At 42.0% G+C, this 54244-nt stretch carries 69 protein-coding genes and 2 riboswitches (1 of these 71 cut by a window edge); of the genes, 24 read left to right on the top strand and 45 right to left on the bottom strand.

Going from position 1 to position 54244, the window contains the following annotated elements:
• A protein-coding gene (locus tag OKX00_RS06475; RefSeq protein WP_265409847.1) for a polysaccharide deacetylase family protein crosses the window boundary here: on the bottom strand, positions 1-616 show its 5' portion. The gene continues 470 nt to the left of window position 1, outside the view; the window shows 616 of its 1086 coding nt (coding positions 1-616); its start codon is at positions 614-616; its stop codon lies off the left edge, out of view.
• Between the two features lie 133 nt (positions 617-749).
• Entirely contained in the window at positions 750-1019 is a 270-nt protein-coding gene (locus tag OKX00_RS06470) for a hypothetical protein (RefSeq protein ID WP_053357370.1), read from the bottom strand.
• A gap of 139 nt (positions 1020-1158) precedes the next feature.
• Between OKX00_RS06470 and OKX00_RS23310 the strand changes: the two genes are divergently transcribed.
• Together OKX00_RS23310 and OKX00_RS06465 are read left to right on the top strand one after the other, a co-directional pair.
• Positions 1159-1386, top strand: a complete 228-nt coding sequence (locus OKX00_RS23310; protein WP_416054307.1) for a CotD family spore coat protein — start codon at positions 1159-1161, stop codon at positions 1384-1386.
• 241 nt (positions 1387-1627) lie between these two features.
• Positions 1628-2473 carry a YitT family protein gene (locus OKX00_RS06465; RefSeq protein WP_053357369.1) on the top strand — a complete coding sequence of 282 codons (846 nt, stop codon included), beginning with the start codon at positions 1628-1630 and terminating at the stop codon, positions 2471-2473.
• Between the two features lie 70 nt (positions 2474-2543).
• Here OKX00_RS06465 and OKX00_RS06460 read toward each other — a convergent pair whose 3' ends face one another.
• The 6 genes from OKX00_RS06460 to OKX00_RS06435 all read right to left on the bottom strand — a co-directional run bounded on the left by OKX00_RS06460 (position 2544) and on the right by OKX00_RS06435 (position 7770).
• Complete coding sequence (locus tag OKX00_RS06460; protein WP_265409846.1) at positions 2544-3407, bottom strand: Cof-type HAD-IIB family hydrolase; 864 nt, start codon at positions 3405-3407, stop codon at positions 2544-2546.
• A gap of 12 nt (positions 3408-3419) precedes the next feature.
• A complete protein-coding gene (locus OKX00_RS06455) occupies positions 3420-4175 on the bottom strand; it encodes a DeoR/GlpR family DNA-binding transcription regulator (protein WP_265409845.1) in 756 nt (251 codons plus the stop codon).
• A gap of 204 nt (positions 4176-4379) precedes the next feature.
• Complete coding sequence (locus tag OKX00_RS06450) at positions 4380-4925, bottom strand: flavodoxin family protein (RefSeq protein ID WP_053357366.1); 546 nt, start codon at positions 4923-4925, stop codon at positions 4380-4382.
• 81 nt (positions 4926-5006) lie between these two features.
• Entirely contained in the window at positions 5007-5306 is a 300-nt protein-coding gene (locus OKX00_RS06445) for a hypothetical protein (protein WP_053357365.1), read from the bottom strand.
• 135 nt (positions 5307-5441) lie between these two features.
• Entirely contained in the window at positions 5442-5858 is a 417-nt protein-coding gene (locus OKX00_RS06440; protein ID WP_265409844.1) for a MerR family transcriptional regulator, read from the bottom strand.
• 250 nt (positions 5859-6108) lie between these two features.
• Complete coding sequence (locus OKX00_RS06435) at positions 6109-7770, bottom strand: serine hydrolase domain-containing protein (RefSeq protein ID WP_265409843.1); 1662 nt, start codon at positions 7768-7770, stop codon at positions 6109-6111.
• 312 nt (positions 7771-8082) lie between these two features.
• Here OKX00_RS06435 and OKX00_RS06430 point away from each other — a divergent pair, with 312 nt between their 5' ends.
• Positions 8083-8505 (top strand): hypothetical protein, encoded by a 423-nt coding sequence (locus OKX00_RS06430; RefSeq protein ID WP_062233320.1) that lies wholly within the window; start codon positions 8083-8085, stop codon positions 8503-8505.
• Between the two features lie 13 nt (positions 8506-8518).
• Positions 8519-10339, top strand: coding sequence for an anti-sigma-I factor RsgI family protein (locus OKX00_RS06425; RefSeq protein WP_265409842.1), 1821 nt, complete (start codon positions 8519-8521; stop codon positions 10337-10339).
• 39 nt (positions 10340-10378) lie between these two features.
• On the opposite strand, the gene OKX00_RS06420 is transcribed toward OKX00_RS06425, so the two are convergent.
• Both OKX00_RS06420 and OKX00_RS06415 read right to left on the bottom strand, forming a co-directional pair.
• Positions 10379-11467, bottom strand: a complete 1089-nt coding sequence (locus OKX00_RS06420) for a CotH kinase family protein (protein ID WP_265409841.1) — start codon at positions 11465-11467, stop codon at positions 10379-10381.
• A 147-nt stretch (positions 11468-11614) separates the two neighbouring features.
• Positions 11615-11941, bottom strand: coding sequence for a hypothetical protein (locus OKX00_RS06415; RefSeq protein ID WP_265409840.1), 327 nt, complete (start codon positions 11939-11941; stop codon positions 11615-11617).
• Between the two features lie 290 nt (positions 11942-12231).
• Here OKX00_RS06415 and OKX00_RS06410 point away from each other — a divergent pair, with 290 nt between their 5' ends.
• Together OKX00_RS06410 and OKX00_RS06405 are read left to right on the top strand one after the other, a co-directional pair.
• Positions 12232-13029: a hypothetical protein gene (locus tag OKX00_RS06410; protein ID WP_265409839.1), complete on the top strand. Its 798-nt coding sequence runs from the start codon at positions 12232-12234 to the stop codon at positions 13027-13029.
• A 150-nt stretch (positions 13030-13179) separates the two neighbouring features.
• A complete protein-coding gene (locus OKX00_RS06405; RefSeq protein WP_265409838.1) occupies positions 13180-13959 on the top strand; it encodes a potassium channel family protein in 780 nt (259 codons plus the stop codon).
• Positions 13960-13978: 19 nt separating this feature from the next.
• Here OKX00_RS06405 and OKX00_RS06400 read toward each other — a convergent pair whose 3' ends face one another.
• From OKX00_RS06400 to OKX00_RS06390, 3 genes are all read right to left on the bottom strand, one after another.
• A complete protein-coding gene (locus tag OKX00_RS06400) occupies positions 13979-14386 on the bottom strand; it encodes a YugN-like family protein (RefSeq protein ID WP_265409837.1) in 408 nt (135 codons plus the stop codon).
• Positions 14387-14478: 92 nt separating this feature from the next.
• A complete protein-coding gene (locus OKX00_RS06395; RefSeq protein ID WP_265409836.1) occupies positions 14479-15828 on the bottom strand; it encodes a glucose-6-phosphate isomerase in 1350 nt (449 codons plus the stop codon).
• 154 nt (positions 15829-15982) lie between these two features.
• Positions 15983-17146 carry an iron-containing alcohol dehydrogenase gene (locus OKX00_RS06390; RefSeq protein WP_053357355.1) on the bottom strand — a complete coding sequence of 388 codons (1164 nt, stop codon included), beginning with the start codon at positions 17144-17146 and terminating at the stop codon, positions 15983-15985.
• Positions 17147-17389: 243 nt separating this feature from the next.
• Here OKX00_RS06390 and OKX00_RS06385 point away from each other — a divergent pair, with 243 nt between their 5' ends.
• The gene (locus OKX00_RS06385) at positions 17390-17626 is read left to right on the top strand and encodes a DUF378 domain-containing protein (RefSeq protein ID WP_062233296.1); all 237 of its coding nucleotides are present in this window, start codon (positions 17390-17392) and stop codon (positions 17624-17626) included.
• A gap of 51 nt (positions 17627-17677) precedes the next feature.
• Here OKX00_RS06385 and yugI read toward each other — a convergent pair whose 3' ends face one another.
• The 3 genes from yugI to OKX00_RS06370 form a co-directional block, all read right to left on the bottom strand.
• Positions 17678-18076, bottom strand: a complete 399-nt coding sequence (yugI, locus tag OKX00_RS06380; protein ID WP_053357353.1) for a S1 domain-containing post-transcriptional regulator GSP13 — start codon at positions 18074-18076, stop codon at positions 17678-17680.
• 183 nt (positions 18077-18259) lie between these two features.
• Positions 18260-19642: a class II fumarate hydratase gene (locus tag OKX00_RS06375; protein ID WP_265409835.1), complete on the bottom strand. Its 1383-nt coding sequence runs from the start codon at positions 19640-19642 to the stop codon at positions 18260-18262.
• 671 nt (positions 19643-20313) lie between these two features.
• On the bottom strand, positions 20314-20484 hold the full coding sequence (locus tag OKX00_RS06370; protein WP_265409834.1) for a sporulation protein YjcZ: 171 nt from the start codon (positions 20482-20484) through the stop codon (positions 20314-20316).
• Positions 20485-20658: 174 nt separating this feature from the next.
• Between OKX00_RS06370 and OKX00_RS06365 the strand changes: the two genes are divergently transcribed.
• On the top strand, positions 20659-21531 hold the full coding sequence (locus tag OKX00_RS06365) for an alpha/beta fold hydrolase (RefSeq protein ID WP_265409833.1): 873 nt from the start codon (positions 20659-20661) through the stop codon (positions 21529-21531).
• Positions 21532-21543: 12 nt separating this feature from the next.
• On the opposite strand, the gene OKX00_RS06360 is transcribed toward OKX00_RS06365, so the two are convergent.
• The 4 genes from OKX00_RS06360 to kynU form a co-directional block, all read right to left on the bottom strand.
• Positions 21544-22683 (bottom strand): conserved virulence factor C family protein, encoded by a 1140-nt coding sequence (locus OKX00_RS06360; RefSeq protein ID WP_265409832.1) that lies wholly within the window; start codon positions 22681-22683, stop codon positions 21544-21546.
• A 12-nt stretch (positions 22684-22695) separates the two neighbouring features.
• A complete protein-coding gene (locus OKX00_RS06355; protein ID WP_265409831.1) occupies positions 22696-22983 on the bottom strand; it encodes a hypothetical protein in 288 nt (95 codons plus the stop codon).
• A 306-nt stretch (positions 22984-23289) separates the two neighbouring features.
• On the bottom strand, positions 23290-23916 hold the full coding sequence (gene kynB, locus OKX00_RS06350; protein WP_265409830.1) for an arylformamidase: 627 nt from the start codon (positions 23914-23916) through the stop codon (positions 23290-23292).
• Positions 23916-25181, bottom strand: a complete 1266-nt coding sequence (gene kynU, locus OKX00_RS06345) for a kynureninase (RefSeq protein ID WP_265409829.1) — start codon at positions 25179-25181, stop codon at positions 23916-23918. Before kynU ends, kynB begins: the two co-directional genes overlap by 1 nt.
• Positions 25182-25396: 215 nt before the next feature.
• Positions 25397-25481: riboswitch (cyclic di-GMP riboswitch) on the top strand.
• A gap of 26 nt (positions 25482-25507) precedes the next feature.
• Here kynU and OKX00_RS06340 point away from each other — a divergent pair.
• Together OKX00_RS06340 and OKX00_RS06335 are read left to right on the top strand one after the other, a co-directional pair.
• Positions 25508-25663, top strand: a complete 156-nt coding sequence (locus OKX00_RS06340; RefSeq protein WP_256227522.1) for an anti-repressor SinI family protein — start codon at positions 25508-25510, stop codon at positions 25661-25663.
• Positions 25664-25744: 81 nt separating this feature from the next.
• Positions 25745-26074, top strand: a complete 330-nt coding sequence (locus OKX00_RS06335; RefSeq protein ID WP_265409828.1) for a helix-turn-helix domain-containing protein — start codon at positions 25745-25747, stop codon at positions 26072-26074.
• A 266-nt stretch (positions 26075-26340) separates the two neighbouring features.
• Here OKX00_RS06335 and OKX00_RS06330 read toward each other — a convergent pair whose 3' ends face one another.
• The 6 genes from OKX00_RS06330 to OKX00_RS06305 all read right to left on the bottom strand — a co-directional run bounded on the left by OKX00_RS06330 (position 26341) and on the right by OKX00_RS06305 (position 30297).
• Positions 26341-26673 (bottom strand): helix-turn-helix domain-containing protein, encoded by a 333-nt coding sequence (locus OKX00_RS06330; RefSeq protein WP_265409827.1) that lies wholly within the window; start codon positions 26671-26673, stop codon positions 26341-26343.
• Between the two features lie 2 nt (positions 26674-26675).
• A complete protein-coding gene (locus OKX00_RS06325) occupies positions 26676-27317 on the bottom strand; it encodes a class D sortase (protein WP_265409826.1) in 642 nt (213 codons plus the stop codon).
• 3 nt (positions 27318-27320) lie between these two features.
• Positions 27321-27986 carry an LPXTG cell wall anchor domain-containing protein gene (locus OKX00_RS06320; RefSeq protein ID WP_265409825.1) on the bottom strand — a complete coding sequence of 222 codons (666 nt, stop codon included), beginning with the start codon at positions 27984-27986 and terminating at the stop codon, positions 27321-27323.
• 81 nt (positions 27987-28067) lie between these two features.
• Positions 28068-28811 (bottom strand): TasA family protein, encoded by a 744-nt coding sequence (locus OKX00_RS06315; RefSeq protein ID WP_265409824.1) that lies wholly within the window; start codon positions 28809-28811, stop codon positions 28068-28070.
• 77 nt (positions 28812-28888) lie between these two features.
• Complete coding sequence (gene sipW, locus OKX00_RS06310) at positions 28889-29452, bottom strand: signal peptidase I SipW (protein WP_265409823.1); 564 nt, start codon at positions 29450-29452, stop codon at positions 28889-28891.
• A complete protein-coding gene (locus OKX00_RS06305) occupies positions 29449-30297 on the bottom strand; it encodes a hypothetical protein (RefSeq protein ID WP_265409822.1) in 849 nt (282 codons plus the stop codon). The genes sipW and OKX00_RS06305 overlap by 4 nt, the downstream gene beginning before the upstream one ends.
• A 288-nt stretch (positions 30298-30585) precedes the next feature.
• Between OKX00_RS06305 and OKX00_RS06300 the strand changes: the two genes are divergently transcribed.
• Complete coding sequence (locus OKX00_RS06300) at positions 30586-31701, top strand: CapA family protein (protein WP_265409821.1); 1116 nt, start codon at positions 30586-30588, stop codon at positions 31699-31701.
• 126 nt (positions 31702-31827) lie between these two features.
• Here OKX00_RS06300 and OKX00_RS06295 read toward each other — a convergent pair whose 3' ends face one another.
• Positions 31828-31980 carry a hypothetical protein gene (locus OKX00_RS06295; RefSeq protein WP_156316334.1) on the bottom strand — a complete coding sequence of 51 codons (153 nt, stop codon included), beginning with the start codon at positions 31978-31980 and terminating at the stop codon, positions 31828-31830.
• Between the two features lie 90 nt (positions 31981-32070).
• Positions 32071-32220 carry a hypothetical protein gene (locus OKX00_RS06290; protein ID WP_156316333.1) on the bottom strand — a complete coding sequence of 50 codons (150 nt, stop codon included), beginning with the start codon at positions 32218-32220 and terminating at the stop codon, positions 32071-32073.
• A 374-nt stretch (positions 32221-32594) separates the two neighbouring features.
• Between OKX00_RS06290 and OKX00_RS06285 the strand changes: the two genes are divergently transcribed.
• Complete coding sequence (locus OKX00_RS06285) at positions 32595-33938, top strand: serine hydrolase domain-containing protein (RefSeq protein WP_265409820.1); 1344 nt, start codon at positions 32595-32597, stop codon at positions 33936-33938.
• A 19-nt stretch (positions 33939-33957) separates the two neighbouring features.
• Here the strand turns inward: OKX00_RS06285 and OKX00_RS06280 are convergent, their stop codons facing one another.
• Together OKX00_RS06280 and OKX00_RS06275 are read right to left on the bottom strand one after the other, a co-directional pair.
• Positions 33958-34131 (bottom strand): aspartyl-phosphate phosphatase Spo0E family protein, encoded by a 174-nt coding sequence (locus OKX00_RS06280; RefSeq protein ID WP_082316160.1) that lies wholly within the window; start codon positions 34129-34131, stop codon positions 33958-33960.
• 140 nt (positions 34132-34271) lie between these two features.
• Complete coding sequence (locus OKX00_RS06275) at positions 34272-34868, bottom strand: sulfite oxidase-like oxidoreductase (protein WP_265409819.1); 597 nt, start codon at positions 34866-34868, stop codon at positions 34272-34274.
• A gap of 114 nt (positions 34869-34982) precedes the next feature.
• Here OKX00_RS06275 and OKX00_RS06270 point away from each other — a divergent pair, with 114 nt between their 5' ends.
• The 4 genes from OKX00_RS06270 to OKX00_RS06250 all read left to right on the top strand — a co-directional run bounded on the left by OKX00_RS06270 (position 34983) and on the right by OKX00_RS06250 (position 37401).
• Positions 34983-35576 (top strand): biotin transporter BioY, encoded by a 594-nt coding sequence (locus OKX00_RS06270; RefSeq protein WP_091003392.1) that lies wholly within the window; start codon positions 34983-34985, stop codon positions 35574-35576.
• A gap of 166 nt (positions 35577-35742) precedes the next feature.
• A complete protein-coding gene (locus tag OKX00_RS23215) occupies positions 35743-36387 on the top strand; it encodes a TetR/AcrR family transcriptional regulator (protein WP_322114352.1) in 645 nt (214 codons plus the stop codon).
• Positions 36377-37048: an MBL fold metallo-hydrolase gene (locus OKX00_RS06255; protein ID WP_265409818.1), complete on the top strand. Its 672-nt coding sequence runs from the start codon at positions 36377-36379 to the stop codon at positions 37046-37048. The genes OKX00_RS23215 and OKX00_RS06255 overlap by 11 nt, the downstream gene beginning before the upstream one ends.
• A 17-nt stretch (positions 37049-37065) precedes the next feature.
• Positions 37066-37401: a YrdB family protein gene (locus OKX00_RS06250; protein ID WP_265409817.1), complete on the top strand. Its 336-nt coding sequence runs from the start codon at positions 37066-37068 to the stop codon at positions 37399-37401.
• Between the two features lie 330 nt (positions 37402-37731).
• On the opposite strand, the gene OKX00_RS06245 is transcribed toward OKX00_RS06250, so the two are convergent.
• The 3 genes from OKX00_RS06245 to OKX00_RS06235 all read right to left on the bottom strand — a co-directional run bounded on the left by OKX00_RS06245 (position 37732) and on the right by OKX00_RS06235 (position 40730).
• Positions 37732-38670 (bottom strand): cation diffusion facilitator family transporter, encoded by a 939-nt coding sequence (locus OKX00_RS06245; RefSeq protein WP_062233237.1) that lies wholly within the window; start codon positions 38668-38670, stop codon positions 37732-37734.
• 149 nt (positions 38671-38819) lie between these two features.
• Complete coding sequence (locus tag OKX00_RS06240; protein WP_265409816.1) at positions 38820-40307, bottom strand: leucyl aminopeptidase; 1488 nt, start codon at positions 40305-40307, stop codon at positions 38820-38822.
• Positions 40308-40343: 36 nt separating this feature from the next.
• The gene (locus OKX00_RS06235; RefSeq protein ID WP_265409815.1) at positions 40344-40730 is read right to left on the bottom strand and encodes a DUF309 domain-containing protein; all 387 of its coding nucleotides are present in this window, start codon (positions 40728-40730) and stop codon (positions 40344-40346) included.
• A 175-nt stretch (positions 40731-40905) separates the two neighbouring features.
• Between OKX00_RS06235 and OKX00_RS06230 the strand changes: the two genes are divergently transcribed.
• Together OKX00_RS06230 and OKX00_RS06225 are read left to right on the top strand one after the other, a co-directional pair.
• On the top strand, positions 40906-41388 hold the full coding sequence (locus OKX00_RS06230) for a divergent PAP2 family protein (protein WP_265409814.1): 483 nt from the start codon (positions 40906-40908) through the stop codon (positions 41386-41388).
• 13 nt (positions 41389-41401) lie between these two features.
• Positions 41402-42190: a cobalamin-binding protein gene (locus tag OKX00_RS06225; RefSeq protein WP_265409813.1), complete on the top strand. Its 789-nt coding sequence runs from the start codon at positions 41402-41404 to the stop codon at positions 42188-42190.
• 47 nt (positions 42191-42237) lie between these two features.
• On the opposite strand, the gene OKX00_RS06220 is transcribed toward OKX00_RS06225, so the two are convergent.
• The 5 genes from OKX00_RS06220 to OKX00_RS06200 form a co-directional block, all read right to left on the bottom strand.
• Positions 42238-42936, bottom strand: a complete 699-nt coding sequence (locus OKX00_RS06220; protein ID WP_416054305.1) for a 3D domain-containing protein — start codon at positions 42934-42936, stop codon at positions 42238-42240.
• A gap of 118 nt (positions 42937-43054) precedes the next feature.
• A complete protein-coding gene (locus tag OKX00_RS06215; RefSeq protein ID WP_053357324.1) occupies positions 43055-43372 on the bottom strand; it encodes a YuiB family protein in 318 nt (105 codons plus the stop codon).
• Between the two features lie 102 nt (positions 43373-43474).
• Positions 43475-43606 (bottom strand): YuiA family protein, encoded by a 132-nt coding sequence (locus OKX00_RS06210; protein WP_175501778.1) that lies wholly within the window; start codon positions 43604-43606, stop codon positions 43475-43477.
• Between the two features lie 142 nt (positions 43607-43748).
• Positions 43749-44222, bottom strand: coding sequence for an NUDIX domain-containing protein (locus tag OKX00_RS06205; RefSeq protein ID WP_053358493.1), 474 nt, complete (start codon positions 44220-44222; stop codon positions 43749-43751).
• 164 nt (positions 44223-44386) lie between these two features.
• On the bottom strand, positions 44387-45589 hold the full coding sequence (locus tag OKX00_RS06200; RefSeq protein WP_053357323.1) for an NAD(P)/FAD-dependent oxidoreductase: 1203 nt from the start codon (positions 45587-45589) through the stop codon (positions 44387-44389).
• A 349-nt stretch (positions 45590-45938) separates the two neighbouring features.
• Here OKX00_RS06200 and OKX00_RS06195 point away from each other — a divergent pair, with 349 nt between their 5' ends.
• The 3 genes from OKX00_RS06195 to OKX00_RS06185 all read left to right on the top strand — a co-directional run bounded on the left by OKX00_RS06195 (position 45939) and on the right by OKX00_RS06185 (position 47397).
• Positions 45939-46919, top strand: a complete 981-nt coding sequence (locus OKX00_RS06195; protein WP_053357322.1) for an NAD(P)/FAD-dependent oxidoreductase — start codon at positions 45939-45941, stop codon at positions 46917-46919.
• A gap of 15 nt (positions 46920-46934) precedes the next feature.
• Positions 46935-47105: a hypothetical protein gene (locus OKX00_RS06190; RefSeq protein WP_156316332.1), complete on the top strand. Its 171-nt coding sequence runs from the start codon at positions 46935-46937 to the stop codon at positions 47103-47105.
• Positions 47106-47235: 130 nt separating this feature from the next.
• Complete coding sequence (locus OKX00_RS06185) at positions 47236-47397, top strand: hypothetical protein (RefSeq protein ID WP_156316331.1); 162 nt, start codon at positions 47236-47238, stop codon at positions 47395-47397.
• On the opposite strand, the gene OKX00_RS06180 is transcribed toward OKX00_RS06185, so the two are convergent.
• From OKX00_RS06180 to OKX00_RS06165, 4 genes are all read right to left on the bottom strand, one after another.
• A complete protein-coding gene (locus OKX00_RS06180; protein ID WP_062233224.1) occupies positions 47394-47660 on the bottom strand; it encodes a hypothetical protein in 267 nt (88 codons plus the stop codon). The genes OKX00_RS06185 and OKX00_RS06180 overlap by 4 nt on opposite strands.
• Entirely contained in the window at positions 47661-47810 is a 150-nt protein-coding gene (locus OKX00_RS06175) for a hypothetical protein (protein WP_265409812.1), read from the bottom strand.
• 265 nt (positions 47811-48075) lie between these two features.
• A complete protein-coding gene (locus OKX00_RS06170; RefSeq protein WP_265409811.1) occupies positions 48076-48432 on the bottom strand; it encodes a HesB/IscA family protein in 357 nt (118 codons plus the stop codon).
• An 83-nt stretch (positions 48433-48515) separates the two neighbouring features.
• Positions 48516-48698 (bottom strand): aspartyl-phosphate phosphatase Spo0E family protein, encoded by a 183-nt coding sequence (locus OKX00_RS06165; RefSeq protein ID WP_265410481.1) that lies wholly within the window; start codon positions 48696-48698, stop codon positions 48516-48518.
• A 353-nt stretch (positions 48699-49051) separates the two neighbouring features.
• Here OKX00_RS06165 and mqnE point away from each other — a divergent pair, with 353 nt between their 5' ends.
• Positions 49052-50146, top strand: a complete 1095-nt coding sequence (gene mqnE, locus OKX00_RS06160) for an aminofutalosine synthase MqnE (RefSeq protein WP_053357317.1) — start codon at positions 49052-49054, stop codon at positions 50144-50146.
• A gap of 109 nt (positions 50147-50255) precedes the next feature.
• Here the strand turns inward: mqnE and OKX00_RS06155 are convergent, their stop codons facing one another.
• Entirely contained in the window at positions 50256-50486 is a 231-nt protein-coding gene (locus OKX00_RS06155; protein WP_053357316.1) for a hypothetical protein, read from the bottom strand.
• Between the two features lie 518 nt (positions 50487-51004).
• Positions 51005-51279: riboswitch (FMN riboswitch) on the top strand.
• Between the two features lie 217 nt (positions 51280-51496).
• Between OKX00_RS06155 and OKX00_RS06150 the strand changes: the two genes are divergently transcribed.
• Positions 51497-52072 (top strand): ECF transporter S component, encoded by a 576-nt coding sequence (locus OKX00_RS06150; RefSeq protein WP_053357315.1) that lies wholly within the window; start codon positions 51497-51499, stop codon positions 52070-52072.
• Positions 52073-52273: 201 nt separating this feature from the next.
• Here OKX00_RS06150 and OKX00_RS06145 read toward each other — a convergent pair whose 3' ends face one another.
• Positions 52274-52510, bottom strand: a complete 237-nt coding sequence (locus OKX00_RS06145) for a YuzB family protein (protein ID WP_053357314.1) — start codon at positions 52508-52510, stop codon at positions 52274-52276.
• A 232-nt stretch (positions 52511-52742) separates the two neighbouring features.
• Between OKX00_RS06145 and OKX00_RS06140 the strand changes: the two genes are divergently transcribed.
• Entirely contained in the window at positions 52743-53807 is a 1065-nt protein-coding gene (locus OKX00_RS06140) for an NAD(P)/FAD-dependent oxidoreductase (RefSeq protein WP_053357313.1), read from the top strand.
• Positions 53808-53901: 94 nt separating this feature from the next.
• On the opposite strand, the gene OKX00_RS06135 is transcribed toward OKX00_RS06140, so the two are convergent.
• The gene (locus OKX00_RS06135; RefSeq protein WP_062233208.1) at positions 53902-54228 is read right to left on the bottom strand and encodes a YuzD family protein; all 327 of its coding nucleotides are present in this window, start codon (positions 54226-54228) and stop codon (positions 53902-53904) included.
• Positions 54229-54244 lie beyond the last annotated feature (16 nt).

Raw genomic sequence — 54244 nt, 5'->3', positions numbered from 1 at the left:
CTTCCGGAAATCTTAAAATATTTGGTTCCAGCATAAAGAACGTTGCTTTGGCATTATAGCTGCTGAGCACGTCCATGAAGCCTCCGGATACATTGGATGGACCATCATCAAACGTTAAATAGACCGTTTTCGGCTCGGCGGCACCTTCTTTTTGTGGTGGTATAGATTTATGTATAGCAGGGTGCGAAATAGCTTTGGTTGGTTTTTTGTTCTCATTCCTATCTGATATTTGAACAGATTTGACTGCTGGTTGATGTTTTGCTGCAATCTTGTTTTTTACTTTTGGTGATTGTTCTGAAGCGGATGGCTGGGAAGGTGGCTGCCTGGTTGTTTTCTTTTCCACCTCTGCAATCGAACTGGATGTTTTCACTTTTTTCAGGCGCCTATTCTCACTTGCCGATTTTTGTTGTGATGTATGGGAGGCCGAAGTTTTTGGAGAATAGGATTTCTTCTGAGTTTCTTCTTTATGATACTGCCCATCCACGGATGTTGCCTTAATTTTATTGACATGCCATGTTCCAAAAATCACAAACAAAGTAAATAATGACAAAACTAATACAACCGCAGCTTCTCTATTGCCGGCCCCTTTTCTTACTTTCCCTAAAGATCCTCTCACCGCTCCATCACCTTATCTTTACATAACTTTTATACTCTCTCAGTATAAAGGTTTTTTTTGTAAGAAAAGGTAAAAAAATAGAAAAATTTATGAAAAAAGTAAGAACTTCCTCGATGAATGACAGATCATGCGTCTAGTCCTTTTTCACTTGGTCTGCCTGCGGTTCATCAATGGGAAGAAAAGACAAAACTTCTTTTACGATAGCATTGATCTTGCCATCTATAAAAGATGAACCATACTTCTTTTTCGCCTTCTCGATCTCCTCTTGCACTCCCTTTTCAAAATTGATCAAAGGGATATCTTCTTCCGCTTCATTATAGAGATCAATCATGGCTTCAAGCCCTTCCTGCATGCTGTCGATGGCATCGCTGTAGAGTTTTCTGCTTTTTTTATTAAGCTTCATATTATCACCTGTTCTCATTATTTCCTTTTTTTTATGCCTAAATCATTTTTTATAGTCATCTACCCTGTCCGTTTCCGGCAAAATTTCATAAATTGAAAAGTGAAGTAATGGTTAATCTCAAACAAAGGAGAGATCGTTAATGTATTACGGTTATGGCTGTCATCGTCCGCATGTCGTTGTTCACCCTACACAGTGCTGTGTTCAGCAGCATTATCACACTGAAGAGGTTATTCACGTCCATCCTGTTCAGATTCAGCATGTGAATCACATGCTGTACCAGCATGTCCATGAGTATCCTGTCTCTGAATATCTAACCTGCCAAGAGCATCACCAAAACATTTCATGCGGCGCACCTCCTTGCTGCTGATCACATTTAAGGCCTGTGTAACCAAAGGTTAATGGTATACAGGCTTTTTTACATAAAACATAAACAAAGACGAACAAATGTTGAAACTCCTTTAAAGCCGTGGTATATTGATCTCTTGTATAAGCAGGGCTTGCAGCCCTACAGGCCTGCAAGCCCTGCTAAAATGGACGCAAAAATAAAACCAGCCCTTGTGGTTGGTTTATTTGAATGAATTTTTATTGTCAATGAAAGGGGGATTAAAATGAAAAGCTATTTGAAAGAGTTGATCCTGATTATTATTGGCTCATTCTTTTTCGCGCTTGGTGTAAACTGTTTCGCTATCCCAAATGAACTGGGAGAAGGGGGAGTTACCGGTATTTCTATGATCTTGTATTATCTCTTCTCCTGGTCGCCAAGCTATACGAACTTTATTATGAACGGCATTCTTTTGATTATAGGGTACAAGCTCCTTAACAAAAGAGTGACATTGTACACAATTTTCTGCATTGTTTTTACCTCGGTTTTCCTTCATATGACAGAAGGATTAGGAACACCTGTTAAGGATACAATTCTTGGTACCGTGTTTGCCGGTATTTTCATCGGAATTGGTTTAGGACTTGTTCTTCGTTCTGGCGGAACGACTGGAGGATCGACCATTTTGGCGAGAATGGCAAATCAGTATTTGGGCTGGAGCATCAGTGGGGCCATGCTGGGATTTGACCTGTTGGTCGTGCTCAGTTCCTATTTTGTTATCGGAGCTCAAAACACCATGTACACCGTTATTTCTATCTATATCTCTACAAAAGTCCTCGATTACATAATTGAAGGCTTTGATACCCGAAAAGCTGTCACGATTATCTCTCAGCATGCCGAGGAGATCTCCAAAAAGGTAAACGACGACATGGACAGAGGTGTAACGGTGTTTTCCGCCCATGGCAGCTATACGAAGGAATCGAAAGAAATTTTATATGTAGTCATTAATAAACAGGAATTATTTGAACTGAAAAAAATCGTACATCGCATAGACGAAAAAGCATTTGTGGTCATCCATGATGTTCGGGATGTTTTCGGGGAAGGATTCACATTCCCTAAGACAGAGGTCTCCTGACTCAAGTCTGCATGCAAAAAAAGGTCTGCCGTTACGCCCAAGTGGTTACGCCGGCAGGCCTTTTTTGTATTTATACTGCTTGTTTAAGAATAAATTCCCTGATGGCATGAGCTACACCATGCTCATCGTTTTCCAATGTAGTAAAATGGCAGATTTCTTTAATTTCAGGCAGCGCGTTGCCCATTGCAATACTCGTGCCCGCAAACTTCATCATCGGCCAGTCATTCATATTGTCCCCAATGGCCACAGTATCTTGATAAGGTATTCTAAGATGATCAGCCATCCCTTTTAATCCATTTCCCTTGTTGGCATTTTCATGATTGATCTCAAGGTTATGGTCCGCTGAACTCGTAATGGAAAGCCCTTCAAATGCTGAAGCTGATTCACGGATTTCCTCAAGCTTTTCTAAAGAATAAGAAAACGGAAGAATTTTATTGATCACCAGATCTTCTGTCCATATGGATCGGAAGGAAGAAATCGAAATTTGCCCAAATTGTTTCAGATATCCTTGAGCGGCTTTCCACAATTCTTCTGAGTTTATCTCTGGGTTTGCTGACTTTACGATATCAATTTCAACCTGGATTCCATTTTCGCCAAAATCAGGCGTATAGATGCCCTTATTCGTATGAAGATGGTAAAAGACGTTCATGTCCTCCAGTTGGGTAAGGATGTGGTAAGCATGTTCTTTCTGCAGAGGATGGCATTGTACAATTTTCCCTTCATCATACAGTACAGCTCCGTTCGCCCCGATCACAGGACATTGGATCCCGGCATTCTCGAGCAGATTCAGTACATCTTCCACCGCACGTCCCGTACAGATCGCTACTGTATTCCCCTGAGCTTGAGCCTCTTTTATAGCCATAGCATTTTCTTTGCTGATCGTCCCCTGTTTCATCAATAGTGTTCCATCCAAATCAATTGCGATTAATTTCATGTCTTCCTCCTCTTACAGAATGATCGTTTCTACCTCATACTGCTCTAATATTGTGGTTAAACGTGAATCCATTTCTTGATCTGTAACTAAAATGTCAATGTCCTCCAACCCGCATACCTTCTGAAAGTAACTGCGATTAAATTTCGTAGAATCAGCCAGTACGATGACTTGATCAGAACGCTTGATCATTTCCTTCAATAAAAAGCCTTCTTCCTCAAAAGGTATGGTCAGCCCGTTAGATGAGATTCCGCAGGCTCCAAGAAAGAGCTTGTTGACTCTGAAGTCCGACAGATGCTGGATCGTTCTTGCTCCATAAATCGACCGGTGTTCATTGTTCAGCAATCCTCCAAGCAGATGGATCGATACCTTTTCTTTACGTGACAGGATTCCAGCAATGTCGATAGAGTTGGTTACGACAACATTCCGCTCTGTTTTCAGGTTCTCAGCCAAAAACTGTACAGTTGTAGATACATCCAGAAGCAGATGATCTCCATCCTGAATCAATCCAGCTGCAAAGCTGCCAATTCGCTTTTTTGCATCAAAATCCTTTTTCAGGCGCTGGTCATAGTTAAACACTTCATGATAAAAGGTCGGAAATTTAGCACCGCCCCTCGTTCGGACGATCTTACCTTCCTCTTCAAGCTTCACCAAGTCTCTTCTGGCTGTATCACGGGATACGTTATTCATTTTGCAGATGGTTTCCACATCTACCCGGTCATGCTGCTTTATATAGTTAACAATTGCTTCCATCCGTTCATCCTGATACATGCCTTTTTCACCCCTCGCTAAGTAATTATAAGTAAACTTAAGTATTTCCGCAACGTTATATGCAGAATTTCATAAAAAAATAAGCAAAAGCGGGCAAAAAACCTTACTTTGCTTAGTTGGGGAAAAAGACTTGAGGGTCTCTTTTAAGCATCAGTATGCGAGGCCCATTATGAAAAAAACCAACAATATGCCTTAACAAAGCCTTTATTTAAGAGAAGAAAACGTTTCATTCCAACGCTTGGCTTCTGCAATTGCTTGTTCATCTTTTAAAATGTCATGGGGTGCGTTGGCTGTTCCGATAATATATTCCTGAAAAGACATTCCCATAAAATCAAAAATATGCTGAAATTGCTGGATCAGCGGCAATGCCTTAATCTTTGGCTGATCGCCGCCACACGTAACCACATAGGCTTTCTTTTGGCTCATTTTCCTTTTAAATTCAAAACGGCTGTCCCGAAGGCTCTGTGACCAGCGATCTACAAAGTTTTTCATAAGTCCTGACATGCCATACCAATATACCGGGGTGGCAAAGATCAGAATATCATGCTCAAGCACCATATCGATCACCCGGTCATAGTCATCTGCAACCGGCTGAAAACCGCCATCCGCGTGCCTCAAATCATCAATAGGCGTAATCTGCTTTTCTTTTAAAATGATCGGTGTGTATTCTATACCTTCCAGCGCCATTTCCGTCAACTGTTGGGTGTTTCCATCCGCTCTGGAGCTTCCTATGATTGCTGCAATCTTCATTCCAATCCCACCTAAATAAATAGTTTCTTCCTGTATCATACAAGAGAACTAATCTTTCTGCCCAGCAACTGGACATCCCGATCAGCGGAAATGCTCTTTTTTACGCAATTTCGCTTTGAATGCACACCACGAGTTTCTGGAAGCCGCATAGCTTCCAATGGCAGCATAGCCGTAAAAAAAGCCCATAAAGATTCCAGCGATCAGATGGTGGCGGTGGCTGTACAGGATGGAAAGCAAAAGGCCGATTAAAAGCGCTGTCGTGGGAATGAACGCCCGCGGTACAGGTGTAAACAGTTTAATCAGCTGCGTCAGGATAAGAACAATCGGGACAGCCAATACTCCGTCCCAGAAATTTGTATGAATAACTGGAAATACTTCCATTATGAGTTCCTCTCTTTTATTAAAGTACCCACAGTATCACCATAGCTGAAAGGATTTAAAAGGCAATTTTAAAAAAGTGAGGTGCCAGGCACCACGATTACACAAGTGTGTAATGGCGGTGCCTGGCACCCCAAGTTAGACATTCAGCAGGCTTTCGACTTTTTGGATTAAATCTTTCAATTCATCCTGGAAGGACTTCATCTTTTCCATTTTTTCCTGAAGCATATCCCGCTGTTCTATAAGCCCGACTGCAATCTCCTCTAATTCAGCCTGCTGAAAGGTCTTGTCCCTTGACGTTTCGTACTGTTCTTTATGTTCCAATATGCGTTCTTTAATGCTTAGAAAATGCTGAAGCTCCTGTAAAGAAAACCCTAGCACTTCTTTCGCATCAACTACTCTTTTTATCTGCTGAACATCCTTTTCAGTGTATAAACGGACCTGTCCGTCACTGCGTTCTGGCGGCTGTATGAGCCCAATCTCCTCATAATAGCGGATTGCCCTTTTGGTAATCCCGGTAATCTTTGCAACTTCGTCGATCTTAATCGAGTTCACCGGTATCACTTCCTTAAAAAGGTATACATTTTGTGTTACGTTGACGTCAACGCAACTTGTTGCCTGCTGGACTTCTGAAGTGGGAAGGCGCCGCAGAGCACGAGTAAATAGTTCGGATTTTCAACGGATCAATTCACGCTGATTAAGGCTCAATAAAATCTGTTTCCGCTCAAATCCCTCACCACAAACTGCCAATCCCCAGCAACAACTAAAGAACCGCCAAAAAAGGGCGGTTCTTCTTTTAATTCTATTAATAGTTTCGCTGCGACCATTGGTTTTCTGTAATTTTGCTGTGAATTTCTCTGTCAGAGGTGCTCATAGCTTTTAGATCTTTCACATACCAGCCTCGGCCATTGACAGAAGCATCTGTTTTATAGAGAAAACGGACAAATTTGCTGTTCGATGGAAGAACTGCAGTCTGCTGTTTCCATCCGGCGCTTTTGCCTGTATATGTCTTTTCTGACTTCTGCCAAGTAACACCGTCTGCCGATGCTTCAACAATTCCGTTGTCGCTTCCCTTTTCAATCTCATACCAGGTCTGGAAGCTTATGCTCGCTGCCGGTTCGCTTAGTTCATAAACTAGTGGACGGGAAAGGGAGTCACCATAGCCGGCAAACCACGCTTTTCCGTTGCCTTTTAATGGAATTGAAATGGAGTCAGCGGCTGAACGTGCCACTTCCCTGCGGACAAGATTCAACGATGGTGTGTTTCTCGTCGGATGTACCCTGTTAGTCAGGGTCAGCACAATCATTTTGTTTTTCGGGCTGACGACCATTGTTGTTCCAGTAAAACCAGTATGCCCAAGGGTGTCAGCGTCAGAAAGAGCATCCATGTACCAGCCTTGATCCAGTTCCCAGCCTAGTCCATGTGAATCAGCGGGAAACTGCGGAAGCTGATTTTCTTCAAGCAGTTCGACAGTAGATGGCTTTAGGATGGTCTTATTTCCATATTTTCCTTTTTGCAGAATCATATGAGCAAATACAGCCAAGTCATGTGCTGTGGAAAAGACACCAGCATGGCCAGCAACACCATCAAGTGACCATGCATTTTCATCATGCACCTCACCCCACACAATTCCCCGGTTAATATAAGGTTCATATTCGGTGGCGGCAATCCGCGGTTTTAAATATGCAGGAGGATTGTACATCGTGTCCCTCATTTTCAGCGGGTCTGTGATCACTTCTTTTACGTATTGATCCAATCGTTTCCCTGATAGCTTTTCCACAAGAACGCCCAGGGTGATCATATTCAAATCACTGTATGTATAGGTTGTACCGGGCGCATTCTTTAAAGGATGCGTCAGCGCAATATGGAGACGGTCCTCTCTGTTGCTTCCCATCTTATATAATGGAATGAACGGCTCAAATCCCGAAGTATGAGTAAGAAGCTGCCGGATGGTCACGTTTTCTTTTCCATTTTCCTTGAACTCAGGAATATAATCAGCCACACGGTCATCCAATTTGAATTTCCCTTGTTCATACAATTTCATAGCGGCTGTGGTCGTGAAAATTTTACTGATGGATGCAAGATCAAAAATTGTATTCCTTGTCATTGAAACCGGATGTTCCATTTCTGTGAATTTATCATCGGTATAGCGGGCGGCATAGCCGTAAGCATCCCATTTAGCAATCGCCCCTTTTCTGGCAACCAATACAACTCCGCCAGGCAGCATCTTCGTTTCCATCGCTTTGTTCATGGTCGCATCGATGATGTTTAACGATTCTGGGTGAAGCCCTGCACTTCTCGGAGTTCCGTTATGGATGACTGGTGAAGAAGGGCCAGGATGGTTCCAGTCATTTTGCTGATGATCGTGCTTTGCACTTTGTTCCTTAGCCATTACAGGAACCCCTGCAGATAGAGCAAGATTGATTCCCAACAGAACTGCTGCTGGCTGTTTCCATCTTCTTAACATTGTAAATCCCCCATTTTCAGAATATTCACTTCTTTAAATAAAGGGTAGCAACGTTATACTAAAAAAGCCATGCCGCGAAGGTCCTGATCTATATTTTTCCATTTCCTATTTTCCCATAACTTTCTTGTTTAATAGCCTTTTAATCTATTAAATATATTAGACTTTCTTCCCCCTCACAAATCAACAAAGCATGACTATTGTACCTGTTTTTTTCATGGTTTCCATACTATAATCTGATAGTTAATATTTTCTAAATATAGGTTTATAGACGAGAACAACAAATGTTAAGAATGGAGAAATGGAGGGTGGTTTATGATCAGCTGGCTTAAAAGAAGGATATTCATTTCAAATACATACACATTGCCGGATAATGCCAATCCCATAGCTACCAGATCTTCAGCGGCAGCTTGTCTTGAGCCCAAAACCATTTCACCTGACAAAGAAGTTGAACACTATAAAAGCAGGCTTTTGCAATTTGGGATTGATATATGCCAGATGCCGAAATGGACACCCCAAACCAAGAATAGAAGAAAAGAAGCCTTCATCATCGCCTCATACATAGCTAACGACATCGAACTGCGATCATTTTTTCTTAATAAAAAAAGTCTGCCAACCTCCCAGCTTTTAAAAAATTTTCAAAAGAAGAGCATCACTCGATATGCCCCCTATATTATCGCTACGGCTCTTATTGTGATTGAAGACTATCATTATCTTAAAGGCTATTTGCCAGAATAGGAGGCCCCTTTCGATGACTAAGGGAATTGTGGTAGAAGTAAACCGTCGCCATTTGATCGTTCTGTCAGAAGGCGGCATATTTCGTAAAGTTAAAATTTCAAATAAGCAATATTCAGTAGGCAGTGATATTTACTTACCAAACGAACTGGAAAAACAACGGACGTTCCGGCTTCCCACAATTAGCTGGAAAACAACGACAGTGTTTATGATGACCTTCATCTTGTTATTTTTCCAATTTTCTCCTTATACAGGACAAGGAGTTTACGCGTATGTAGGAATTGAAATGAATCCGAGCATCGAGCTTGAAATTGATGGTGACATGCTCGTTCAAAATATCACTGCTTATAATTCGGACGGGAAAAAGCTTCTTGCTATTCTTGAAGATTGGCAGAACCAGCCGATAGAAGAGGTTACCGAAAAAATATTTGAGATCTGCAGAGCAAAAGGGTTTATTAAACCAAATCAGGAAGTAATCGTCACGACCACGATCAATAAAGATGTTTCAAAAGAAACACAGCGAAAGATTGAACAAAAAATCAATTCTTTGATGGAAAAAAAAGCGCAGGAAAATAAAATTGACATGACTTCATTAATCATGTCAAACCAAGAACGGAAACGTGCTCAGAAAATTGGTGTTTCACCAGGGAAATATGCGATCTTCATCGCTGCAAAAGAAGCAGGAATCGAGATTACAAAAGCGGATATCAAGCAAAAAAGCATTCAGGAACTGTCAGAAGTGGTAGGCCCGATCAGTGATCTTCTTTCTACAGCACAATCTCGTGAGTATCCCCATGTTGCAGTTTTTGTTCATAGTGAAACGATTGAGGGACAAGGGGAAGAGAATGCTGAGCCTGTCTATGCGAATTCCATTACCATTGCAGCTGTTCCAAACATAGTAAAAGTTCCAGTATCAGAAACGGCTGAAAACCTTCCAGCTGCTGCATCTGGTGGAAGTTCAGATCAAAATCAGACACCAGCAGCAATCAGCACGCCAGATCCTTCTGCAGGAAGTGTTCCTGCACCAACTGAGCAGCAAGGAAAGGCACCGGCAGCACCTGAGCCTGCCAAACCATTTGCACCTGCCGTAGAATCTTCCAAACTTACTGGTCCAGTGCCTGCTGCAAACTCTAAGCCGTATGTTATTCCTGCAGCACCTGAAAAAGAGAACAGCAAGTCGGTCACCGAAGATAAAGATCCTTCCCCTGTTACAGTCCCGGCGAGGGAAAAAGAGGGAACCAAAAACACAACACCTCCAGCGGACGTACCAAAGGTGAAAAAAATTGATTCTTCTTTACCAGCGGTACCTAAAGAGACAAAAGCTGAGTTTCCTCCAGCTGCCGGTCTTCCTAAAGAAGAACCTAAACCGGAAGTTGAATGTGATAAAGGCGAAAACAGGGGTACTGACTCAGCCAATGACCATCAAGAGTCAGCGCACCCGAATCATGATTCTGAACCTGCCGCAGAACCTGCAAACGCTGTCCAGCCTTATGCAGCATCAGGCTTATCCGCTTACAGAGCGCCAGCCCAAGAAGCAGAGCAAAAAGACAATCAAAATGAGCCATCTTCTTCAGCTGAGGAAGTAACTTCTTCACCAGAGGCCGATTCTCATGAATCAGCACCTGCAAAAAAGGATACAGATACCGCTGTTCAAAAAGAACCGCCTGCAGCATCGGAAACACCAGCTGCCGAACAAGATAACAGCTTAGCTCCAGCTAATCCACCAGCCGTTCAAGAAGAACCGCCTGCAGATGCTGAAACTTCAGAGCATAGCGATGAAACTCTAAATCAAGAATCAGCTGAAACTGCAGCCCCTCTCGTCAACGAGGCTGCTTAAAAAAATCCTGTCTGAACATTATTGTTCAGCAGGATTTTTTTATTGCAGACGCGTAAGCCGTTTCTTTAAATATTTATTTCTGTTTTTGATGAAGGCTAGAATAAATTCCGGCTCTTCATCAAAAATGGACAAAGACCGGTGTTTATATGGGTCTTTCACGAGATGCGGCCGCAAGGACTGGTGTAAAGCAAGGATTTTTTGTTCCAAAGCCCTGCAAGTAAAGGCATCGTCCAGTACCTCTTCCATGATCCTTTTATACTGGCGTTTATAAGGCTTATGAAGCAAGAGCCGTGCTGTCAGTGTGTTATAGCCTTCAATCGGTACATATTTATTTCCCATGACATCACCGTGGATGTCTCTACCCCACGTTGCATCATAATCCCAAGGCAGGATTTCAAAGCGTTTGTTCTCTCCATTTTTATATAACGCGTAATTATGGATAAAGCCGTCAAAATTTTGTGTACAGACCGCACCTGCAAGCCACCTGAAATATTGATCGATATCCAGGAGGGGTTCAATTCGCGAAGGAAACTCTTTTTCAGATGAATTTAGAATACAATGCATAAGTTCACGGAGGTTTTTGAACGATTTGTTCGGATCAAATTTTATCTCATAACCTGCTGTTACTGATCTCTTTTCTTTTCCAGTCGTCGGATTATACTTCGAAAAGTTTGCGTTTTCAGAGATCGCATAATAAATACTTCCTGCCGGCAATCCCCGTTTCTTTAAGAATTTCTGATCAACTGACTCAAGCTGAAGATAAACTCCTTGATAAAGCCCATTAATATACAATGTAACGTGCTGTGCTTCAGGTGACAGGACCCCGATATCACGAAAAAAATCCAAAGAAAGCTTATTTCTTATGAGAGACGGGTCATTGTATTCTGCATTCAAATGAATCCTTCTCGCTCCAAAAAAGGATTGAGATTCCATAAACAAAAGATCATAGGATTTTTTTGGAAATGAGCGGATATGGGCACCTCTGTACTTAATCAGCATTTCATATGGTTTATCCCCTGCTTTAATGACACCAGCAACAGCCTCGTTTGCCCATTTTCCTTTCTGAATCCATTTTACTCCCTTAAAGGGAACAGAAATATTGTACTCTGGTATAGCATTATTTTGCATTTCTTCATTCTCCCCATCGTTGATACTTATCTCTATGATGAAGAGAATGCATGCGCTACATTCCAAGGTTAAAATGGGGCTGGTCAATTGTACTAACGCCCAAGCACTAATAAAAAATCAACGTACACTATGTTTGAAAAGAGATTGCTAAGTTATCTTCTTTTCGCCTACCAAAGGTATAGGAGGTTCAAGCATGAGCGTATGGCGTAATGATCCGTCTGAATGTTCAAGTGGAAGAAGCAGTAAGCGTTCTGGAAAAAAATCCAGCAAAAAGTCTGGAAAACGTTCCGGAAAGCGTCCCGGGAAGCGTTCTGGGAAACGTTCTGGGAAAAGATCAAGCAAAAGATCAAGCAAGAGATCCAGCAAGAGATCCAGCAAGAGATCACACAAGAGATCACACAAGAGATCACACAAGAGATCAAAGAAAAGAAGTTCATCTTCTTCCAAACACTGTTGCAAGCGCAGTTCTTCCAAAAAGCGTTCTTCTCATAAGAAGACCTGCAAACAAAGCTCGTCTTCTTACGTTTTAGATTGCAAAAAAGTGAAGAAAAAAAAGAAACGTTCAAGTTCCTGCCACTAAAAATACTATTATTTTAACGGATAGAGCTTTGAGCTCTATCTTTCTTTTTATCCCGGGAATAGTAGGCAAATGTTTCTTTTTCATAGAAAGAGGCGCTTGTACCAGCGCCGAATGATGCTTGTTTACATATATACATACTATGCAACAACAAAAATGAATCTAAAGTTCTGAAAGGAGAACATGAATGTCTGACTATTATATCCAATCGTTGGTTGGCAGAAGGATAAATGTTAATAAAGGGGGGCCAGAAGCCAAAGCAGGGGAATTGCTTTATAGCGGCTATAACTATGTTGTTGTAGGTACAGATAAGGATGGCGTGGTTTATTATGCGACGCGTCACTTAAAGAGCTTTGGAGTGGTAGTCCAAAGTGACAATGAAACAGGATACGGCGATGAAAATGCCCTTCGCACATGGGATTATTTCAAACCTTCCTGCTTTTCAGCCATTTTGGATAACATGCTTGGCGAGAACATCCAGATTAACCGAGGCGGTCCTGAATCAAGACAAGGGAAACTTCTTTTAAGCACTTATGATTATATCGTCCTGGCAACTGAAAAAGAAGGGGCTGTATATTATAAGACCGAACATGTAAAAAGCGTGAGTGTCGTTCAACGGAAAGCGGACGGAGAAGGAAATACTGAATCCAGCAATGAAAGCGGTAGAACGACCAGCAGAGCTTCTGGAGGAAAGACTGGAAAAGCGAGCGGAAAACAATCTGGCAAGCAATCTGGCAAGCAACGTTGCGAGAGCAGCAGCCAATCCGCTAACACAATCGCTCCAGATCCAGAGTTTTATCAAGAGTATGGATTCAACGATCTTTTTGACCGCTTAAAACTAAGAAAAGTCAAAATCAACCGTGGCGGTCCAGATGCTATTGAAGGTATGCTAACAGAGTATGTCGGCGGCTATGTCGTTGTGTATGGTGATAAAGAAATTCACCGCATTCTTCCTAAGCATATTAAAAGCCTCAGCTCACTGTAATTTAGCAGCTTACGATAAAGAAAGTCAATTGGGAAATTTCCGATTGACTTTTTTGTCTTTTATCATTTTTCGGAAACATACTGGGCCAGCTTGGTTTTCCCTTACTTATTCTGGGACATACTTGTACTATCTTGCTCAAGGATGTGCTCCATGAAATTCGAGGATTTCTTTTTTTCATACTTGCGTCTTCCAATGCTGATTCGCTTGTTCAGCATCATCGGCTCACTGATGATTTTGTTTGGTGTTCTCATCCATTTTTTAGAGCCGAAAAATTTCCCTACTGTATTTGAGGGAATCTATTGGTCCGTCATGACAGCGGCAACTGTAGGATTTGGAGATTATGTTCCAAAGTCATTTATAGGCCGGTTTATGGCCATCCTCCTTGTTTTTTTTGGCGGTTCTTTTATCGCCTTTTTCACTGTCCAAGCCGCTTCAGCTGTAATTAAAAGGCAAAATAAATACAAAGAAGGGAAATTAATGTTTAACGGAACCGGACATTTATGTATTGTCGGATGGAATGAGCGGGCTAAGCAGACCATCAGCACCCTTGCCAAAGAACCGACAAGACTCACGATTATTCTTATAGATTCATCGCTGAACGAAAATCCCTTATCGAAACAGGGTGTTCTTTTTATAAAAGGCAGCCCGGCGCAAGACCAAACATGGGAGATGGCCAACATTAAACAGGCAAAAGCTGTCCTTCTGACCGCCGACCAAAACATGAAAGAAGCAGAAGCCGACATGCACACCATTCTTTCCATTATTACGGTTAAAGGACTCAACCCTACTGTACATGTTATGGCTGAAATATTGACGCCTGAGCAGCAGAACAACAGCCTGAGAGCCGGTGCTGATGAATTAATTAATACAACATCTCTTGCCAGTGACTGTATGGCCCAGATTAGTCTTCAATCCATAAGAGAAGGGTAAGGAACATGTCCTTACCCTTCTAATCAGCCAACAATTGAGACTCTGTTTTTTCAATAAGCTTTTTGCCAATCCCAATCCATTTGTCATCGATCGACGCATCAGGGTCCTGGGGTTCTGAAAACTGATTTAAGCTTCCCGACAGATTCCCTACACTGACATTGTCATCGAGGCCAATCTGATATTTATGAGCCAGAAGAAACGGTTCTCCCATGGTCACCATTGCCCCTTGGTCCCCGATTTCTTTTTCATAAGCGGTAAATGGAACTCTGACAAACGTATATCCGACTTCATCATCCAGTTTATAGTCAAAATATCCGTGATCATAATCCCAGTTGCCTCCAATGGTATACCCGAGTTGTTTGAGCTTGTCCTCCAGTTCATTAAAAGCAAACACTTCATTCTCAAGCTTACTTTGTAATGGAATCATGCTTATCTCCTTTTAGAGTAACGGTTTACCTTTTATCATCTCCAAAAGTATAAAAAATAAAGCTCCTGTCTGGGTAACAGGAGCTTTATGGATTAAAGGCGTTTTTCCAATTCTTCTTTTTCCTTCTCAAAGCCTGGTTTGCCGAGCAGCGCAAACATGTTTTTCTTATAGGCTTCCACCCCAGGCTGATCAAACGGGTTCACTCCGAGAAGATAGCCGCTGATGGCACATGCTTTTTCAAAGAAATACACAAGGTAGCCAAAATGATATGGCGTTAATTCTGGAATAGTAACAATTAAATTCGGTACTCCGCCGTCGGTATGTGCAAGCAAAGTTCCCTGGAATGCTTTTTTGTTGACGAAGTCCATTGTTTGTCCAGCAAGGAAATTCAATTTATCAAGGTTTTGATCGTCTTCCTCAATCTTAATTTCTTCTCGTGTATTCTCTACATTCAGTACAGTCTCGAACAGATCTCGGCGTCCTTCCTGAACATATTGTCCCATAGAGTGAAGGTCAGTGGAAAAGTCTACAGACGCAGGATAGATCCCCTTGTTGTCTTTTCCTTCACTTTCACCAAACAGCTGTTTCCACCATTCAGAAACATAATGTAATCCTGGCTCATAGTTCACCATCAATTCAATGGTTTTCCCTTTGTTATACAGAGCATTTCGTGCAGCTGCATACTGGTATGCTTCATTTTCAGCAAGATTCGGATTGGAATAATCCTTGCTTGCTTCTGCTGCTCCATTCATCATTTCATCAATGTTTACTCCGCTTACTGCGATTGGAAGAAGACCTACAGCTGTTAATACAGAATAGCGTCCTCCAACGTCGTCAGGAATAACAAAGCTCTCATAGCCTTCTTCATCCGCCAGCGTTTTCAGTGCACCTTTTGCACGGTCGGTTGTTGCATATATACGTTTGCGTGCTTCTTCTTTTCCATATTTCTCTTCAAGGAACTTGCGGAAAATACGGAACGCGATTGCAGGTTCTGTTGTTGTTCCAGATTTTGAAATGACGTTCACGGAAACATCCTTGCCTTCTAGTACTTGGAACAAGTCTTTAACATAAGTAGAAGAGATGTTTTGGCCTGCAAAAATAACCTGAGGAGTCTTGCGGTCTTCTTTAGAAAGCATATTGTAGAACGAGTGATTGAGCATTTCAATTGCTGCCCTTGCTCCAAGGTAAGATCCGCCGATTCCAATAACGATCAATACATCAGAATCACTTTTGATCTTTTCAGCACTTTTTTGAATACGGGCGAACTCTTCTTTATCATATGCGGTCGGAAGGTCAACCCATCCTAAAAAGTCGCTTCCCGCTCCAGTTCTATCATGGATTTGCTCGTGTGATGCTTTTACTAATGCAGAAAAATTTGATACTTCTTGCTCACCTAAGAAAGGCAAAGCTTTGCTGTAATCAAAATGCAGTTTATTAGCCATGTCTTAAACTCCTCCGTTTTTTGTTCTGGTTTCTTTTACTTTAACCAAATAAAAAAAGTTAATCAAGAAAACGGCAGCTTGAAAACGCTTACTCCAAGTTTTCGTAATGTTCTTACTTATTGCAAATAAAAAAGAGGGGAAGCTCCCCTCTTTTTTATAGAGACATGCGAAGGATTTCTAAAACATCCTCTTTGTTAAGCTTTTTAAAGTTGCCAAACTCGCCATTTGCCATCGCTTTATCCGCGATCAGATCAAGTTTGGAATCATCGATGTCATAATCAGCAAGACGGTTTGGTGCACCTAAAGATGTCCAGAAAGCAGACAGCTTGTCGATCCCTTCAAGTGCCACTTCACGATCTGATTTCCCTTCTGTATCCACGTTAAATACGCGAACAGCCAGTTGCTTCAAGCGCTCTGGACCTTGATCAAGTACATGGCGAAGCAAGTTCGGGAACAGGATTGCCAGACCACCGGCATGAGGAATATCATAAACGGCTGAAACAGCATGTTCAAGGTTATGAGTGGCCCAATCGCCTTGTACACCCATTGCAATAGTTCCGTTCAATGCCATTGTCCCATTATATAGAATGGTCTCACGAAGGTCATAATTCTCAAGATCTTCTACTAATTTTGGAGCTGCTTCCATTACCGTTAATAGAATAGATTCTGCGAAACGGTCTTGAAGATGAGCATTTTCAGTATGGTTCAAATACGTTTCCAGCACGTGCGACATCATGTCTACCATGCCATAAATCGTATGGTCTTTTGGCACAGTAAAGGTATTGACCGGATCAAGAATAGAAAACTTAGGGAACACAAGCGGACTTCCCCAGCCATACTTTTCATTGGTCTCCCAGTTGGTAATAACAGATCCAGCGTTCATTTCAGAACCTGTTGCTGCAAGAGTAAGAACTGTACCAAACGGAATGGCTTCTTTAGGAGTGCTTTTTTTAGTTACAAAATCCCAAACATCTCCGTCATATTTTGCTCCTGCCGCCACGGCTTTTGTACAGTCGATAACACTTCCGCCTCCGACTGCAAGAATGAAATCAATATTGTGCTCCTTACAGATTTCCACACCTTTTTTTACGGTAGTTAATCTCGGATTCGGTTCAACTCCTGATAATTCATGAACGTCTGCACCGATCTTGTTGAGCTCGGCTACTACTTGATCGTATAGACCGCTGCGTTTAATGCTGCCACCGCCATAAACAAGCAATACCTTCTTGCCATAAGGCTTCATTTCCGCAGACAGCTGGCTAAGTTGCCCTTTCCCGAACACTAAACGGGTTGGATTATAATACGTAAATGAATTCATTTATTTACCCTCCTTGATGTTCCAATACTTTCGTTAGTATTATCTATCAGGGTGAAATTAAAAGTAAAGAAATCGGCTTTAAACATTTTCTTGATGTACAAATATTAAACAAAAGATTGAACAAATATTGAATTCTATTCAAGATAATGTTTATATTCGCCTTGAAGGTGGAAATGTATAATCGTAACAGAAAGAAGTCATCCTATTACTGCTATCTATTTAATTCCCTTAGGAGGTAATACCATGAATGGATTACAGCGGACTGCCTTAGCACTAGTTATTATTGGTGCCATTAACTGGGGTCTTATTGGATTCTTCCAATTTGACTTAGTGGCAGCTATCTTCGGTGGTCAAGATGCAGCTCTTTCCCGCATCGTTTACGGATTGGTTGGTTTATCCGGTTTATATTGCCTGACTCTTCTTTTTGCTCCAGCACATGAAGTTGAACGTGAGGACCGCATCGAAACAAATCGTGTTTAATAAAATTAAAAAATAAAAAAGGTTCTTCCTCATAGGAAGAACCTTTTTTATTTACTTCTTAAGACGTTTGTTCAGTTGAGCTTGACGGTCAGTTGACTCTTTCAACCACTCTTTAAGCTTTGCTTCAAGTGTGTTGAAACCTTTGGAAGAGTCTTGAGCCGCTTGCTTCTTTGGTGCAGGACGGCGTTCCTTTTTAGGGGCTTGAGCCGGAGCTTCTTGAGTTTGACGAATGGATAAAGAGATCTTTTTAGAATCTTCGTCAACAGAAAGAATTTTAACCTGAACAACATCTCCCACTTTTAATACGTCGTTAATATCTTTAACAAAGCTATGAGAAACCTCAGAGATATGAACTAATCCCTGAACTTCGTCGTTTAAAGCGACGAAAGCACCAAACGGTTTAATTCCTGTTACTTTACCTTCAACGATGCTACCTACTTCAAAATTCATGAAAACACTCCTAACTATTTTTTAACCTATTAAGTATAACACATACAGAAAATAAAATAAAACGTATGAAACAGGATAAAACGTCCTGACCATACTCATTTTCGTGCAAATAGGGCATAAGAATGACATTTGCATCATTCCCATACCCAATTTTGCATGAAAAGGAAACTTTTTTCTGTAAAATTAGACCAGTTTTTCTGGATTTAACAAGGAATCCGCTTCTTCTTTTGTAACATATCCCTTTTCCACAGCCACTTCTTTTACCGTCTTACCCGATTTATAGCTTTCTTTTGCTACCTCGGCTGCTTTTTCGTAGCCCGTTTTTGGATTTAGTGCTGTGGCAATCGCAAGGCTCTGTTCCATCAGTTCTCTGATCCGGCCTTCATTGGCTTCCAGTCCATTGATACAGCGATCGGTAAACACGCTCAATCCTGAAGACAGGATGGTGATGGAGTGAAGAAGGTTTAAGCCAATGACCGGCATCATCACGTTAATCTCAAGCTGGCTGCCGATTCCGGCAGTGGTGATGCATGTATCATTGCCGATGACCTGCGCACAGATCATGTACATGTTTTCAAGGATGACCGGATTTACTTTCCCCGGCATGATGGAAGAACCGGGCTGTACAGCGGGTAAAATGAGTTCTGAGATTCCTGTTCTCGGACCTGAACTGAGCAGGCGAAGGTCGGACGATATTTTTATAAGATGAATGGCTAGTTCCTTTAAATGGCCGCTGATCTGGATAGCTGCCCCGTTATTCTGCATAAAGCGGAAACGGTCAGTCGGTGCTTTAAATGGAAAGCCTGATCTGTCGGCAACCTCTTTGATGGCTCTTTCAGCATATTCCGGATGGGCGTTGATTCCCGTACCCACAGCATTTCCCCCAAGGCCAATCTCAAAGAGGAACGGTTCACTCTGTTTTAATGCATCATAAACTTTTTGCAGACTTTCCGCATACCCTCCAAAGGAATGGCCAAGCCGCATGGGAACCGCGTCCTGGAGGTGGGTCCTGCCTGATTTGATAATGTGGTGAAATTCGTTCTGTTTGTTTCTGAGCGCTTTAATCGTTTTTTCAAGTGCCGGGTATAAATTTTGATACAGCTCTTGTGCTGCGGCAATATTGATGGCCACATGTATCGTATCATTTGTTGACTGTGCCATGTTCACATGATCGTTCGGATGGACCTTGCTCCAGTCCCCTTTCGAACCGCCAAGAAGCTCTGAAGCCCTGCTGGCGATGACTTCATTGGCATTCATGTTCTGGGAGGTTCCTGCTCCTGCCTGATACGCATCAACGACAAATTGATCCTTCAGCTTGCCTTCCATTATCTCCTCTGCTGCCTGGATAATCGCGTTTGCCTGTTTTTCCTCAAGTTCACCGCAATCTCTATTTGCTGCAGCTGCACTCGCTTTAATAATCGCCTGCGCTTTTACAAAAGCGAACGGCAGCCTTTGCCCGCTGATTGGAAAGTTCTCGACCGCCCGCTGCGTTTGTGCTCCGTAATATGCCTCCTTGGGCACCTTCACTTCCCCGAGTGTATCCTTTGCAATCCGATATTCCGTCATGACCACATCTCCTCTCTATCGCGGTGCCTTATCGCGGTGCCTGGCACCCGCTTTTTGTGGCATCCGCTTTTTGATCCTTTATTACACATTCTCTGTATTCCCTTTTTTTCTTTTTTTTATGGTTTATCTTTTTGCGGAGCTGTCCATAATGATAAGACAGCATTCAATATTCCCCCTTTTTCTTTTGGCAGGCATGCCACCACATGCCTGTTCTTTTTTGTCCTTTTCTTATTCGGGCAGATCTCCCGCGCATACACGATGCAAACAAAAAAAGCCTCCCATGTGCAGAGACCTTGTACATCAACAGTATTATTCAGAAGATGCCCGGTTCGTCCTTTTTTTATGTAAGGCGATCACCCTGGCTGGAGATTTTTTAATTTTTCGGTGTTCCGTCCGAAAGCCTGCCTTTTTTTGTTTCATGAACGTTGCTTTTGAAATAGGACGGGGACGGGACCACGAAATAGACTCCGGATTTTTCCAGGAATCATGGGTAATCAGCTCGGTTTTGTAATAATAACAATTCCCGCTTAAGTATTCTTCACATATATATAATACGGTGTGTTTGCTATGCATCCGCTTTTCGCTCCATTTTTTGATACATTATCCCCTTTTTGATCCGCTTTATTCATGGAAAGAGCCTGAAGCTTAAGATCTTCAAGCCCTTCACTTCCTTATCTAAAGAACCACCATAAAGCTCCAACGATAAGGAGAAGTATAAATATGATAATCAAGACAGCCCATATCCAGCCCCAACCAAATCCAACGCCGCCGCCACCGCCGCCAACACCATAGCCGTAGCCATAGCCATAGTACGGAAAACCGCCACCATAAGGATATGCCATATTACAAACCTCCTTCATCTGTTGCGTCCTACACACTAATAAAATATGTAAGACCAGGGTAAAAAGGAATAGAGGCAAGTGCGGATTTTGTGCCTGTTCAAGGAAATTATTTCTTTTGTAAACGAAATAAGATTGGACAAAATAAACGAGACGTAAAGATGATGGAGGAATGCAATGGAAACGAAAACTCAGCCGCTGCTTACTCCGGCATATCGGAAAAGAATAGGGGAAGTCGATCTGTATTATGAAGATTTTCAGCATAAGAATCCTGATGCACAAGTCCTGATCTTAATTCATGGGTTTCTTTCTTCCACCATCAGTTTTCGGCAGCTGATTCCCCATTTAACAGAAGATTATCATGTAATTGCCATTGATTTGCCGGGGTTCGGTAAAAGCGAAAAGTCAAAAACGTTTAAGTATTCACTGGAAAGCTACGGAAAGCTTGTTCTCTTGTTCATCAAAGAAATGGGCTGGAAAGATGTTGTCCTTATCGGCCATTCCATGGGTGGCCAGGTGGCTCTTCATGCATCACGGCAGGATGGGAAACTGATCAGTAAGCTCGTGCTCCTCGGCTGCTGCGGTTACATCAAACGGGCGCGGTCTACCATGATCTGCTGCTCCTATCTCCCTTTTTTCTCCTGGGGATTAAAGAGATGGGTGCTAAAAAAAGATCTTCGCAATAATTTAAGCGCTGTCCTTCACAACATTGATCTCGTAACAGAAGACATGATCAAGGAATACCGGGCACAATTTTTAGAAGACGGGTTTTTTGACAGCTTGATTCGTCTGCTCCGACACCGTGAAGGAGATTTAAAACCATTTGAACTGAATACAATTGTCCATCCCATTCTGCTCATTCACGGCAATGATGATAAAGTCATCCCCCTCACTACGGGAAAAAGACTTCACAGTGATTTAAAAAATTCAAGACTCATCGTCTATAAAGATGCCGGACACCTCATCATGGAGGAAAAACCGTTAGACTTGGCAAGAGACATCAAACAATTCATCTCCAGCGAAAAAGAAGCGCTTCAGACCTCCGTCTGAGCGCTTCCCATTTTATTCGTTGTTTTCCCTGCTTTTCATCATCTGCTGCCAGACTGAACCTGCAGCTTCTTCCCCGCTCTGAATGCGTTCAAGCGCAATCTTTGCCTGGAGACGGACTTCAAACTCTGGATCGTCTTCTGCGTCTTCCAATGCCGGTATGGCCGTTTCGTCCCCTACTTCAAACAGGAATCGGGCTGCACGCCAGCGGACTAACTTGTTTTTGTCATTAAGCGCTTCACACATGGCAGGAATCGCACTCGGATTCCCGAGGTCGGATAAACAGTCTCCTGCCGTTCGGCGAACCGCGACATTTTTATCTTTTAACCCGGCATAAAGCAGCGGAAGAACTGCTTCATCTTCAATCATACCAAGATACACGACAGCCAGGCGCCGGATTGAAGGCTTCGGATCCTTCAGTGCCTGCTTTAACACCATAATATCATTGACCGTCGGGTTCATGCGTTCTAAAGCCGCATAACGGGTCTGCCAATCTTCATCCTGCATCTTTTCGGCCACTTCAGTTGTAGATACTTCTTCTTTCGGCGCCTCTTTTCCGGATTCCATGGAAAAAGCCTGTTCCACGAGCTTTTGAACCCGTTCTTCATCATAAGCGGCTGAAATCTCTTCAACGACTTCTTGTCCGATTTGTTCAAACGTCCCGTATCGAACACCCTGCTCTACCCATTGACGTTCCATCACAAGATTATCAGATGATTTTTGTGCTTCCAGTGCTGCGTTCATAAACCGCTCTGGAAGGCCAGCTCTCCGTTCTTCATTTTCAGTTTTCAATTTCACCTGCATCGGCAAACCCCTGAACATTTGAATCAGGACGGTAATTTCCAGGTATTCGTCTTCCTTTTTCTCCTGTCCGGCCGCCTCAGACTGCTGATCGTCTGAATCTCCGAAGACTTCTCGGACACCAGCCAGCACATCTTCCCAATCAGCCCGCGGATGGCGGTCAAGTGCAATAAAATCTGCCACATGGTAAACGCTTTTCACGCCCTCCACCTTAAAGATTTCTTTAATATAGTCAGGTGCATCATCAAGGTTTTCCTTCGTGTAGTTGTAGCGCTCGTTACCCGGCAGTGCTTCATCCATGTTAATTTTCATGGAGTTCGGACTTGGTGTCGGTTCAATGCCTTTAATCTTCAATACACTCACCCCTTATATCAGATCGTGTTTTTTTATATACGAAAGCATTTTCTCTTTCTCCCGGTCGGTAAACTTGTATTCACAGTCGACCCCTTCGTCATGAACAATAAAATCCTGTACCTCGCCATCACGATCGAACACAACGAGTGCACTCGGATCATATAGATCACCAGGGAGTTTCGTCTCCGCTGACAAATCAAAATTCAGGTACACATTGATCCAATGCTCACCCTTCATTACTTCCGGATAAAAAGCGGTAAAATCCGCTTCAAAATAATTTTGAAATCCATACTTATACATAATGTTCCCCCGTATTGGCTGTATCTTCTTTTTTATTATAAACAATCGGAGGAGAGGAAACAAAGATGGCGGTTGTAGCAAAGGAGAGTTCTCAGGTGATGCTGTTATCTCTGGCTGCCGTTTACATAACTAGGTTTTGGCGGGTATTTAGGAGAATTCGGCGGGTAAACTCCCTGTTTTGGCGGGTAAATGCTTCAATTCGGCTTGTAAATGTATTCCGAGTCCTCGTTCTGAATTGAAAAAACGTAAAAAGAGATGATTTCAGTCCGAAAATCATTCGGCTCAACCATCATCTCATCTTTCACATTATATTTCTCTCAATACCGCACGCACAGGACTGCCATCCGCATCCTTTAACGGCAGCGGCAGCGCGATCAGCTCATATTCTCCTGGCTCCACATCATCAAGGACGATACCTTCCAGGATATTTATGCCGTTTTTACGCAAGGCATGGTGTGTAGGAAGCGCTTTGCTGTCGAGGACATCTACAGACGGCACATCAACTCCGATAAGCCTCACACCTTTTTCTGATAGAAAAGCAGCCAGCTCTTCATCAAGATAGGTGATTTTTTCCGGAAACACGGTTCTGTCCTGCCAAGAGCCTGTTTTCAGCAGCACACGCTCCAATCCGTCCAGCGGTTGATCTGCCAAATCCTCTGGAGCGATGACCTCTTTGCCCGTAACATCTATCACTATTGCTCTGCCGGCATAAATTTCAAGATCCAGCTCCAGTACCCGTTTTCCTTCACTATCAAAGTGATACGGCGCATCAATATGGGTGCCGGTGTGCGTGCTCATTTCCACTTTGCCGACATTCACAGATCCTGATTCTGCTTTCGTCCAGGCTAATTCAAACGAGTATGGGGTATCCCCCGGCCAGGTCGGAATGGACGTGGTCAAAGGCATGGAGATATCGATCAGTTTTTCAGCCATTAAGCAATCACCTCTCTTACGTTTGAAAACTTTTCATATTGCTTCTCACCCATGATTTTTTTTAGCCGCTGAATCGCAGTATGTACATCTTCAAAAGATGTATAGAGTGCTACAGGAGCGAGGCGGATCACATTCGGAGCACGGAAATCAGGCACGATGCCGTTCTCTTTTAAACTTTTGCAGATTCTCGCTGCTTCATCATGCTCCAGGCAAACATGCCCACCGCGCCGTATATCATCTCTCGGATTTCCGATTGTAAATCCAAAGCCGGCAAGTTCGGTTTCAATCAGCTCCATCATATAGCGTGTCAGATTAAGAGATTTTTCTCTTAGCCGGTCCATTCCCGCTTCCTCAAAAATTTCAAGCGAACCGATTAATGGTGCCGTGCTTAAGACGTGAGGGGTGCCGATCTGAAAGGCTCCTGCAGTATCCGCCGCCACGAAGTCATGGTTCATGTCAAACTGTTTATCTTTATTGGAACCGAACCAGCCGGCTAGTCCAGGCTCTTTACCAAAATGTTTAGCATTAATATAGAGTCCCGCAACACTGCCCGGTCCTGCGTTCAAATATTTATAGTTGCACCAGAAAGCAAAGTCAACATTCCATTCCGAAAGTTGATGAGGCACTGCCCCAATGGAATGGCATAAATCAAAACCGATCAATATTCCGCGCTTGTGGGCCTCAGAAGTTAAGCGTTCCATGTCCAAAAGCTGCCCGCTTCGGTAGAGCACGGAGGGCAGCACAATAAGAGCTGCTCCATCCGTCATAGCCTTGATGATGTCCTCTTCTTCAATCAGCCTGCCATCACGGCTTTTCACTCTGATCAGATGCTGGCCAGGGTCCAAGCTTCTTAAGGCCAGCTGGCTTTTCAGTGCATAAATATCCGAGGGAAAGGTCAGCTCATCTGCTAAAATTTTCGTTTTTGATCCTGAAGGTTTAAAAAAAGTGGATGTGAGCTGATGGAGGTTTCCAGTGGTGGATCCGGTAATAATGACTTCCTCCGGGTTTGCCCCAATTAGTGGCGACAATTTATTCCCTAGTTCCTCGCTAAGTGTATACCATGGATGCTTTCCAGCCATCCAGCCATCAATACCGCATTCCTTCCAATCATTTAGCGACTCCAACAGTGATTTCTCAGCTCTTTTCGACAAAAGCCCCAGCGAATTGCCGTCCAAATATAACACGCCTTCTTTTAAATAGAATTCGTTCTTAAAGTTTTTTAGAAAATCTTTTTCGTCAAGTTCTTTCCATTTCCCTAGTTCCATCACTCATCCGCCCCTTTTTTGCTCTCTCTATTTATCTTAAACAATTCAGGGGAAAGCATCAATGCAAACGCTTACTTTTCAATAATATTACAGTTATGTAACAGCCAAATTATGACAGATTCCTAAAGAATGAGATACTATAATAAAATCGTGAGTTAAGTACTAGTAATTGGTTAAAATTGTATGTATTTAAGTGACTGTCGGAATGCCACCCTCCAGTTAAAGGGCAAACATCGCTGAAAAGCATGGACGCAAAATCACAGGTCTAAGGTGAGTAACTATGATGGCTGGATTACCTGGAAAACCACCAATTTCAGGAGGGAAACATGGAAACCGTAAAAAAAACAGAGCTTGATCGTGAATGGGTAGCATTACTATTACAAGCCAAAAAGCAAGGTTTAAGCTTGGAGGAAATCCGTAGCTATCTTCAAAAAACGTACATACCATCAAATGAGCGAATATTTAAAGCGACATCGATCTGATGTCGCTTTTGGTCTATTTACAGCCTATCGTCCCTAAATGTATAATGGAAGCAAAATTTGTAGTAAAAAAGAGGGATTAACGTGATTGGTGAACTTGTAAAAAAATATCGCAAAGAAAAAGGTCTATCTCTATCCGCATTAGCAGAACGAGCAGGTATCGCCAAATCCTATCTCAGCTCCCTTGAGCGAAATATACAAACCAATCCTTCTGTACAGCTGCTTGAAAAGCTGGCAGTCGTCCTGGATATTCCTGTTGAAAAATTGCTGAATGAAAAAGCTGAGGTCAATGAGGCGGAGCTGGATTATGAATGGGCAGAGCTCGTAAAAGAAGCTATGGAGTCTGGTGTCAGCAAAGACCAGTTTAAAGAATTTCTTGAATTCAACAAATGGAAAAATAAAAATCAAAGCTAAACCGGCACCCTTTGGCGGCGCCGGTTTTTTCATACAAAAATATCGATGATCGGAACAAGTTCTTTAAATTGATAATGTCCGATATTGGCAATGGATAAATGGTCCCTTTTTTCCCACTTCAGAATTTGTTTTTTTTACATAATCAAAAGGTGCTCTTCCTCTTAGCTCATCATTAATAAAAATTTCACAGATGTTGCGGCCCATGTACACGACCTTTACTTTATTCCCCGCTGCTTCACATAAATAGACTCCATTTTCAAGGCGGATCATTTCGCTTCATCATCCTTTGTCTGCTGTTTCCAGCTTTCATACTGTATAAACGTACGGATTTCCTCCTGATTGATTCCCATTTCCTTTGCCTGAATGACGAGTTCCATCCACTCCTGGTCCAATATATCTGCTTCTAGATTAATGACCTTTTCCACAGGCACCTCCAGGGCTTTCGCCAGCTTTTTAATCATATATGCGGACGGGTTGTTTTTATGATTTTCTATGCTGCTCAAGTATCCTTTAGAGATTCCAGCCATCTCAGCAAGCCTTGTCACACTGTGGCCTTTCTCCATCCGGATCCTCTTAATCTGTGTTCCTAATTTCCTCACGATCACCGACTTCCTTTGCTGGTTAACAACCTTTCCTCAATTAACTTCGCCTTCACAATATACCGGTGTGTCGGGTGTTTGAACGGATGACAGGTTATTAACGTGATGATGTTTTCATTTTTACTGCTATGTAAGACTGATAGGTCTGCTGGTTTGACGATTTTTTTGGCGATCATCCGGTAGATCAGCTTTTCTTTTTTGGTTTCAATCGTGATAAGGTCTCCGGTTTTCACTTCTGTCAGCCGATTGAATTGCTTGCCGTACGTATAGCTTCGGTGGGCTGCGATCGCCGCATTTCCTTCTTCACCAATAGGAGTGGTGCCGGAAATGTGCCCTGCTGCAATCTTCAGGTTGGATAGGCTGGCTCCTTCCAAGATTGGCAAGCGGAGATGAATTCTTTTAATTTCAAGAGTTCCGAGCAAACTGTTCGGTAAGGGGTCTTTCCTGTCCGGTTTGGTTTCTTTTTTCGTTGTAGTAAGAACAGGACCCAGCTTTTTATAGCTGCTGACTGACTGTTTGGTTGGCGGGTGATCCCATGATTGAAGTAAATGGTTTTCCTTGTTCGTATAATAGTAGCTTTTTAGTTTTGGGTAACACATCGTAATGATGCCTGTGAGTATAAGGAGATATGCGATCCACTTCATCTTTTAATCCTTGTCCTTGTGGAAAGGATTCGGAATGATAGATTTCTTCATAAACAAAATTACTATTCCGACTGATATCAAAATTAACCCTGTTATATATATTAATAAGGGATCTTCTTCGCCTGTTTTTGGGAGTATTCCATCGTTGGTATCTTTTTCTATTGGATTATTCTTATCATCTATTTGACCATTACCTGTATCACCACTTACATAAAATAACAATTCGCTTGTTGTGGACATGCCTTGGTACCTATTATCTAAATCGGGTACAGTTATTATGAAAAATAACTTTTCTTTTGAAAATTGCTTTAGTTTTCTTAATTTAAAGCCTTTAAAATTTTTTAATTTGCCATTAAATAAAAGATCGGACTTCTGATCACTTATCTCTAAAAGAAGCTGGTTGTAATATTTTTTTGAACCTCCTTTATATATTGCTTTGCTGTTATACCCAAATTCTACGTTTCCATTATTTCTTATTTCTAATGAATCTTTTATTCTGTCTCCAGGTTTTAATTGATCAATATCTATTACATGCTTCTGTGGGAATGTATCTATATCAATTACATTTGGAGGGGCCTCAGCTTCTGTTTTCATTAAAGGAGTAAAGCTTAAAGATAATGCAGCTAATAAAACAAGAGTAAACATAAATTTCAATTTTTTATAATTCATAAATTTACCCTTTTCTTTTAATTTAGTAATAAAATAAGTGGGGATTTTAACCCCCACTTATTTTAAATTAATTACATAATATTATTTATCGTTTTTTGTTTCCTCTCGGTCATTAATATTATCGGTACGTTGGAAATTTCCTCCCCCTCCTTCAGAACCATTATCTATTGTTGAACTATCCAGTGTCTTACCTTCATATTGCAGACCAGTAAATGTAAAACCGATATTTGTTTCATCTTCTTGGAGATTATTTTGGTCCTGACCGTTATCTTTAAATTCCAACTCGTATTTTACTGCTTGAATTGGGTTAGTACCTGCTGCTCCACCAGGTGCATCAAGATAACCGATGTATTTACCTACTCCAGTAATTGATTTACCGTTTAGTGTTGTGTTGCCCTTAAAGAAGGAACTTAGTTCAGCTAATGTTACATGACTGTCATTATTTGCATCCATAGCAGGATATTTAGCTAGTAGGTTGGTATCTCCATAAAATAATTTATTTACCCAGATGTGATCTTTGCTTCCTTTATGATCGGTAACATCTGCTTTCATGAAAACGTTCATAGGAAGATTTCCTTGATTGTTTAATACCATTGCAGGCTCCTGATTGTCTACCATTGCGACAAGCTTATCTCCTGGCTTGAATTTATCCAATGTAAAATGCTCTAGATAAGGCGCCTCAGGCTGAAGATCAAGTTTACCGTTTGTAAATTTACTTTGAGCTGATACATCATCACTAAAGTATGCGAAAGTTCCCCCAATTGTGGCCATTGCTCCTACTGCGATTGTTGCCGTGCTTGCTAACAATTTTTTCTTTAAATTCATTTCTTATTTCCTCCCTATACCTATGTAAGGTTTTTTTATATTGACCTTTCCGCATTAAGCGAAAAAGGAACAACCAATTAAGCTACTGCGTTTTTTTCTTTTTGTTTATCCCATCTGGAAAGTAATCTCCAAACGGAAATAATCTCAACTAAAATTAAGAGTAATCCTGGAATAATGAGCATGATGCCTAATCCTTTTTTAGATTGAAGAAAAGAAGATACATAACCGAAATATGGTATTTCTGTGTTTGAATATTTTCCTAAGACGTTCTGCGGAGAGACTGAAAGCGGATCATTGGCCTGGTTATTATCACCTTTTGTAATATATTCAACCATTTGACCTGTTCCTTTAACTTCCTTAATTCGGTGAGTAACAATGGTATTTTTCTTTATTGGTGAGTAAAAAGTAATCACATCACCTTTTTTCAATTTGGTTGGATTTTTTAATTCCTTTATAAAAATTGCCGAACCGGTTTTAATTGTAGGCTCCATTGATCCTGAAAGAACCAGCATCATCTTTTGGCCAAAGTATTTAGGTGTTCCCCCAGAAAGTTTAGAGGATATTGCTAGTGTAGTCGCTAGGATTAAACAAAGTACCAGCATACCAGAAGCAATACGGCTTATTATTCTTAGGACTTTCAATTTTCATTTCCTCCCTTATCTTCATAAGAATTTGTATTAGCTTTATTTTGGTTTTGGGCTTTATCCCTATTTTCAGTTTTTGTTTCTTCTGTTGTTTCTTCTGTTGTTTCTTCTTGTATTTTTTGTTTTATTTCTTCGTTTACTTCTTCTTTGCTTTCTTGTTCGTCATTGGCTGTATTAGAAATATCTTTATTTCCTTCTTGATCGACTTCTTTTATGGGTTTTTCTACTTGATCGGAAACAGTATTTTTCTTCGTCTCTTCTTTGGTATTTTTTGTTGATTCACTATTTTTTGTATTATCTTCTAAATTTGAGCTTTTTTGAATCCTTTGTTCTACGCTGCTACACTTTCCGTCATACTGAACTGAATCACTTGGCGGCATACTATTTCCCGGGTGTCCTTGTTCCTGGTAAACACGTATAATATATTTTCCAGGTCCATATTTAGACAAATCGTATTGAATGTTATAAGACTCTCCCGGAGCTAACCGTTTTGGAATCTCATCCTTTGTAACAAGGACATCTCCTTCTTTTTGATTTTTATCTATGTAGATACCAAATCTTAAAATTGTATTCATAGGTCCTGCACCTTGTTTGTTTCTAAAAGCTGCACTTATAGTAGAACAAGTTAACTCTGTTGTGCCATTTACATATTCTAAGGAACTTTTGCCCCATTCTATTTCAGATTTTAGAGTTAGGTGTTTGCTTAACTCATCTGAAAAATATGCGGAAGTTGTTGTTCCTCCACTTAAATACCCTATAGATAAAATGGCGATATAATATACAGCAAATAGTTGTAAAAGGATGAGTTTGAGATAGTGAATGTATCTTTGCATTGGTTTCAATCTTTTTTTTCTAATCTTTTATCCCTCCTTAATCCCAAACTTATAGTTCTTTTTAACGAACAACTTGTGTTCAGTATAGAACGATTTTACTATTTGAAAAACCCGTAAAAATGGTTAATTTTGTTCTTTTTAACGTACAAACATCCCGGTTATCTACTTAAATCGTTTATTTTTGTAATTTTTCGTTATTTTTAAAGAACAAATCGTTCACTTTATAGAACGGATGTGATTTTGTTCTTGAAATCCCTGCTCAATCGCCTAGTATGGAGGTAGGAGGAAACGCTTACTATGAAAAAAATAACCATCATTTCAAGTATCTGTGTTGTCATCTTGCTGCTGGTCCTTATTCCTGTTCTAAAAAACAAACCGGCTCAGGAAAGCAAATCGGAGCCTGCAAGCAGCGAGGGGCAAAATAAGGACAGCATTAAAAAAACAACGGATAAACCGCCAAAAAAGACGGAACCTCAAGAGACCGTCCACACGGCAACGGTCGGGGCGGTTGGGGATATTCTCATTCATGACCGGGTATACAATAAAGCGAAAAAACGGGACGGGTCCTATGACTTTAATCCGATGCTGAAAGAGGTAAAACCCTATTTGGAGAAGCCTGATATTACGGTGGCCAATCAGGAGACGATGATTGGCGGGGAAAAGATCGGATTATCCTCCTATCCTTCCTTCAATTCGCCTCAGGAAGTCGGGGATGCGCTGAAGAAGAACGGTGTGGATCTGGTCACGATTGCGAACAACCATACGCTGGATCGAGGAGAGAAAGCCATTTTAAGCGCGATCAACCATTGGAATGAGATTGGCATGCCGTATACAGGTGCTTTTCAATCATCCAAGGATCAAAAGATCATCCGTATTCTGAAGCGAAATCAGATCACCTTCTCTTTTTTGAGCTATACCTTTGGGACGAACGGCATCTCTGTACCTAAGGGCAAACCGTATCTTGTTAACCTGATCGATGTGAAGAAGATGAAAGCAGACCTCCATCAGGCAGAAAAAATTTCTGATGTTGTGGTGATCAGTCTCCACTTTGGGAACGAATACGAGCGGATGCCAAATGAGACACAAAAAGAACTTGTCCAGATGGCAGCAGATTCAGGAGCAGATATCATCATAGGGCATCATCCTCATGTACTTCAGCCGGTTTCCTGGATAAAGAAAAAGAACGGAGAGCGGGCTTTTGCAGCATATTCTCTTGGCAACTTCTTTTCTGGACAGACAGGCCCTTATAAAAACATCGGGGGAATGATGGATATCAAGGTGAAGAAGATTCAAAGAGGAAATAACGTTAAAATTGAGCTTGAAAACCCTGCATTTCTCCCAACCTGGGTTGACCGATCATGGCATGTTCATCCGATGCAGGACGTAAAAACGCAGAAAAAAACAGTATCGTGAAATAAAAAAACATATGAACCAATATGTGCCTGAACTGCAGTTTTCATTTTAATAAAAAAAGGAGACCCGGTCTGATCTTAACTTCACCCCTATAAAATTGGGGGAAGATCAGGCTAGGTCTCCTTTTTATGCTTCGCCTTTTGATTTCGGGCTTTTTGTATCGCGCTTTGGAATATCATCTGCGAACTTGTCGTCAGAGAACTCTACGTCTGTCATGCTTTCTGTCGGGGTTTGATTGTTCTTGGCGGCAGCATCTTTGGAATGTTTTCTTTTAGCCATCTGGTATCGTTCCTCCTTTTAAATTCCTATATAGTGTGTGAAGAAATGGAGGATCTGATTCCAAAAGAAAAAGCATTCCGAGTAGGAACGCTAATCGCCAATGGCTTTGCTGACACAATGGTCGCAAACGGCTATTTGTCTTTCTTCCCAGCTGGTAAGCTCATTGTTGCAAACCATGCAATGCTCGGACTGCATAGCGCGTTGATCTCCTTGCTGGTTTTCTTCGTTCACAAAGTCCATGATGGAATCCGCCTCCTTCTCCCCTAGTATATTCAAAAAAGAAGACTGCTTATTCTATACTATTGTTTGATATTTCTGACAAAAATCCTGCTTCTTCTAACATTATTTTTAAAAAATAAGCTATGTTAATCCATGTTGTTGTTTTAGTGGGGGTGATTGAACCGCCATATGAAAAGCAGAAGGGTATAAGCCAGCTTTTTCCCATCTGCTTTTCAGGCGCTTCCTTTGTTTCACAAAACAGCCGGCTCTTATAATCGCCAGCTTTCACCCCTAATTATTGGTGAAAAAGACTTGTTCTTTTGCCGCCTTCTGTTCAATAAAGGAGAAGCTCTCCTTTTTGCAGAATGTTTTGTTCTTATACAGGAGGAATGGATATGACCCGACTTATAAACAAAACAACATTAAAAGCAAGACTGAAAAATTATATGACGGCGTATGACCGATTAGGCTTTTTTAATGGCTCTGTGCTTGCAGCATATAAAGGAGAAATCTTGATTCATGAAGGATATGGTTCGGCCAGCCGGACGTTCAACATTCCGAATTCACCTCAAACCCGCTTTCCGATTGCTTCCCTGACCAAAAACTTTACGGCAGCGGCTATCCTTTTGCTTGAGGAGCAAGGTTTAATGAAACTCGAGGATACCGTGGCACTTTTTATAGCGGGGCTCACCTATGCTAAACAAGTGACCATACATCAGCTTCTTTCCAACACATCTGGAATTTCCGATTTTACCTCCATGCAGGATTATTGGACAAAAGAGATGAGGCTTCCCGCAGATCTTACTGGACTGATCCATAGAATCAAAGACAAACCTCTTGAATTTGAGCCTGGTTCTCAATACAGCTATTGCAACTCAAATTACATTTTACTGACAGCAATTATAGAAAAGGTTTCAGGACAATCCTATGCCCATTTTCTTCAGGAAAATCTGCTAAAACCGTTTGGCCTTAAGAACACCGGTGTATTGGACGGAAGAACCATAGTTCAAAATTTGGCATCAGGTTATACGGTAAATAAAGACTTTGTGCATCCTGATTATATTGATATGAGTTTTCCGCTTGGGGCATATGGTATGTATTCTACTACTGAAGATCTGTTTAGGTGGACAGAAGCGGTGTTTTCCGGAAAGGTATTGAATAAGAGGTCGCTAAATATTATGCTCACACCTTTCGAAGGCAATTATGGATATGGCTGGGGTTTTGATAAAATCGGCCAAACTGCGGCCGCCTGTCATTTTGGTGATGTGAACGGATATTGTGCTGAAATGCTGAAAAGCCTGGATGGTGAGATCACGGTGATCGTCATGAGCAATTTTAATTTAACCCCTGTTACAAAAATAAATCGGGACCTGGCAAAAATAATACTGCATGAAGAAGTACGAAGTCCCGTATTTTACGAAGAACGAATTAGGGAGACTGAGATTTCTGCAACTGCACAAGGAACGTATTCTTCTAAAACGAATGATGCCTCTTTAAAGCTTGAACAGGATGGAAGGACATGGCTCCTAACCATTCCAAAAAGGTATGGAGTTCCATATACAATCCCGTTACTTCTTGTATCTAAAACAGATGCTGATTATGAATTCATCTCCAGCTTCACACCTGAAAAAGTTAAAGTGATGATGAATGAGGAGAACAAAGAAATCGTGGTAATCCACGAGGACACGGACGGAATAAAAACTCATTATACAAAATATAAAGAAGCAGCTAGTAGGTAAGCTGCTTCCTTTTGTTATGTTATTTATAGGTTGGTTTCAATTGTCGTTGATAAAGAGTGATCAGTTCATCAAGCTCTTGGCTGATTTTTACGATGGCAGGGTCTGAGTAACTGTTTGCCGATCGGCATGATTGATATAACTTTTCCTTAACTTTCTCCATCTGATCACAGACGGATTGAAGATTACAGTTCACGGGCACTTCTTTCCTTTCCTTACCGAATAGAGCATAAACTACCCTTAATTACAATATCGGTCCATCTGGGAAAATTTACATGTATTTTTTAAGGTTTTTATAAATATTTTTGATTTTTTTGCTTACATGATCATTGTTTCTTAGTCCCAGCTGAAGCGCTCTTCCTTCCAAGGATCTCCATACATATGATAGCCATTTTTCTCCCAAAAACCTGGCGTTTCCATCGGCAGAAATTCAATGGCACGGAGCCACTTCGCACTTTTCCAGAAATAGAGATGCGGAACCACTGCACGGAGTGGATACCCATGCTCCGGCGATAACGTTTGTCCATTGTGCGTATGAGCCAGCAAGCTGGTTTCCTTTAAAAAATCATCCAAAGGAAGATTGGTTGTCCATCCTTCTTCTGCATGCAGAAGGACGTACTTGGCCAAGGGATGAATACCAATGTCTTTTACAACTTCTTTAACAGCCACTCCTTCCCATACGTTATCCAATCTGGACCAGCCGGTGACACAATGGATATCATTCGTGGCCGATGATTTCGGAAGTGCCATGAGCTCCTCGTAAGTAAAAGTTGTCGGGTTCTCCACCATTCCGTAGATTTTCAGATCCCATTCACTTAAATCCTTGTAGTAAGGAACATTACCATAATGAAGAACAGGCCAGCGGGTTGTAACATTCTGATTCGGCGGCACCCTCTCATTATCCTTTTTCTTCGGTATTTTTCCAAAAAACATGTGATGCACCTCCAATAATATCAATATGTAAACCTTATTTAAAAATTAAGTTGACAATAGTCTGTCCTCTGAATTACCATCAATATAGATAAATTACCACATGAGGTGAACCTAATGAAGTTTAGAGCGATTGATTTAACACTGGCCGCCATGTTTGCGGCATTGATGGCAGTAGGAGGTAATATTACAGCATGGATTCCTGCCCTCGTCTTTGGGCAAGTGCCTGTCACCCTTCAAACCTTCTTTTGCATTTTGGCCGGTCTGCTGCTCGGAAGCCGTCTCGGCGCTGTATCGATGATCGTATACACACTTGTCGGTCTGGCTGGTGCTCCTGTGTTCGCAGGATTCTCCGGGGGTCCTTCCATCATTTTCAAACCAACCTTCGGCTTTATTTTATCATTCATTCTTGCCGCTTATGTAGCAGGAAAAATTCTTGAGATGGCGAAAAAACCAAGCCTGCCGGTTTTCTTTCTCGCTTCCTTTGCCGGTTTGATCGTCAACTATTTTGTCGGCACTACTTTTCTCTATGCCGCGCTGACAAACTGGGCATCTGTTGAAGGTGTCACCTATCTTGGCACTTGGAAAGGAATGCTTCTGTTCCTCCCAAAAGACGTGATCCTGACGGCAGTTACTGCTGTAATCTCACCGCGAATTTATAAGGCAGTCGCTAAAAACCGCCGCAGCACATCGAATTCAAACGCAGCTTAAATACAAAGAGGTACCTCCTGAATGCAGGATGTACCTCTTTTTTTTATGCTGCATAACCCAACATCCAGTAAGAAAGTTTTGTCGAACAAAAAATTTTGACAATTATATGTTGAATCGAATATATTATAACCAGTGGTTAGTAACCAATGGTTAGGAGCGATTGATTATGGCAAACAAGCAAGAACTGCGTTCGGAAGAAACCAAGAAAAACATCCTTGAAGCAGCTGGAAGACTTTTTGGCAAGCGTGGATATGAAGTCGTAACGATAAGAGAGATCGCAAAAGAAGCCGGATGCTCGCACACGGCCATCTACCTCTATTATAAAGACAAAGAATCGCTGCTCCATCATTTAGCGATGCCGCTCTTACAGGAGCTTAAACTGCAGCTGGAGGATATCTCTCATCGCCAGGATGCGGGAGGGTCCGCTAAATTAAAATCCATCTGCCGGACCTTTATTGAATTTTGTCTCCTGCATCAGAGTATGTACACCACATTTATCACTGCCAGTTCTTCCAGAGTGGATGAACAAAATCCAAAACTGCAGATCAACAAAGTCCGGATTGAGCTTTTCCAGCTGTTAATGAGTGTATTGAAAGATGTGCTCGGTATTTCTGATAATGAACAATCCCTTGCCTTTGCCCGTATCCTTTTCTACAACCTGCACGGCATTATTAGTACCTACCTCAATCATAAAGAGCCTCTTCAAGAGCTCCTTGTGCGTCTTTCACCCACCTTTGAACAAAGCGTAGAAGCCCTTTTTCTCGGTTTTCATGAAATCATAAAAAAAGGAGCGAATAACCATGAAAGTTGAACAGATCTCCCCTCATATTTGGAGCCTGAAAACATGGATGATCATACCGATCCATGTTTGGGCTGTTCGCGGTAAAGAAGGAATCACTCTTGTAGACGCAGGAATTCCGATGATGGCGAAAGGAATATTGAATACGATAAATCAGCTGAATGCCGGCCCTCTGCAAAGGATATTGCTGACACACGGGCATTCGGATCATACCGGATCCATTTCAGCCATCCTGAAGGATCTTGATGTTCCGGTATACGCCCATTCACTTGAAATTCCTTATCTGGAAGGTGACCTTGCCTATCCCCGCAGAAAGAAGGCTGCTGCATCGGTCTCAAAGGGCATTACCCATCCCCTGTCTGCTGGAAACGAGGGTGAACTGGAACTCATTGATGGAATAAGACCCTACCTGACTCCGGGGCACTCTCCCGGCCACACTGTTTATTACCACGAAGAAGATCAGGTCCTTCTTGCAGGTGATCTGTTCACTTCCAAGAAAGGAAGGCTTAAAAAACCGATGCCGATGTTTACAGCTGATATGGAGGAAGCCTTCAGGAGCAGCTCCATCGTCAGCCAGCTCAACCCGAAACGTCTTGAGGTTTGCCACGGAGACACCGTTCTTCATCCCGAAGCACAGATGGCTGACTATCGTTTAAAGGCAGGAATTCAATAAGAAAGCGGGGAATCATCATGGCCATATTGGGGCCCTTTCTTTTAGGTGTGCTGTTTTTATCAGAGCTCTTTGTATTGGGAGCCTTTGGATACTGGGGATTTCACATGGTCAGCGGATTTTCGAAATATGTTCTCTGCCTAGCAGCTCCGCTTCTGGTTGCAATCTTTTGGGGAATGCTTCTTTCTCCAAAGGCATCGATTCCGATCCCTATTTCTTTGCGTACCCTGATTCAGCTCACTGTGTTTGCTGCTGGTGCCATTGCGCTTTATACCTCCGGACACTCTAAATCAGCCCTTATTTTTTTCCTGATTGCCAGCATTGATCTTTTGCTCATCCGGTTTTTTAGATTATAAATTCTTTAATCCCTATTTTCTTCATAAAAAATCCCGAATAATGAACGTTTTTTAGGATCCATCATTCGGGATACAGTACATACCTAGGCCAGGTTAGAATACGTTTCTTAATAACGCTACGATAGTAAATACAATAATTAAAATAGGTATCGTTAAAATGATGTACCAAAAAATGCGTGCTGCCAATGATTTCTTTTCGCTCATAGAGAACCCCTTTACGGTTGTAGCATAAGTATTGTCCTCATTTTAATCAATATGCAGCAGTTATGTCCATTTCCTTGCACCCGAAAAAAAGAGCCCTTCACCATTTTGAAGAACTCAAAAAGAAATTTAGGATTTATGTGTTTCTAAAAACTGCTTGCCGTACTCTCCATGGTGATGGATGGTGGCGTGTTCAATCTGAACGGTTGTATGTTTGAGTTTGTATTTGTCCTTCAGCATCTCATTAATGGCAAGAATGACACAGAACGGCTGAATGTTTTCATTAATGAAAACATGGGCGGTAAGAGAATGGTGATCACTGGTCACCGTCCATAGATGTAGCTCATGAACATCTTCTACACCTTCTACTTGATAAATATCCGCTCGGATCGCTTCCAGATCCAAACCTTCTGGAACAGATTCCATTAGGATCATGTAGGATTCTTTTATAATCTTGTAGCCTCCTGTAAAGATGATCCCGCCGATGATCAAGCTGATCAGAGGATCAAAGAAATATAGATCGGTAAATTTAATGAGAACAGCAGAGATAATAACCCCGATTGAGCTCAGCAAATCTCCGATAAAATGCCAGAGAGCACTTTTTACATTTAAGTTTTCCTCTTCCTTCATGCTTCGGCTTAGGACAATGGTCAGCACAAGGTTCACGGTGAAGCCGATCACTGCGATGATCAGCATCAATTTAAAATCGATTGTTTCCGGCTTGATAAAACGCTTGATGCCTTCAATAAAAATACCAATGGCAATGATAGCCAAGGCAAGCCCATTCAGAAAGGAAGCGATGATTTCAAAACGCAAAAAACCAAAAGTGAATTTGGCATTCGGCTGCCGGGTAGCGAGGTAAATGGCCAGCATGCTTAAACTGAGTGCCAGCACATCAGAGACCATGTGGGCAGAATCCGATAATAGTGCAAGTGAGTTGGAGATCAGCCCGCCGATTACTTCAACGATCGTAAAAAACAGGGTCAGCAAGAGGGTAATCCACAACGTCTTCTTTGACCGGCTCTGCACTTTTACATGTGGGAGATGGTGATAATCGTAATCAGCCATTGAACAATCCCCTTTCCTTTATGTATTTTAAAATTATTATAAAGTAATAATAATTATATTATAATACAACTCCTGGAATCCTGCAATCCTCTTTTTCTTTTCAGAGTATGGAAAAAAGCATGACAGGTGCCATGCTTTTTCTTGCTGTATTATTTGAAATTCATCGCCAGCCTGGCCAATGTCCGTACCATGACCCCGGTAGCCCCTTTTGGACCGAGGTTCGAAGGCTTGGAGGAATACGCTGTACCCGCAATGTCCAGATGGACCCAAGGGGTCTTCCCAGCGAATTCCCCGACAAACAGCCCACCGGTAATCGCGTGGCCTAACCGTCCTGTGGAGTTATTCAGATCGGCTACATCACTCGACCTCAGCATATCCTTAAAGGGCTGATGGCTTGGCAGAAGCCAAAGGAGTTCTCCTTCATGTCCTGCAGACTGGCTCACCTGTTTGAAAAACACTTCGTCGTTCGTAAGAGCTCCAGTTGTACAATCTCCCAACGCCACTACGACACCACCGGTTAATGTAGCCACATCCACCAGATAGTCAGCACCCATTTCTTTTGCATAGGTGATGGCATCCGCAAGAATCAGTCTTCCTTCTGCATCAGTATTACGGACTTCAATCGTTTTCCCGCTGAGTGAAGTAAAAACATCTCCAGGCTTCATCGCCTTTCCGTTAATCAGGTTTTCACTGGACGGAATAACAAAAAGAAGGTTGGTCTTGGGTTTCAGCCGGCCCACTGCTTCCATGGCGCCAAGCACAGATCCGCTTCCTCCCATATCACTTTTCATTTCATGCATGTTGGCACCCGGCTTGATGGAATAGCCGCCTGAATCAAACGTCAGGCCCTTGCCTACAAGGGCAAGAACATGATCCCACGTGTCCCGTCCTTTGTATTTCACTGTGATCATTTTTGGGGGCTCATCGGAACCTTGTGACACGGCAAGGAGCGCTCCCATGCCTAGCCGTTCCATATCCTCCCTCTCTAGAATCTCATATTCCATCCCGTATTTGATGGCAATCTCCATCGCTGCCCGAGCGAGGTCTTTCGGAGTCAATAGGTTGCCGGGAGTGTTCACAAGATTGCGTGCTGTATTGATTCCCGCACCAAAAGCATGGCCTGTCGAAAGCCCTGCACCTGTCTGGCTGTCCGAACTGTATACCGTAATTTCTGTCAGCTTTTTATCTCTTTCATTGGAACGTTCCTTATAGTTTTCAAAGGCATAGCTGCCCGCCACGACTGCTTCTGCAAAAGCGTGGGCAAGTTTCTCTGAAGACAGTCTGTCGTTTTCAAAGGTTTCCAGAACGATAGCGGCTTTTTCCCGCTTTTCCCGCTTCAGCATCTGAACCGCTTTCCCGAACGCCTCTCTTATGCTCTCATAAGTTGCTTCCGCCCGCCTTCCCAATCCGATAAAATACAGCCGTTTGGCTCCCACGATGCCAAACGTATGGAGCTTTGTGACTGATTTTGCCATCACGGAAACATCCCCTTCCCGCAAAAGCTCCGTGATATGGCCATTAAAGGCCTCATCAAGTACGGCAGCAATTCCCTCCAGTTTTTTGTGATCGGACCAGATGCCGATCAACAACGCCTCTTCCGCCTTGTCTTTATTCCAATTTGCCTTTACGGTGAACATGCACATCCTCCTTTTGCACGGTATGCTAATGTAAGTTTATTCTTCCTCAAGGTCATTTAGTAGCAGGATCAATTCTGGCAAAGCCGGCAGTTTATCCGCATCCTCAAAAGCGACACTGTCCATCTCATGAGGTATTCTGTTCAAACAGGCTTCAATAAAACGATACACCTCTTCAAGATCTATCCCCCAATAAAAAGGCCGATACTCTTGGAGGTAGTTGTGGGCGGCCTGCATCATGGCCCTTGCTCCTTTTACATTTCCATACTCATAATGGTAGATCGCTACCGTCATCTGCAGCAGCCCTTTTAGAAAATAATTTCTCTTATCCGTCATCCACATTTCCTCCAGCAGATCATGGCACGTATAATAATCTCCCTCATTGAATGAAATGAAAAACTCATAGTATTCCTTCGGATAATCCATCTGTTCTCCGCCATCCCTTCCCTATTATGATAACAGAAGGCACATTATCTCCCTTCGAATGACGTCATTCATGGCAGAACTATAAGATTGCAAACAACAAAAAAAGGGTATTATGAAAGCATTAGAACAACCTTATCTCGATACATTGTAGAAAAAGGCTGCGAGGAGACGATCTATGGACCTATTATTCAATTTTCCTTTACTTGCTTCCTTATTAGGAATATTAATGGCTCAATTCTTGAAAATACCGATTACCTACCTGGAGACAAAACAAGTGAGATGGGATTTGTTTATCAGTACAGGAGGCATGCCTAGTTCTCACTCCGCTGCTGTTACAGGGCTTGCAACAGGAGTTGCTCTCAGAGAAGGCCTGGGCAGCTCTATTTTTGCCGTTGCTGCTATGTTTGCCATTATTGTTATGTATGATGCGAAAGGAATTCGATGGCATGCAGGAGAACAGGCTGCCGTATTGAATAAGTTAGTAACTGATTTCCGGGAACATGTGGAAGTCAGCCAGGCAATGAAAAAAACTGACGTTAAAGAAAAGCACAAACAATTAAAGGAGCTTCTGGGACACCAGCCGGATGAGGTATTCTATGGCGCAATGCTCGGAATTATCCAAACACTGATTGTATACTGGCTTTTCTTCGTTCTTTAAGGGGTGACGATTCATGAGATTGATATCTATTTGTCCGAGCAATACAGAGCTTGTTGATTATCTTGGGTTAACTGAACAGCTGGTGGGGGTTGATGACTTTTCCGACTGGCCTGAACGAGTGCGCAGCTTGCCTCGGCTTGGCCCTGATCTATCCATCAATATGGACATGGTCGAGGAACTTAAACCGGATCTCGTGATTGCCTCCTTAAGTGTTCCTGGTATGGAAAAGAATATAGAAGAACTGAAACGGCGCAATCTTCCGCATGTAGTTTACAACCCCAATACGCTTGAGGATATCGCTGGGGATTTAAAAGATTTGGGCAGAAGGACCGGCGTTGAGAAGCGTGCCGATTATCTCGTTTCTCAATATAAAGAAACCATTAATGAATTTCAGTCGTTTGCAGCAGGAATAAAGGAGAAAAAAAGCCTGTACTGGGAATGGTGGCCCAAGCCTGTTTTCACACCAGGAAAGCTGAACTGGCTTACTCAGATTTCACACCTTGCCGGAGCTGAGAACGTGTTCGAAGACGTTGAACTGGCAAGTGTTCAAACAACCTGGGAGGATGTAATTAAACGTGATCCTGACGAGATCTGCATCGCTTGGGTAGGGGTAAGAAAAGAGAAAGTAAAACCGGAACTTCTGGAGAAACGCCCTGGCTGGGCCGATCTTAGAGCAGTAAAGGAGAACAAGGTACATATCCTTGAGGAACATCTATTCTGCCGGCCGTCACCAAGGCTGATTGATGGTTTGAAGAAACTGCATAAAGTGCTGTGGAAACAGCCGGCTCGTACAGCAAAGTAATTCATAATACAATATAAAAGCTTCAAGCCAGCGGGCTCGAAGCTTTTTTAATACAATTGTTTTCGATAGAACTGCATGGATTTTTTTTCATTCCACGTTTTGAGCTCCTGCTCGGTCACTTTCCCGGATCCTTTTTGAATCACGTAGACCTTTAACGTCTTTTTGCCCCATTTTTCATAGACGTCTTTCGTCGTCTCATAGTATAGGTCTATTCTTTTTCCCTTTATGGCTGAACCCGTATCAGCCACTACGCCAAACCCGTAATCGGGAATGAACAGAATGGTGCCGATGGGAAAAACAGCGGGATCTGCGGCAATCGTGGAATAAAGATCACGTTTTACCTTTAACCCCGATTTTGTAATCCCATAAGCGGGATGAGCTTTATTTTTTCCAGTGGACTCTATCCCTGCAGTATAGCCTGTAGCTGTAACCGTTACTGAGGGGTAGGGAGTTACATCAAAATGATCAAGTGGGGATGCTGCGGTTTCTGCTTTTGGCTCTGTTGTTACAGTAAACTCCCTATCCCAGAATGATGGAACATTCTCAAGCGCACCGGCAATATACTTTGCCAATTCAATGTTCAATGAACGCAACAATCCATCCTGCTTACCTTTCTGTTCGGAAGATGCCCAATCTGATACATCCTTAGCCTCGACACCCGAGATTGAGTGCAAGGTCGTAAGCAGAGCAAGGATAAACATAGCTGTCATCATAAGCCGTTTTATGGCAGTAGGTATAAAACGCAAACTTTCACTCCTCTCTAAAACGTAGTATTTTCCAAGAAAAGTGAGTTTTATACCGCAGAAGGGGCTTCAGCCCGACAATGAGCATAAAAAAAGAACCTTCTATTAATCATAGAAGATTCTAGAACATTTGATATCCTCTGACGCGCAGCATCTTGATGGCCATGCCGGCAAAAATCGCTCCGACCATTCCGCTAACCAGGATGCAAATGTCTACAGCCTGAAGATGGATAAAGTCCTGGCCGAGTTCTGCAAAACTTTTTCCGGGACTTGAAAAGTATTTAAAAAATTTAACATGATCGATAATCATAATCACGACAACCGGATAAATAACAGCCATAATCCATGTTGAACGAAGAAGCATGTTTAAAAGGAAACCGATTCCAAAGAAAAGAACGATAAATAATAGCATGGAAATAAATAATTGCGGTAAGTACATTCCTTCACCCCCATATTCAAAGCTAGTTTACTGAAATAGGGGATTAAAGTCAATATAAGGATAAAGAAAAAGGAGCACCGCATCGCAGTGCTCCTTCCTTATTTATCTCTCCCTTTTTCCGCTTCCACAGCACTCTTCACAAGTTTCAGAGCCACCTAGAAGAAGCTGGAAATACCCCTTGCCTTCACAATATTGACACTTTTCCTGTGCTTTTGTTCTTGTTGACGATTTCATAAGATGACACTCCCCTTGTTTGAATTTTCTGATAATATATCAAGAATCCAAAAACTTGAAAAGGGAGCGAATCCGCCCATATCCCCAATGTAAGCGTAAACATTTCAATTTATCATTAAATATGTCCAAATTCCATACAATTTCAACGATTATCAAAAATTTTATAAGAAGTGTAGCCGAATATATCTCCAGGATTTAAATGCTCATTAACGGTTTCTTTTTTCTCATTGAGAAAATGGTGGACCATCATGGAAGTAACCGGATCATCCCTTAATTCCTCCGGAGTGAGAAACCTTGCTTCTTCAATCTCTTCTTGCTGAGGACGGATCTCTCCTCCTATATGCTCCAGCAGAAAAACGACCATATTGTCACTGATTTCGTTCTTTATGACACCAGTTCGTATACCGACCACGTTCACAGCCCTGCTCTGGATCCCTGTTTCTTCTTTCACTTCTCTTACAGCCGCCTCATCCACCGTTTCACCCGGATTCACAAACCCTGCAGGAATGGACCACTTGCCTTTTAGCCCCCCATACTTCTTTTTTACAACGAGGCATTTACCGTCATGGATGACCAGCCCTGCCGCTGCGAGCCAGACACTTCCTCTCTTTTTCATCGTACTCATAAAATATCTCCTTTTAAAAAAGCTTATGGTTGATTTACATTCCTATCATGCATCGCATACTGATGGCGATTCAATCACACTCCATCAAATTCCAAACCAAAAAAAGAGCAGAGCCCCGAAGGACTTCTGCTCTCATCATATCATGGTGTCATTTATTAAAATAATTTAAGCTTTCCTTTTTTGATGACCATTGGTACTCCGCCAAGCAAGAAAAGGTAACGGTTATCGATGACTTTTTTCATCGCAGATGCTGTTGAACCAAATAGTTTTTTGTTTCCAACGACACCGATTGCTTCACCCTTACCAAGAGAAGCTACAGTACCTTTAATATCCGGTTTGAACTCTTCCATCTGTCCTCCGCCATTAATGAGCGTTTTCAGGTTACGGCCGATTGTATAAGCCTGCTGAATAGCGATTTGAGCTGTTGGAGGATAAGGACGGTTAATTTCTTCATTAATAATAAGAGCACAGTCTCCAGCTACAAAGATATAGTCATATCCAGGCATGCGAAGGTCTTTTTCTACTTTTACACGTCCGCGCATTGTTTCAAACCCAGCTTCTTCTACTAAGTGGTTACCGCGTACTCCGCCAGTCCATACAACAGTAGCTGCTTTAATTTCTTCACCGGAAGCAAGAAGAACTCCGTCTTCGCTACATTCTTTGATCGGTGTGTTTACAAGGAATTCTACACCGCGGCGTTCAAGATTATTGATTGCGTACTCAACGAGCTCTTCGTCAAAGCCTGGAAGAACATTAGGAGCCGCTTCAATATTAACGATACGGACTTTTTCACGCGGAATATCGTATTCTTTGCAAAGTTCAGGAACACGGTCAGCCAGTTCACCAACAAACTCGATTCCAGTAAATCCAGCACCGCCGACAACGATGTTGATTAGTTCTTGTTTTTGTCCTTCGTTGTTGTATCGAGCAAAGTTATATTCGATGTGTTCACGGATTTCACGGACAGAGTTGATACTGCGAATGCTGAACGCATTTTCTTTCAAACCTTGGATGCCGAATGTTTCTGGGTCTGATCCAAGAGCAATGATAAGGTAGTCGTACGTTAGCTCGCCATTTGCAAGAATGACACGCTTCTCATCTTTCTTGATCTCAACGACTGTATCTTGTACAAAGTTGATTTTGTTCGTGTCGATAATGTCATCAATCATGATGCGTGTTTTATCATGGTGCAGCGTACCTGCCGCATTTTCATGAAGCCATGTGGTTTGGTAGTGATAGTTGTGCTTGTTCACAAGCGTAACATCCGCATTGTTTAAACCAAGCTCTTTTTCCAGGCGGACAGCTGACATCATCCCGCCATATCCTCCACCAATAATTAATATTTTTGGCTTACTCATATGATCACTTCCAGTTCAGATTTTTTATAGTTTTACCTAACCAATAAGGAAATATGATAGACAAAAAGTTTGTGACGTATTTCACGTAGTAGGATAAAAATAAAGACGAAAACTGTCACAATTCCCCCATGTTTTTTCCTATTTTATCTTAGTCCTTTTCTTCTTATATTTCAACCGTTTTTTGAAAAAAAGCCATAATCAGTTGACACCTCTCCTTACCTATTGTATAAATACAGCCTTACAGAACAGCCATCGTCAAAGAACGTACATTGGTGGTATTATTCTTTCCTTTCCCTCTTATTCTTACTATAATGGAGGGAAGAATGAAAATATTCTCGGGGGTGGAAGTATGACAGAAGAAAATCTGTATGATGTTACGATAATTGGCGGAGGTCCAACAGGATTGTTTGCAGCATTCTATGGGGGAATGCGCCAAATGAAAGTAAAGATCATTGAAAGCATGCCACAGCTCGGGGGACAGCTCGCTGCATTATATCCCGAAAAATACATATATGATGTAGCAGGATTTCCAAAGATTCTCGCCCAGGAGCTTGTGAATAACCTAAAAGTCCAAGCAGAGCAGTTCAACCCTGAAATTGTGCTTGAAGAATCCGTTCAAAACGTTGAGAAAAAAGAAGAACATTTTGAACTGACAACAGATAAAAATAAACACTATTCCAAAGCGGTCATCATCACAGCCGGTGTAGGAGCTTTCCAGCCAAGACGGCTGGAGCTTGACGATGCCAAAGCATTTGAAGGAAAGAACCTTCATTATTTCGTGAATGACCTTCAGGCGTTTGCAGGTAAAAAAGTTTTGATTGCAGGCGGCGGTGACTCTGCGGTCGATTGGGCACTCATGCTTGAACCTGTTGCTGATGAAGTTACACTTACCCATCGGAGGCCCAAGTTCCGCGCGCACGAACATAGTGTAGAACAGCTGCTGAGCTCAAACGTAAAAATCAAAACTCCATTTCAGATCAAAGAACTCGTGAATGACGGCGAAAAGATAACCCATGTCATTCTGGAAAACGAAGATGTGGAAGAAAAAGTTGAAGTCGATGCCGTTATCGTCAACTATGGATTCGTTTCTTCACTCGGGCCGATTAAAAATTGGGGACTTGAGATTCAACGCAACTCCATCGTCGTAAATTCAAGAATGGAGACGAACACCAAAGGAATTTATGCTGCAGGAGACATCTGTTCTTATGATGGAAAAGTAAAACTGATCGCTGCAGGTTTTGGTGAAGCACCTACCGCTATTAACAATGCGAAAACTTATATAGATCCAAAAGCAAAAACCCAGCCACAACACAGCAGCAGCTTATTTTAGGAGGAAATTCAATTTATGAATCGCCAATGGACCGAAGATGAACTTTACATTGCTGAACTGCTGCAGGATCTTCAGCGTAAGATTGGATCACTGCACATTACAGATGAATCGTTTCTTGAAAATGTTCAGGCAGCCCTCCCTGAGCTCAAGCAGCTCTTGGAAAAAGTCAAAGGCTCACTGGAATAAAGTGGTTCTTGGTTTTGCCATGGTAAGTATGCTACAATGACATCAGCAGACAAGTTCTGCTCATAAACCCATAAATATAACCCGGTGTCGGCACACCGGGTTTTTTTCTACATAAATAAGGAGATTACAAATGAACACATTCATCATCATTGGAATTGTTTTCTTTATACTCGGTACCGGATTAATGATGGCAAGCAGCCGGAATGCCGGCAGAAAAAAGTGGATGTATATCGGGTTTTCCGTCTTATCTGACCTTATCGGGCTGTTCTTTCTTTTGTATTTGGGCAACTAAAAATCTTTTATGAAGGTGGTTAGCAGTAAGCTAAACACCTTTTTTCCTTTTTCATTTCGTTTCCGGATTATTATTTCTTTTTGAAATAGTTCTTCATTGATTGTTATGGTTTCATAATCCACCGTTGCTTCCTGACCTTTAACGTAATCTTCATATGTCTTTTGCAGATAGGCTTCCGCTTCTTCCTTCGTATTGAACTCAATCTCTACCGTAAGACCTGGCCTCCCTTTGGATTGCCTGCGTATTTCGATTACATACTTCATTTATGACACACAGCAGTAAAGCAGCACCCACAGGATACTGATCAGCAAGATTCCTAGCCATCCACCCATTGCATAACCTGCTGCCATAACGAGCAGTACCGAAAAGCTCGCCAGCAGCCACGACAATATGTTTAGGTTCATCATCTCCACTTTTTACTCTCCCTTTACAGGTTGATTTTTTTCAAGTGGTATAAACATATTCTCTGCCGCCGGTAAAATTGCACACAGAAAAGCGAAAGTGCCCTGCTAAAGTCCGATAAAGAAGACACGGCTCATGTTTTTATGAGCCAATGTCGCACTTATGCCCTGTGGGTACAAGCGCTGGAACCATTACACAGCCTCAGGCACTGTAGCTAGACAAAAAAAACCTCCTTGTCAGCCATCAGCGGCTTACGAGGAGGTTTTTTCTATATGATTAGCACTCTTCAGGAGTACCAGCATTGGTTGCAGTTTTGAATGAAGAACCGCATCCGCATGAAGCGATCGCGTTCGGATTATTGATTGTAAATCCTCCGCCCATCATGTTCTGCTTAAAATCAACAGTTGTACCATTTAAAATCTTGGAACTTTCATCATCCACAACAATTTTAAGGCCATTAATCTCCTCTTCATGATCATTGCTCTGGGTTTCTTTATCAAAGCCCATGCCGTATGAGAGGCCGCTGCATCCGCCGCCTTTTACACCGACACGAAGAAAAAGTCCTGATTCCTCTTCAGCTGCAAGCATTTCTTTAATTCTGCCTACTGCCGCATCTGTAAAGTTTACGATCATCTCTGTACACTCTCCTTCATTGAAGGTTTTATAACTATATTATACAAGTGCAAACCAAAACTCTCAAGGTTTAGGCTTGCTCCTTAAAATGAATTTTCTTTTTCAATCTTTAATATGAGGTTATGGGTTTCATCAATTTTACGGCTATAGCTCAATACTTGGGGATGATTCAGACCAAATAGATCAGCCGTTTTAATCATCTTTTGGCGGAGCACTTCTATCTGCTCATTATATTGGATTAGCCGTTCGCAATCAGCTACATTCATCACGTGCAACACTCCCTGGTTCAATACCTGGCGGTTCCATTATTCTACTTCATCTTCAATTTTTTTACAATATAAGACACTCAATATTATGTATTCTGCTATATTTTCACCCTTTTGTCTTTATTATTTCTAAAAAGTAAACAATCTTTAACGTTTGTTACACGAATGTGACATTGAAGGTAATTCGTTCCTTCCTTGTCCTCCCAAATAAATGAGCGTATAATAGACTGCGTATTCTTCGGGCGTTTTTACTAGCCCTAGAAAAAAGCTTTTAATCAAAAAGTTTGATTTCGCGGGATTCTTTCCTGCACAATAGAACGTATATACATATTAATTGAAACGGGGGAAAAGGAATGGCAATCATTACACAAGAAACAAAAATTCATGACATTGCTGAAAAAATCCGTAACGGTGAACGACTTTCAATTGAGGACGGCCTTTTTTTATATGAAACCAACGATATACTAGGTGTCGCTCAATTGGCGAATGAAGTGAATTCGAAGAAAAACGGCGATAATGTTTATTTTATTGAAAATATGTACATTAACCCAACCAATGTATGCGAAGCAACTTGCAGCTTCTGCGGTTTCAAGCGGAAACCTGGTGAAGAAGGCGCCTATACAATGAACGAAGAACAGCTGCTTGAGTATGTTGAAAAGCGATGGAATGATAATATCCGCGAATTCCATATTGTCGGCGGCCATAATAATGAAGTGCCTTTTGACTACTATCTGGACACCATTCGTGTTCTGAAAAAACATTATCCAAATGCTGCAATAAAAGCCTATACAGGAGCAGAAATTGAGTTTTTTGCACGCTTATCTGGTTTGTCCATGAAAGAAGTATTAGAGGAACTTGTTAAAGCAGGACTGGACACAATGCCAGGAGGCGGTGCAGAAATTCTAACTGAACGCTATCGTGAAAAAATGAGTCCGGATAAAGCTTCTACCGATCAATGGCTGGAATCCCATGAGATTGCTCACGGTCTTGGACTTCGTACTCATGCAACCATGCTGTACGGTTCTATTGAATCAAAAGAAGAACGCTTGATTCATATGGACAGACTTCGAAAGCTTCAAGATCAAACGAACGGATTTATGGTTTTCATTCCGCTTGCGATGCAGCCAAGAACAGCTTCCATGGGGCTTACCCGCCGGACGTCAGCTTTTGATGATATGCGCACAATCGCTATCAGCCGCTTGATGCTCGATAATTTTGACCATGTTAAAGCGTACTGGATCAACATCGGTGTTCAATTAACACAGATGGCCTTGACTTTTGGTGCTGATGACATTCACGGAACTTTGATTGAGGAAAGAATTTCTCACTCTGTTGGTGCCCTCACTTCTCAAGGCATTACGCGTAAAGAATTGGTGCATTTAATAAAAACAGCCAACAAGAAACCTGTTGAACGCGATACGTTCTATAACATCATCAAAGAATATTAAACAAAAACTGCCGGAAGCATCCGGCAGTTTTTGTTTAAAGTAAATTCACGGAAGTAATGCCTAGCTTCAGCGCTTTTCGGACTTAATCAGGGCGCTTGCGCTTTTCTTCTTATCTTAACTTTTCCTCTGTCCAGAAGTAATCATCATCTGCGTTTAAGATGGTCAGCTTGCTGTGGCAGCATGGCATGACCAGCAGCTGCTTGATGCCTTCCTTTGCACTGTTCAGCTTTTCTTCAGAAAATGCCGTCAGCACATTGGACTTATGGCAGAACGGGCATTCATTTATATAGATATCGTCCATCATTTTATCGTAAGGCCAAGAATTCTCAAATGTCAGCATAACCACTGGCTTCTTTCTCAGAACAGCCAGATTTCCCCTCCTTGCATAGATTATTTCCTACCTATTGTATACCAGAAGACCAAGCATCTGTGTGATTTCTTTTACCCATTCTTTTCGGTTCATAACCTTATTCCATTTCCAAGGCTTTTTTCAAAAAGCTTGTTGCATTATGAACATTTCTGCATAGAATCTTCCTTGACAAGTTGATTGGAGTGGAAGGTGCGAGACTCCTCGAAAATGAATTTCACATTTTCTTCGTGCGATATAACGCTGCCGAAGCCTTCCTTGTCCTGCGGGGGTAGCGTGACAGGTAAGACCCAAAGGCGCTTGCGCCGTGGGGCTTACCTCATTCCCCGCGGAAAGCGAGCAGCCTGGAACGGAAATCAACCACTATCAAGTACAACAATGAAAACGAAACAGCAATTTCCAAAAACCCACTAAACTTTTGTAAGTCAAAATGGTTCCCAAATTCCTTTTTATGCAGTATAATAAGCAATGTATTTTACAAAAAAATAGCGATCCATCTTCGGGGCAGGGTGAAATTCCCGACCGGCGGTATTTGAAGATTCCCTCTTCATCAGCCCGTGAGCTCATGAGAAGAGCTGAAACGCATCGCTTAGAGCCGATAAGCATTGGAACTCACTGACCATCAAACACTTTTTGTTTTTTGGCAGGGAGTGAAAGTGACTCGAGGCTTTAAGCATTGAAGCTAGACATCGTTTCGTTGCTTCTTGTCTGCTGATCTGGTGTAATTCCAGAGCCGACAGTAAAGTCTGGATGGGAGAAGATGACGGTGCATCGTTCAGTTCTTTTACAATAAAGAGATCTATTGTAAAACGACTGAGCCCTCGCTCAGCTGCATTCTAAGGACAAAACGTTCTTAAAATGTTTATTTGATGATGCCTGACACTCTCCCTTAGCTTCAATAAAAAGCTAAGGGTTTTCTATTGTTGTCAGGGGTGCACTGCATTTGAAATCAGAGATGGCGCAACAAAAGGAGAGATTTCAACATGCAAAAGGGAAAAGTGTATAAGATGGTGGCTGTTTCCATGCTAAGCAGCATTGCGTACGTATTACAGTTATTGGATTTTCCGTTTCCGGGTCTTCCATCATTCCTGCAGATTGACTTCAGCGAAGTCCCTGCATTGCTTGCAGCGATTGTCTTCGGACCGCTCGCAGGAATTGCCGTTGAAGCAATTAAGAACTTCCTTCATTACGGAATTGTCGGCAACCTGACAGGGGTTCCAGTTGGAGAACTGGCAAACTTTATCGCTGGATCGATCTTCATTGTTCCTGTCTCCTATTTCTTCCGCAAATACCGTACTACGAAGGGCTTATCCGCAGGGTTGGTCAGTGGAACAGTCTTAATGACGTTAGCGATGGGGGTATTGAATTACGTGCTGATCCTTCCCGCTTACACATGGTTCCTGAACTCACCGCAAATGTCCGGTGATGCGATGCTGAACCTGATCTTAGTAGGGATTGCACCGTTCAATGTGATCAAAGGATTACTTATCACAATTTTATTCATTGTGTTATATACAAGGATTCAGCCTTGGCTGAACAGACAATATCAGCATTCTTAAAAAATGCAGAAAAAGCTGGCTCACTCGATGAGCCAGCTTTTCTATTGATACAGGCAGTTTACATTAAGTTTGATCGGACAGTAAATGTTATGTTTTGGCCAGTTAATGCATTTTATAAGTCGTTTATAAATTCATCTTTGTTGCCAAACTAACGCTGAATATAAAAAAACACCATTTCCGCGGAGGAAATCGTGTTTTTTATTAAAACATCGGATTTTCTTCTAAAAATTTATAAACGTTCTCGACCAGCTCGTCCGGTGTTTCACCGTGTACAATTTCTCCGTTCACTAAAGCGAATAGAGAACGGGCACAGTGCCCACAATATCCGAGACAGCCGTATTCAATCACATCAAGGTCATAATCCTGTTCCAATTTCTCTAGTGCACGCTGTGAGCCGTTGGCCAGGTTGCTGACACAAAATTCGATAATCGGCTTCATCTTTTCACCTCGCCTTACTTTTCTATCCTATCTTGTAGGAACAGGACAGTCAAACCCTTTAACTTGTCCCCTTCAGTTTTTCATTAAAATGGTTGAGAATTTATAGTAAAATGCTATACTTAGAAGTGTTTGAATGTGAAATCGCTTCCGTTGAAGCCTGTAGAAAACGTTGATTTACTGCTATTATTGATGAGATTAGTACACATTGTGCCATAGAAAGAAGGGAAAGACAATGAAACACCTAGTATTGCTTGGCGGCGGATATGGGGGAATGCGCCTAATGAAGCGCCTGCTGAATGCATCTGAGCTTCCATCCGACGTCCAAATTACCTTAATCGACAAGCTTCCTTATCATTGTTTAAAAACTGAATATTATGCGCTGGCTGCTGGAACTATTTCCGACCACCATATCCGGGTTCCGTTCCCTGAACATCCCCAGCTTAAAGTGAAATACGGAGAAGTGACCGGCCTTGATTTTGACGGAAAACAAATCCACCTTTTAGATGATGAAACTTTGACTTATGATGAATTAGTCATTGGCTTAGGCTGTGAAGATAAATATCATAATGTCCCTGGTGCTCCAGAATATACGCTCAGCATTCAAAGTGTGGACAAGTCCCGCGAAACCTACCAGGTATTAAATAACCTTCCGCATAATGCAGTTGTCGGTGTTGTCGGTGCAGGATTGAGCGGTGTCGAATTAGCCAGTGAACTCCGCGAGAGCCGTTCCGATTTGAACATCAAGCTTTTCGACCGCGGACCGATCATACTTAACGGGTTTAAACCGCGCCTGAGCAACTATGTACAAAACTGGTTCATTCAGCATGGTGTTGAAGTTATCAACAATTCGAATATTACCCGAGTAGAAGAAAACGTACTCTACAATCACGATACAGCCATTGAATGTGATGCCATCGTCTGGACAGCAGGCATTCAGCCAAACAAACTCGTTCGTGAACTGGATGTGGAAAAAGATGCTCAAGGCCGGGTCAAACTGACTAAGTATCACCAGCTCCCAAACGACGAGAACGTATATGTGGTCGGTGACTGTGCAAGCATGCCATTCTCTCCAAGCGCTCAGCTTGCGGAAGAACAGGCAGAACAGATTTCTGATATCCTTCTTAAAAAATGGAGAAATGAACCGATGCCAGAGCTTGAAGAAATCAAGCTGAAAGGTGTTATGGGATCCCTGGGCAAGAAGAGCGGATTCGGAACGATGGGTGGAGCTTCCCTCATCGGACGTGTTCCCCGTCTTTTAAAATCCGGAATTCTCTGGCTCTATAAATATCAAAACTAACGTAAAAAAATCCATGGGATGACCTTCAATCACCCCGTGGATTTTCTTTTGTCTCGAAATAGCCCCTTTTATCTCTAATTATTAACTCATCAATTTAGACAACATCCCGATAGCCGTGCTGTTCCATAATTTCATAAATATCCTTCAGTCGTGGATTCCCTTCTGCTACGATTTTATTGTTGATGACAACGACCGGATAGAACAGATCTTCCTCAAGAATCTGAAGAGCAAATTTCTGGTTCTCTCCTTCTGTTGGAGAAAAGATATCCACGTATTCTATACTGAAGAGCTGATTTGGAAATTTCCGTGAGATGGCCGCTTCCAGCCATTCCGCTGTTTCTTTTGATGTAGGAAGATTCACACAGCTCGCACATTTTTGTTCCCCTCCGAATACTTTTATGATGATCTGACTCATGTCCATTTACTCACCCCAATCT

Origin of the sequence: Fictibacillus sp. KU28468 (genome assembly GCF_026153615.1) — a bacterium.
GTDB lineage: Bacteria > Bacillota > Bacilli > Bacillales > Fictibacillaceae > Fictibacillus_C > Fictibacillus_C marinisediminis.
The sequence above is the reverse complement of the archived record's forward strand: the minus strand, read 5'-3'. Positions and strand labels throughout refer to the sequence as shown.

Bases quoted from the DNA above. Each gene is read 5' to 3' on its own strand.
- OKX00_RS06470 (WP_053357370.1), bottom strand. From the start codon at position 1,019: ATGAAGCTTAATAAAAAAAGCAGAAAACTCTACAGCGATGCCATCGAC.
- OKX00_RS23310 (WP_416054307.1), top strand. From the start codon at position 1,159: ATGTATTACGGTTATGGCTGTCATCGTCCGCATGTCGTTGTTCACCCT.
- OKX00_RS06465 (WP_053357369.1), top strand. From the start codon at position 1,628: ATGAAAAGCTATTTGAAAGAGTTGATCCTGATTATTATTGGCTCATTC.
- OKX00_RS06460 (WP_265409846.1), bottom strand. From the start codon at position 3,407: ATGAAATTAATCGCAATTGATTTGGATGGAACACTATTGATGAAACAG.
- OKX00_RS06455 (WP_265409845.1), bottom strand. From the start codon at position 4,175: ATGTATCAGGATGAACGGATGGAAGCAATTGTTAACTATATAAAGCAG.
- OKX00_RS06450 (WP_053357366.1), bottom strand. From the start codon at position 4,925: ATGAAGATTGCAGCAATCATAGGAAGCTCCAGAGCGGATGGAAACACC.
- OKX00_RS06445 (WP_053357365.1), bottom strand. From the start codon at position 5,306: ATGGAAGTATTTCCAGTTATTCATACAAATTTCTGGGACGGAGTATTG.
- OKX00_RS06435 (WP_265409843.1), bottom strand. From the start codon at position 7,770: ATGTTAAGAAGATGGAAACAGCCAGCAGCAGTTCTGTTGGGAATCAAT.
- OKX00_RS06430 (WP_062233320.1), top strand. From the start codon at position 8,083: ATGATCAGCTGGCTTAAAAGAAGGATATTCATTTCAAATACATACACA.
- OKX00_RS06425 (WP_265409842.1), top strand. From the start codon at position 8,519: ATGACTAAGGGAATTGTGGTAGAAGTAAACCGTCGCCATTTGATCGTT.
- OKX00_RS06420 (WP_265409841.1), bottom strand. From the start codon at position 11,467: ATGCAAAATAATGCTATACCAGAGTACAATATTTCTGTTCCCTTTAAG.
- OKX00_RS06410 (WP_265409839.1), top strand. From the start codon at position 12,232: ATGTCTGACTATTATATCCAATCGTTGGTTGGCAGAAGGATAAATGTT.
- OKX00_RS06405 (WP_265409838.1), top strand. From the start codon at position 13,180: ATGAAATTCGAGGATTTCTTTTTTTCATACTTGCGTCTTCCAATGCTG.
- OKX00_RS06400 (WP_265409837.1), bottom strand. From the start codon at position 14,386: ATGATTCCATTACAAAGTAAGCTTGAGAATGAAGTGTTTGCTTTTAAT.
- OKX00_RS06395 (WP_265409836.1), bottom strand. From the start codon at position 15,828: ATGGCTAATAAACTGCATTTTGATTACAGCAAAGCTTTGCCTTTCTTA.
- OKX00_RS06390 (WP_053357355.1), bottom strand. From the start codon at position 17,146: ATGAATTCATTTACGTATTATAATCCAACCCGTTTAGTGTTCGGGAAA.
- OKX00_RS06385 (WP_062233296.1), top strand. From the start codon at position 17,390: ATGAATGGATTACAGCGGACTGCCTTAGCACTAGTTATTATTGGTGCC.
- yugI (WP_053357353.1), bottom strand. From the start codon at position 18,076: ATGAATTTTGAAGTAGGTAGCATCGTTGAAGGTAAAGTAACAGGAATT.
- OKX00_RS06375 (WP_265409835.1), bottom strand. From the start codon at position 19,642: ATGACGGAATATCGGATTGCAAAGGATACACTCGGGGAAGTGAAGGTG.
- OKX00_RS06370 (WP_265409834.1), bottom strand. From the start codon at position 20,484: ATGGCATATCCTTATGGTGGCGGTTTTCCGTACTATGGCTATGGCTAC.
- OKX00_RS06365 (WP_265409833.1), top strand. From the start codon at position 20,659: ATGGAAACGAAAACTCAGCCGCTGCTTACTCCGGCATATCGGAAAAGA.
- OKX00_RS06355 (WP_265409831.1), bottom strand. From the start codon at position 22,983: ATGTATAAGTATGGATTTCAAAATTATTTTGAAGCGGATTTTACCGCT.
- kynB (WP_265409830.1), bottom strand. From the start codon at position 23,916: ATGGCTGAAAAACTGATCGATATCTCCATGCCTTTGACCACGTCCATT.
- kynU (WP_265409829.1), bottom strand. From the start codon at position 25,181: ATGGAACTAGGGAAATGGAAAGAACTTGACGAAAAAGATTTTCTAAAA.
- OKX00_RS06340 (WP_256227522.1), top strand. From the start codon at position 25,508: ATGGAAACCGTAAAAAAAACAGAGCTTGATCGTGAATGGGTAGCATTA.
- OKX00_RS06325 (WP_265409826.1), bottom strand. From the start codon at position 27,317: ATGAAGTGGATCGCATATCTCCTTATACTCACAGGCATCATTACGATG.
- OKX00_RS06320 (WP_265409825.1), bottom strand. From the start codon at position 27,986: ATGAATTATAAAAAATTGAAATTTATGTTTACTCTTGTTTTATTAGCT.
- OKX00_RS06315 (WP_265409824.1), bottom strand. From the start codon at position 28,811: ATGAATTTAAAGAAAAAATTGTTAGCAAGCACGGCAACAATCGCAGTA.
- OKX00_RS06300 (WP_265409821.1), top strand. From the start codon at position 30,586: ATGAAAAAAATAACCATCATTTCAAGTATCTGTGTTGTCATCTTGCTG.
- OKX00_RS06295 (WP_156316334.1), bottom strand. From the start codon at position 31,980: ATGGCTAAAAGAAAACATTCCAAAGATGCTGCCGCCAAGAACAATCAA.
- OKX00_RS06290 (WP_156316333.1), bottom strand. From the start codon at position 32,220: ATGGACTTTGTGAACGAAGAAAACCAGCAAGGAGATCAACGCGCTATG.
- OKX00_RS06285 (WP_265409820.1), top strand. From the start codon at position 32,595: ATGACCCGACTTATAAACAAAACAACATTAAAAGCAAGACTGAAAAAT.
- OKX00_RS06275 (WP_265409819.1), bottom strand. From the start codon at position 34,868: ATGTTTTTTGGAAAAATACCGAAGAAAAAGGATAATGAGAGGGTGCCG.
- OKX00_RS06270 (WP_091003392.1), top strand. From the start codon at position 34,983: ATGAAGTTTAGAGCGATTGATTTAACACTGGCCGCCATGTTTGCGGCA.
- OKX00_RS23215 (WP_322114352.1), top strand. From the start codon at position 35,743: ATGGCAAACAAGCAAGAACTGCGTTCGGAAGAAACCAAGAAAAACATC.
- OKX00_RS06255 (WP_265409818.1), top strand. From the start codon at position 36,377: ATGAAAGTTGAACAGATCTCCCCTCATATTTGGAGCCTGAAAACATGG.
- OKX00_RS06250 (WP_265409817.1), top strand. From the start codon at position 37,066: ATGGCCATATTGGGGCCCTTTCTTTTAGGTGTGCTGTTTTTATCAGAG.
- OKX00_RS06245 (WP_062233237.1), bottom strand. From the start codon at position 38,670: ATGGCTGATTACGATTATCACCATCTCCCACATGTAAAAGTGCAGAGC.
- OKX00_RS06240 (WP_265409816.1), bottom strand. From the start codon at position 40,307: ATGTTCACCGTAAAGGCAAATTGGAATAAAGACAAGGCGGAAGAGGCG.
- OKX00_RS06235 (WP_265409815.1), bottom strand. From the start codon at position 40,730: ATGGATTATCCGAAGGAATACTATGAGTTTTTCATTTCATTCAATGAG.
- OKX00_RS06230 (WP_265409814.1), top strand. From the start codon at position 40,906: ATGGACCTATTATTCAATTTTCCTTTACTTGCTTCCTTATTAGGAATA.
- OKX00_RS06225 (WP_265409813.1), top strand. From the start codon at position 41,402: ATGAGATTGATATCTATTTGTCCGAGCAATACAGAGCTTGTTGATTAT.
- OKX00_RS06215 (WP_053357324.1), bottom strand. From the start codon at position 43,372: ATGTACTTACCGCAATTATTTATTTCCATGCTATTATTTATCGTTCTT.
- OKX00_RS06210 (WP_175501778.1), bottom strand. From the start codon at position 43,606: ATGAAATCGTCAACAAGAACAAAAGCACAGGAAAAGTGTCAATATTGT.
- OKX00_RS06205 (WP_053358493.1), bottom strand. From the start codon at position 44,222: ATGAAAAAGAGAGGAAGTGTCTGGCTCGCAGCGGCAGGGCTGGTCATC.
- OKX00_RS06200 (WP_053357323.1), bottom strand. From the start codon at position 45,589: ATGAGTAAGCCAAAAATATTAATTATTGGTGGAGGATATGGCGGGATG.
- OKX00_RS06195 (WP_053357322.1), top strand. From the start codon at position 45,939: ATGACAGAAGAAAATCTGTATGATGTTACGATAATTGGCGGAGGTCCA.
- OKX00_RS06190 (WP_156316332.1), top strand. From the start codon at position 46,935: ATGAATCGCCAATGGACCGAAGATGAACTTTACATTGCTGAACTGCTG.
- OKX00_RS06185 (WP_156316331.1), top strand. From the start codon at position 47,236: ATGAACACATTCATCATCATTGGAATTGTTTTCTTTATACTCGGTACC.
- OKX00_RS06180 (WP_062233224.1), bottom strand. From the start codon at position 47,660: ATGAAGTATGTAATCGAAATACGCAGGCAATCCAAAGGGAGGCCAGGT.
- OKX00_RS06170 (WP_265409811.1), bottom strand. From the start codon at position 48,432: ATGATCGTAAACTTTACAGATGCGGCAGTAGGCAGAATTAAAGAAATG.
- OKX00_RS06165 (WP_265410481.1), bottom strand. From the start codon at position 48,698: ATGAATGTAGCTGATTGCGAACGGCTAATCCAATATAATGAGCAGATA.
- mqnE (WP_053357317.1), top strand. From the start codon at position 49,052: ATGGCAATCATTACACAAGAAACAAAAATTCATGACATTGCTGAAAAA.
- OKX00_RS06155 (WP_053357316.1), bottom strand. From the start codon at position 50,486: ATGCTGACATTTGAGAATTCTTGGCCTTACGATAAAATGATGGACGAT.
- OKX00_RS06150 (WP_053357315.1), top strand. From the start codon at position 51,497: ATGCAAAAGGGAAAAGTGTATAAGATGGTGGCTGTTTCCATGCTAAGC.
- OKX00_RS06145 (WP_053357314.1), bottom strand. From the start codon at position 52,510: ATGAAGCCGATTATCGAATTTTGTGTCAGCAACCTGGCCAACGGCTCA.
- OKX00_RS06140 (WP_053357313.1), top strand. From the start codon at position 52,743: ATGAAACACCTAGTATTGCTTGGCGGCGGATATGGGGGAATGCGCCTA.
- OKX00_RS06135 (WP_062233208.1), bottom strand. From the start codon at position 54,228: ATGGACATGAGTCAGATCATCATAAAAGTATTCGGAGGGGAACAAAAA.